Below are 57,671 nucleotides of genomic sequence, written 5' to 3'. Positions count from 1 at the left end.
CTACTAAACTAAAAGTTAATAGCATTCTATGTATTATTAACAAATTGTCTAATACTTATCTAATAGGACAATGTTAAAAGAATTTAAAGCCTCCGGCGGATGTCACGGAATCGGAAAGGAATTCACATAGGATGTTAGCCTAAAATCATCGCATCCATGCGATAACGGCTAACTGACCTGCGTCATGCCGCTGACGCTACGCTTTCGCGCAATAAACATCTGTTGCTGCCGCTACGTTAGCACTACGCTTTCGCACAAAAAACATTTGCAGGCCTAAGCACAAAGCCGATTCTGGACGCAATTATTCCGAGGCATAATTGATCTCTAGAATATTCCATAAAAATAAGGGGGCATTTGAATGACAGTTACAAGTTTAAAGACAACAGAATCTTATTTGCGAGACCGGGAAGCAGTTATTGAGCTTACACAAAAACTAGTACGTATAGAGAGCGTTTACCGAGAAGATGATCCAAATGGTAATGAACAAGAAGTTGCGAATTTTGTTGCTCAGTATTTACGTGATATCGGGATTGAAACACATGTTGAGGAGGTTGTGCCAGGTAGGCCAAATGTCATTGGAATTATTGATTCGGGTAAGCCAGGAAAAACACTACTCTTTGAAGGACACACAGATGTTGTTACTGAAGGAAATCGTGAAGCATGGACGTACGATCCATTCGGAGCAGAAATTATTGAGGGTCGAATGTATGGCCGAGGCACAAATGATACAAAAGGAAATCTTGCGTGTATGATTACAGCTTGTCAGTCGTTGTTACTGGATCAGGAGGAATTTACAGGCAAGATTATTTTATGTATTCCTTGTGATGAAGAAGGATTAATGCTTGGCATTAAACATTTCATAAAAAATGGTTGGGCAGATGATGTAGATGGGGCCATTATATGCGAACCTCAGGAAAATAATGTAAGTATTGCGCAGCGTGGAGCGATACGTTTGAAGGTAGATATTTTTGGTAAGATGGCGCACGGTGCAATTTCTTGGAGCGGTATTAACCCGAACTGGCGTATGGCACGTTTTATCGTGGAGCTTGAAAAATTAGAAAAAGAAGAGCAAGCACGTTTGGGACGAGATCCAATGCTTAATTGGCCATCTATTACACCGACTATTTTACGAGCACCAGTCAAAGGGGATGCACAAATTAATGTGATTCCTGATCATTGTATGACGACGCTTGATATTCGTACAGTACCTGCTCAGGATCATGATGAGCTTCTCGGCAAAATTGATGCGATTATTAAACGTCTGCAAGCAGATGACCCTGATTTTAAGGTAGAACTAACGGTGCTTGACAACCGACCAGCCACAGCTACTGCAAAGGAGGATCCCGTAGTACAAGCCATTTATGAGGCAGTTGCTGAAGTAACGGAGAAAGAGCCAAAATATAACGGTGTCCCAGGGGCTACAGATGGAACATTCCTTCATGTGCACGGTGTCCCAATTGTAACGATTGGTGCGGGTGATCGTGATATTCCCCATCAAATTGACGAATATGTCGATATAGAAGAATTGGCAGAAACAACAGCTATATATCGTTTGGCAGCACTTAAGTTTTTAGCAGGTGACAAACAATGACTCACACGAAAATCGCAGTCATTCCAGGTGATGGTATTGGAAAGGAAGTTATGGAGGAAGCGCTAAAGGTATTAAATTTTCTTCAGGAACATGATTCGTCTTTCCAAATAGAAACAACCATTTTTCCTTGGAGCTCCGATTATTATCTCAAGCACGGTCGTATGATGCCTGAAAATGCACTAGACATTTTAAAAGAGTTTGATGCGATATTATTCGGGGCTATTGGAGATGCTCGTGTTCCAGATGACGTGACGGTGTGGGAATTAATTATGCCGATACGAAAAGGCTTCCAGCAATATGTGAATTTTCGCCCGATTAAATCGCTACCTGGGATAGCCTCACCGCTTGCCAACGGGAGAGACATTGATTTTGTTATCTTCCGGGAAAATGCAGAGGGGGAATATTCCGATAGTGGTGGGCGAATTTATGAAAATCAACCGCAGGAAATGACGATTCAAAATACGATTATGACAAGGATCGGTATAGAAAAAATTGTACAAGCCGCCTGTGATTATGCCTATATAAATGGCAAAACAAAAATTACGAGTGCGACAAAATCGAATGCAATTATCCATTCAATGAAGTTCTGGGATAAGCATGCTAAGAGAATTCTAGCACAAAGCTCACCATCATTAGATCTAGAATCTATCTATATCGATGCTTTAGTAGCTTATTTTGTGGAGCGACCGCAAGATTTTCAGGTTGTTGTTGCATCCAATTTATTCGGTGACATTTTATCAGATTTAGGGTCAGCCATTGTAGGCGGTCTTGGGTTGTCACCGTCGGCTAATTTAAATCCAGAAAAGGAATTCCCATCTATGTTTGAACCTGTACATGGGTCAGCACCAGATATTGCAGGAAAGGGTATAGCAAACCCAATTGCACAGATTTGGTCACTTGCTTTATTACTTGGGCATATTGAGAGACCGGATTTAGAAGAACTAATTGTTAATGCGATTGAGAAGGTGCTTCGAGAAGGTGTTGTGAAAACTGCAGATATTGGTGGACAGGCGACAACAGCACAAATGGGTGATGCGATTTGTCAGGAGATTATCAAAATGAATTTAGCCGCAAGGGGTGTATAGCATGGCAGTAGAACAACAGGTCATCGTCGTCACAGGTGCAGGGGGCGGTATGGGGAAAGCAATTATCCAAGATCAGCTCGCAAAGGGCAATATTGCAGTTGGGCTTGATTTATCAGTAGCTTCTCTAAGCGATTTAGCGCAGGATGCCTTGCAATGCTTTGAAGTCAATGTCTTGCAAGAGGAGCGCGTGAACGAAGTGTTCAAGCAGGTTTTTGATAAGTATGGACGGATTGATGGACTTGTCAATGCACTTGGCATAGCGCAGGCAGCAACACCGCTTGAGCAAGTAACGATGGACGAGTGGAATCGATTAATGGATGTTAATGTTAAAAGCTTATTTATTACAACAAAGGCAGTCGTTCCTTATATGAAAGAGCGGCAAAAGGGCTCAATTGTCACAATCGCATCCATTTCTGCTGTACGTCCACGCCCAGGTTTGCAGGCTTATATCGCTTCTAAAGGGGCAGCGGAGAGTTTTACGCGTGGTTTGGCTATTGAGTTAGCACCGTTCCAAATACGTGTTAACACGATTCACCCAGGGCCAGCCGATACACAGATGCTCGCTCAATTTACGGCACAAGGAGCGGACATCGAGCAAACAAAGCAGAGTGTCTTTGTTCAATCAGTTCCCCTTGGACGTTTAGTGAATCCATCAGACATTGCAGGAGCAGTAAGTTATTTACTTTCTGATACAGCGGGCATGGTTACAGGAACGACCTTACATGTAGACGGTGGTCGCGGACTATAGGAGGGATAAGGGTGAAAAAAATTCCGATGTTTATAAATGGTGAATGGATTCACGGTGGTATGAGCGAGGCCTTATTAGATGTTATGAATCCCTCTACTGGTGAAGTCATTGCCCAAATTACGAATGCCGATAAAACTCATGTCGACGAGGCTGTACGTGCAGCTCGTGAAGCGTTTGAAAGTGAAGAATGGCGGAAAATAAAGCCTTATGAACGGGGACAGCTACTTGTTGAATTTGCGCACTATATACGCATGCATGCAGAGGAATGGAGTTTATTAGAATGTCGTGATGTTGGAAAGCCGTTAACACAAGCACGAGCGGATATTGAAGCAGCAGCTCGCTATTTTGAGTTTTATGGCGGAGCTGCTGATAAAGTAATGGGGGACACGATTCCCATTGAAGACGGTATTTTAAATGCGGTAGTGTTAGAGCCTGTTGGAATTACCGTACATATCGTGCCTTGGAATTATCCTATTCAAATCACAGCGAGAAGTGTAGCGGCTGCAATTGCTACTGGCAATGCAGTAATTGTCAAAAGTGCTGAGGATACGCCATTAACTACACACGCCATAACGGAATGGTTTGCAGATAAATTGCCGAGAGGTATTTTTCAGCATATTACAGGCTTAGGTCGTAATGTAGGGACGTATTTAACATCCCATCCTGATATCAATCATATTACGTTTACAGGCTCTGTTCCAACGGGCATTGCGGTGATGAAGTCAGCCGCTGAAAATATTGTACCTGTGACGTTAGAGCTTGGTGGGAAATCACCAAATATTGTTTTTGCGGACGCCGACATGGAGCAAGCGCTTGAGGGAGTTGTACGTGCCATAATTCAGAATGCCGGACAAACATGCTCTGCGGGGGCCAGACTACTAATTGAAGAAAGCGCCAAAGAAAATTTCATTGCACAGTTAGTACAAAAATTCCAAGCCTTAAAAGTTGGTCCGGGTGAGGCAGACGTTGATATGGGGCCACTTCTAAATGAACGACAATATACGAAGATTTCCACACTGCTGCAAAAGGCGAAGGAAGATGGTTATGTGATTACTGGTGGTGAAACACTGAAGATTGAGGGCTATGAGAAAGGATATTATGTTGAACCAACAATACTGGCAGGGGTAGAAGCCAACGATACACTTGCACAGGAGGAAATTTTCGGACCGGTATTGACTGTATTGTCGTTTACGACGGTTGAGGAAGCAATTGCCTTAGCGAATAGTACAGACTACGGCTTAGTCGCAGGGATTTGGTCGAAAGATATAGATACTGCACATTATGTATCAAGCCGTGTAAAGGCTGGACAAGTGTTTGTTAATAACTATGGAGCAGCGGGCGGAATTCAAATGCCGTTTGGTGGCTATAAAAAGAGTGGCATTGGTCGAGAAAAAGGTTTTGTCGCGTTAAGAAATTATACGCAAATGAAAAATATCGCAATACGCTATGCACCACCAAATCTAATGTGAGATGGAGGAATGCATATGGATCAGTCTAAAGAAAATCAGTTGCTACTAGAAGTAAATCATTTGAAAATTATATTCCATTTAAAAAATGGTAGGCAGGCGAAAGTTGTTGATGATGTGAGCTTTACGATTCGTAAGGGAGAAACAGTTGCGCTTGTAGGTGAGTCTGGAAGCGGTAAAAGTATTACATCGTTATCAATTATGCGATTACTGCCCATTCCACCAGGAGAAATTACAGCTGGTACCATTAAATTGAATGGTAAAAATCTCTTAGACTATAAAAATAAAGAGATGAGCACTATAAGAGGCAATGAAATTAGTATGATTTTTCAAGAGCCGATGACATCATTAGATCCTGTTTTTACAATTGGTAATCAAATGATGGAAGGGATTCGAAGACATCAAAGGATTCCCAAAAAAGAGGCGTGGGAGAAATCTCTACAGCTGTTAAAAGAAGTTGGTATTGCCGATGCGGAAAAGGTTATTGCTGAATATCCGCACCAATTATCAGGTGGGATGCGCCAGCGTGTCATGATTGCGATTGCAATGTCTAATAACCCTCAGCTGCTGATTGCTGATGAGCCAACAACTGCACTGGATGTAACCGTACAGGCACAAATTTTAAAGCTTATGATGAAGATGAAGGAAGAATATAATTCAGCCATATTATTTATTACGCATGATATGAGCGTTGTAGCAGAAACAGCAGATCGAGTTATGGTTATGTATGCAGGGCAAATCGTAGAAGAAGCACCGGTGAGAGAGCTTTTTATGAATCCAAAGCATCCGTATACAACTGCCCTTTTAAAAACAATGCCTAATCTAGAGACAGATGTTAAAAGATTGCCGTCAATCCCAGGCTCTGTTCCACCAGCTTATGCGTTACCAGAGGGCTGTCGCTTTGCACCACGCTGTCCATTTGCGATGGAACAATGCCATGACGTACAGCCGGAGGTAATCCATATTCAAGACAAGCATAAAGTGCGTTGTCATTTATTCACAGAGAAGGGGGCGCTTGATTATGACGAAGAAAGAAGTTTTGCTTGAAATCAATCATTTAAAAGCCTACTTTCCTGTGAAACGTAAGTCGATGAAGGAAGAGCAAAAAGTCATTAAAGCAGTCGATGATATTTCTCTTGAAATTTTTCGTGGTGAGACGCTTGGGATTGTAGGAGAATCCGGCTCCGGAAAATCGACGTTTGGCCGAACTATTTTAAAACTCGTCGAACCGACCGAGGGAGAAATTTTATATAATGGACAGCCCATTCAGCAGTTAAAAGGTAGTAAGTTGCAAACCTATCGCAATCAAATGCAAATGATTTTTCAGGATCCTTTTGCATCACTCAATCCTCGTATGCGAATAGGTTCCATTATAGAAGAGCCGATGAAGCTGCAATTAACATTAACGAAAGAGCAACGCAAAGAACGTGTAAAAGGGCTTTTACAAAAGGTGGGTCTCCCAGAAGATGCTATACAAAAGTTCCCGCATGAATTTTCGGGAGGTCAAAGACAACGAATCGGGATTGCACGTGCACTTGCTATTCATCCAGAGTTCATCATTGCGGATGAGCCTGTATCTGCCCTAGATGTTTCGGTGCAGTCACAGGTCTTAAACTTAATGATGGACTTACAGGATGAATTTCATTTGACCTATTTATTTATTTCTCATGATTTAAGTGTTGTGAAACATATTAGCGATCGAGTGGCTGTGCTGTATTTAGGGAGGGTAGTGGAAGTTGGGGCGAAGAAAGAATTATATGAGAATCCTCTGCATCCATATACGCAGGCATTGCTATCAGCCATTCCAGTTATTAATTTTGATCAACTGAAACAAGAAATACCGTTACAGGGTGAATTACCAAGTCCTATGAATCCCCCTGTAGGCTGTGTGTTTCATACACGTTGTCCATATGTGATGGAAAGATGTCGTCAAGAACGACCTGTGCTTCAGGAAGAGAATAAACATCAACGGGTAGCGTGCTTTTTATATGATAAATAGACTGAAAAATCAGTTTTTGGAGCGAGGTGTGAATTATGTTTGGAAATATTACAGATGTGCCTGGAGTTAAAGTTGGACATGCAGAAAATAATGAAGGAATTACAGGCTGTACAGCAATTTTAGTGGAAAATGGTGCAGTTTGTGGTGTCGATGTAAGAGGCTCAGCGCCGGGCACGCGAGAGACTGATGCACTTGATCCAATTAACGAAATTAATCATGTACATGGGATTTGCTTGTCCGGAGGAAGTGCATTCGGATTGGAGGCTGCGACAGGAGTAATGCAATTTTTAGAGGAGCAGGGGGTTGGTGTGGATGCAGGCATTGCTACAATTCCAATTGTTCCTAGTGCAGTACTGTTCGATTTATTTATCGGTGATCCAAAGACAAGACCTACTGCTCCAATGGGCTATGAAGCGGCTAAGAGTGCAATCGTTGGTCCATTTGCAAATGGTAATACAGGAGCTGGTTATGGTGCGACTGTAGGGAAATTAGCAGGTCCTCAATTTTGTATGAAAGGGGGACTAGGTAGCGCCTCTATAGCTGGCAAAGAGGGTGTTGTAGTTGGGGCCATCGTTGCTGTCAATGCTGTTGGGGATGTAAAAGATCCTAATACAAGAGAAACACTAGCAGGTGCAAGGAATCCGAAAACAGGAGAATGGATTGATTGCTGTTCTTATTTAGAGGAGCATGTGCAATCCGAAGCATTGTCTGGTACGAATACGACAATCGGTGTCATTGCTGTAAATGCCAAGCTGACAAAAGCAGAGGCGAAAAAAATAGCCCAGCTTACACAAAATGCTCTGGCACGAACAATTTATCCTGTGCACACAATGCTGGATGGAGATACGATCTTCGTGCTTGGTACAGGAGCAAAGACATATCCAGTTGACTATTTGGGTCATTTGGCTACGAAAGCTATGGAGGAAGCGCTGATTGCTGGCATTAAAGCTGCTGATAAATTAGCTGAGGTAGAAAGCTATAAAAGCATTCAAATAATGAGCACATAAGGGGGAAATGACATGAGGCTGAAGAACAATTGGTTGATTCTGTTGTTGACATTGATAGTAGGTTTACTGATCAGTGCCTGTTCAAGTGATGACAAAAAAGACGCAAGTTCTGGAGAAAAGTCAGTATCAGAGTTACCTCAAGACATCGTAGTACGTATAAATGATGACCCAGATTTTTTAGATCCACATAAGGCAACAGCATCTATTTCGTACCAAATGATTCTCAATATTTTTGAAGGGCTAATGGCACCGGAAACAGATGGAACTTTAAAAGAAGGGTTAGCCGAAAGCTATGCAATATCTGACGATGGTTTAACATATACATTCAAAATTCGTCCAGGTGTGAAATTTCATAATGGTGAGGATTTAACGATTGAGGATATTCAGTATTCATTTGATCGTTTAATGGGGAAAAACGGTGGCGAAAAGATGTCAAATAGCTTTGATAATGTGGCGTCAACGGAAGCACCAGATGCCAATACATTTGTGATCAAGCTAAAGGAGCCAAACTCCAACTTCTTATATTCATTAACTGCTCGACAATCAGCCATCTTACCAAAAAGCAATGATGGCAAGCATAATGAAAACCCAATAGGTACTGGACCATTTGCTTTTGTAAAATACTCTCCTGGTACAAATTTAGAGTTGAAGAAAAATGAAAACTACTGGAAGAAAGGGTTACCATACTTGAATAAAGTGACGTTTACGTTCCAATCGGATGATCAAGCGGCGATTATGAGTTTAATGGCCAATGAAGTCGATTTAACGAGTGTACCTTGGCATCGCGTAAATGAAGTAGAAGGTAACTATAACTTATCTCATCAAAATAATAACTCTTCATTAATCGTTACATTTAATGAAACTAAAGCACCTTTTGATAATGTGAAGGTCCGTCAAGCAATCAACTACGCTATTAGTAAGTCCGATATTATTGACTCAGTGTTTGCAGGCTATGCTGTACCACTTGGTTCAAATATGAGTCCAGCGATGGGGGACTATCAAAAGAAAGGCTTAGAAGATATGTATAAGCGTGATGTGGAAAAGGCTAAAGCATTATTAGCTGAAGCGGGCTATCCTAAAGGCTTTAAAACAAAAATTACGGTGTCTTCGCACAATGAGATTTATTCAAATATCGCGCAAATCGTTGCAGCTAATTTAAAGGAAATTGGTATTGATGTAGAGATTGAAGTTGTAGAATGGGGAATATGGCTTGACCGAGTTTACTTTGGCCGCGACTATCAAATGACAACAATCGATTTAACAGGTCGTGCCTCTGCTTATGAAATTTTAAATGATTACATTTCAACAAATGATAGTGAAAACTTCTTCAAATTTAAAAATGCTGAATACGACAAAATTATGGCAGACGTTTTAAAGGAAACAGATCAGGCAAAACAAATTGATTATTACCATCGTGCACAGGAAATTTTAGCTGAGCAGGCAGCAGCTGTTTACATCGCAGATTATCAGATTGTTTGGGGTTCAAATAAGCAAGTTACTGGATTAAAGAGCTACCCATTCTGGTTCCATGATATGTCTGAGGTTAAATTTTCTAACTAGAAAGGGATGAGTGCTAGATGATGTATATAATACGTCGATTCATCCTGTTAATAACAACCATCCTTCTAGTGTCGATGATTACATTCGTTGTTTTTCAAATTTTACCTGGTGATCCGGTTCGGACAATGTTAGGTACTGAAGCGGATCCCACACAAATTGAAAATTTGCGATCAGAGCTTGGCCTGAATCGCCCCCTTTATGAGCAATATACAGATTGGATGAAGGGATTATTGACAGGGGAATTAGGAAAATCTATTCGTTTTTCAATGCCAGTAAAAGATTTACTGTTTGACAGATTACCTGTAACGATGTCATTGACTGGGCTCACCCTCTTAATTGTGCTACTCATTTCCTTACCATTGGGGATGTTTGCGGCGAGAAGACAAAATAAAATCAGTGATGTGTCGTTGTCGACAGTGACGCAAGTTGGAATGGCTATTCCTTCTTTCTGGCTTGGTATGATACTCATTTTATATATTGGCATGCAGTTCAGCTTCTTTAAAATAAGCGGGTATATTCCGTGGACGCAAAGTGTAGCAGGAGCGTTAAGTACGCTCGTTCTCCCAGCATTAACAATTGCGATCCCACAAATTGCGGTCAATTTCCGCTATGTTCGTACGGCTATTTTAGAGCAAGTTCAGCTCGATTATGTGCGTACGATTCGTAGTAAAGGGATGTCTGAGCAAAATGTTATGTATAAGCATGTCTTAAAAAATTCGATGATTCCAATATTAACGGTATTTGGATTGATCATGGCGGAAGTTGTTGCTGGAACGATTATTGTGGAGCAAGTATTTTCACTGCCAGGTGTTGGTCAACTCCTCATCACGGCTATTAGTAATCGTGATTTTCCATTAGTACAGGGAATCGTTATGTATATTACTGTTGCGGTGGTCATGATCAATTTTATGGTCGATATTTTATATTCTGTGTTAGATCCTAGAATCCGATTACGATGAGTGAGGTGGATACGATGAAAAATATACTAAGGTACATGAAAAATATCAATTTAATCATTGGTCTACTAGTCATTGTCGGTTTTCTAATCGTAATGATTACCAGTTTTTTTTATACACCACATGATGTGAACTCGATGAATATACCACAAAAATTACGAAGCCCAAATAGTGATTATCTTTTCGGTACGGATGAATTTGGTCGTGATATTTTTAGCCGTATTATGAAAGGAACACAAACGGCTTTTGCAGTCGGTCTACTAACGGTATTTATCGGAACAATTTTTGGTATTTTAATTGGTGGTATAGCGGGGTATGTAGGTGGTTGGATCGATGAAATTTTTATGCGCATGATGGATGCATTAATGGCCTTTCCAGGAATTATATTAGCTTTAATGCTCGTTGCAGTATTTGGACCAGGGATTGTAAATACAGCTATTGCATTAGGTATTATTGCTATACCGGCCATTGCCAGAATTACACGTAGTGGTTTCGTCCAACATCGTGACAATGAATATGTCTTAGCGGCAAAGTTAATCGGCGTAAAACCTTATAGCATTATGTTCCGCCATATATTACCTAATATTTCATCGCAGATTATCGTCGCTGCTACTGTGACCTTTGCCACTGCGATGCTTGCGGAGGCGGCACTAAGTTACTTAGGGCTTGGAGTGCAGCCACCAAACCCAAGTTGGGGACGAATGTTAAAAGACTCTCAAGCCTATTTAGTTGGAGCCCCTTGGTACACCTATGCGCCAGGTGGAGCCATTACAGTACTTGTTTTAGGTTTGTATATGCTTAGCAATGCGTTACGAGATTTTATGGATCCACGTTCAAAAGCGTAAAATATCAGGTGCTGTTTTTTTCAATAATTCATAGGCCTTTACCGCTATTTCTATATTGAGACGATGTGGGGCCTGTAAAAAATCAGCACCTAAAATATTTTCTAGTCGTTCAATTCGTTTATAGAGTGTTTGACGTACAATAAATAATTGTTCAGCAGTATCATTTTTTGCACCATTGCATGCTAAATAAACACAGAGCGTTTGATAAAGGTCATTACCATTCTTTTGATCAATCAACAGTATTTCTTGTAAATAATCTTTAACGTATTGCAAAAGGGTGGCATGGTCCTGACGTAATATCAATCTGTAAACACCTAAATCCTTATAGTAAATTGAAGAAGCAAGTTCATTGTGTTGCATTTGAATGGTTGTTTTTGCCTCCTTATAGCCTTGATGTACGCTGTTAATGGATTGATAAACATTGCTAATGCCAATTGTAAGGGTTATTTTCTCTAAAAGCTGTGGTGTTTTTCGAGCAGCACAATATCTGCTGCAATGTAAAATGCAAGGATAATAATTTCATGCTGTCGAACCGAAACAGTAGGGAAAAAGCCAAGTTTTTTTAAAATGGAACGAACAAACATGACATTTTGTAGCTGAAATTCTTGCCAGTCTTCTTCTGAAAAGGTATTGGCATAGTCAAGAATATTAAACACAATTACACGATAAAACTAGTTACCGGGGATAGAGGTGAACGGCATGTATTGCGTGGAGAGATAAAAAGGTATTTTTCATAAAAGAAGGCGATTCCAAATGCTCAGAAGCGCATGGAATCACCTTTAATAATTTCGTGTATGACCTTTCTTTACATATTCCCAATCAGTTTCAATGTTTTGACGAATACGAATTAATAAGTCGTGAATACTGTCAATTTCTTCAGGGGAAAAACCATCTAATGCTCTAGCATTCGAATAGTCTCCTTCTCGCTTTAACAATGGATAAATCTTGAGACTTTTATCTGTCGGGAAAAGCTGTTTGTTTTTCTTGTTACCAATTTCATTACGCTTTTCTACAAAGCCTTTTGTCTCCAACTTTTGAATCGCTCGAGAGGCAGTTGTGCGATCTACCTTTAATAGTTCAGCAACCTTTTCCTGAATAATACCAGGATTTTCACAGATGCGGGTGACATACAAATATTGTCCCTTTGTCAAATCGAGTTCTTTAAACTCAATATTACTAATGGAATCAAGTGCCCGCGCAATCGCACCAATATCTCGCAAAATCTCCTTCATTGATTGCCTCCGAAAAATTTATTGTATTTGCAATAAAAAATGCTCTATACTATATATTATCACCCATGCAAGGAAATATCACTTCATAACTACAGTGGGGTTCTTTTACAAAGCGATTCTAGCGGCGAAGAGAACGGCTTTAGCGGCGGAAAACAAAGTTCTATCAACGGAGAGTACGCTCCTAACAGAAAAAAACGAGGAGGAATATAAAAATGAACACGAAAAAAATTACAGATAAACAGGATTTACAAACAGCATTTGCCATTCGTCAAAAAGTTTTTATAGAGGAGCAAAAGGTGCCGAAGGAAGAAGAATTTGATGAATTCGACACGTTAGATGCGGCATGTGATCATATTCTTGTGTACTATAACGATCAACCTGTGGGTACTGGTAGACTGCGAGTTGTTGATGGCTACGGCAAATTAGAGCGTATATGTATATTAATAGAATTCCGCAAATTTGGTTTAGGTAAAGTAATTATCCAAAGTTTAGAGGAGATAGCACTTGAAAAAGGTTTAACAAAATCTAAATTAAATGCGCAATCCTATGCAGAGGGCTTTTATGAAAAACTAGGCTACAAGCGTGAAGGTGAAGAATTTATGGATTGTGGTATCCCACATATTTTAATGAAAAAAACAATTTAAGAAGGTGTAGGACGTACTGGCAATTGAAACAAGCTGGATTTAACGATTAAAAAATAGCAAACTAGATTTAATATTAGTCTGCTATTTTATTTTAGTGCAATAGCTCTTTTATTTTTTCCCATAGTGGCTTAATTTTTTCTTTATTCGGTACATTTTCAAATATCCAACCTGATTCATTGTTGAAGGCGTTCACTAATTTCCTTACTGCAATCTCATGTGTTACAAGGCTCATATTGTTCATAATATCGACTATCTCATCTAATGGGGCAGTAGGTAACCAGTTATATAACGCTTTGAGTCCAAGTAAAGCCCGTTCAGGATAATATTTATGTAATAGTACTTTGGCGAAGTGTTCTAAACTATTCCGTAGTAAATGAACAGACCAAATCTCATTTCCACGTTGAGCACTCCAATAATATTGATACAAATACCAGATAGTATCATCTACAGCATCTTGAAATTCAAGTGGGGTTAAAGACAAAGTTGTATTTTTCTGTTTAGCCATAAGAATTCCATTTGGATCAAATAATACTTTTATCGCATCTTTATTACTTATCTCAGAGGGAGTCACGGTAAATAAATCGATATGAATCATATCTTCATATATGACTAATAGCTGGGGTGCAATAAGATAAATGTCATCGACAAATAATGTTTTCTTATAAGCTTCAATATGTTTCTTGCGGTTTGGCAAAAATGCTTCGATATTTTCTTCTTTAACAACGCAATAAATATCGATATCTGAAAATTCATCGTGTTCCTCTCTAGCCATTGATCCTCTTAAAAATACAGCTTCAATATATTGATCATCTTTTAAACTTTCAAGTAACACCTCAACAACATGGTCTATTTTCAAGTGTCGTCACTCCTTCTATTGACATAGGCTACCCAAATAATATTTTGAGCAGCCTTATTTTTGCTAGATTTCCTTAACTACAGTACTTGAGAAGCTATCGTGAGGAAGAAGTTGTCCATTTTGTTGTTCGAATGCTTTTGGATTTTTTAAGTAATCGAAAGTGCTAATTGAGTCACGGTAAGCCATTCGTTTCATAATTTGAGCGGAAGTCAGCTTAGGCCCATTTTCATTTTCAAGAATTAGTCCCATTTTTTTGTAACCAACTGTTTGTCCTTTTTTACGTAATTGTGCAAATTCAAGTGACCACATAATGACTGTTGGTGTGACGATGGCATGAATTGCCTCGTTTTTTACTTTTTTTCTCAGGACATATTCCACTCCAACTGTGACAGCCGATGAAATAGCCAAATCAATAAGAAATGCTTTTGTTCGTTTTTTTGTAATAGATTTCACTCGATCTCCTCCTCATACAACAGATTAAATGCCAAAAAATTTAAAAGAGCATATTATCTTTAAATGGCAATTCATGCTTAGTAATGTAAGAAGCAATGGCACCATGTTTTTCTGTCGAAGCTCCTGCATAGTGATTCGCGAACGTAAGGAGGGGGATAGCATGCAAAGTACAAAAGTCGATTAGATTGATCGCTGTAATTTGATTGTTTAGGAGAATAGCTAACAATGCTCCAATAAAAGCATCGCCCGCTCCGGTTGTATCAATTGCATGGACCTTGTCAGCTGGTACTTTGACATGAAGTTTTTTAGTATAAAGACTTGCACCCTCAGCTCCACGAGTAATTATGAGTACTTGTACTTTCCCTTGAAATAATGAATGAACTGCTGTTTCCTCATCCTCAATCGCTGTTAAAAATAAAAGCTCCTCCTCGGACAATTTAACGATATGGACCTTTGGTAAAAATTCTAAAATGGTTTGACGACATGCTTTCTCATCATTCCATAGTGGCAAGCGAACATTGGGATCAAAAGACACAAGACTACCTGCCTGATGAGCTTGTTCTATCAAGGCCACATGTGCATGTTTCATTGGGCTTTCCACTAAATTAACTGAACAAAAATGAAGAATATCTTTTGCTGTTAATAGATTAGGCGGGAGTTGCTCTTTGTTGTAAAGTAAATCTGCTGCGTGGCGCCGATAAAATAAGAAGTCACGGCCTCCATCACTTGTCAAAGAAACAAAAGCTAGACTTGTTTCACCTTCAACAGTTTGAACAATATAGTTCGTATCGACATCAGCTTTTTTTAATGTTTCTATAAGAAAATCTCCAAAAGCATCCTGACCTACCTGTGTAATGAGGGCTGCTGTTTGCCCAAGCTTTGCACAAACAGCTGCAACATTGGCAGGTGCCCCACCAGCATTTTTAGTGAATTGCTCAACTGTAGCCAGGGAGGCATTTTGTTCAGTAGGTGTAAAATCAATTAATAATTCACCAATTGCATAAAGTTTACTCACGGAATAATCTCCTTTACATTTGTCTGAGGCACACGCTTTTTCTTTGGAACGTAAATTGTGTAAAAAATGCCGCCGAAAATTAATAATATACCAACTGTTTGCATGAAACTCGGCATAAAATCAAGCAACAGCATATCGAGTAAAATAGCCACAACTGGGTCAACAAATACTAATACTGAAACTAGGATTGTAGAGAGGCTACGAATACTATCAAAAAATAAATAATAAACAAATCCTGTATGAATAAAGCCTGTTCCTAAAATATATAGCCAGTTTGTTGTTGTTAATCCTTCAAATAAAGAAAAATTAACAAATGGGAATAGTATGACTATTCCAACTGCAGTTTGGATATATGTTAGTGCATAGGAGCTAAGCTTTGTTATCGTTTTACTTGTTAGCATTGTAAACGCGTAAAACAATGCAGACAGTAATGCCCAAATAAAGCCCGATTTCATAAATTCAGAGAGTGACAAAAAATTATTTAAGCCAATAATGAACATACTGCCGATAAAACAAGTAACAGTTGCTAGCAATGCTTGAATAGTCATCTTTTCTTTTAAAAACAATGCACCAAATATTAATACGAATATTGGTGCTAAATTATAGATAGAAATGGCAATGGAAATCGACATTTCTTCAAAGGCTTTAAATAAAAATACCCAGTTTAAGACTATAAAGACACCGCATATAAGTGTACGTAATATTTCTTTTTTATCCCATTTCTCCGTTTTATGACCACCTGTGACAAGCCACATTCCGCCTAGAAAAAGGGTAGCGCAAATACATCTAACAAAAACTAGCTCGGTAGCAGGTACGCCAGTATGAACGGTAAAAAATCCAATTGAGCCAAAAAGGGCCATCGAAACCGTTAGTTTGATAATCGCTGAAGTGTTTATACTAAAACCTTCTCTCTACTATAAATTATTATAATTCTTGACGCTTGTGAAAGTAGGGGAGACTTAACATTTTCGCTCCGTTATACTCAGGTAGAGGCTGGAGCTACTTGGCAAAGAAAAGATTACGCGCCCGCTACTGTGAGAATATTCCAAACATAAGATTCAAAAATTAAGCAAAGAAAGCCGACAGCGGATGTTAACTGTCGGCTTTTCATGAATAGTTCTACAATTATTCTCGGATTTGTCCGTTACCGTGAATGTAATACTTTGTAGATGTTAACGCTGGTAAACCCATTGGTCCACGAGCGTGTAATTTCTGAGTACTAATGCCGATTTCTGCACCGTAACCAAATTCAAAGCCGTCTGTGAAGCGAGTTGAGGCATTGTGATATACTGCTGCAGCATCCACGCTATTTAAGAAAGTTTCTGCTACTAGCTGATCTTCTGTCAAGATCGCTTCAGAGTGGTTCGTGCCGTATTTATTAATGTGTTCGATTGCTTCATAAACGTTTTCCACAATTTTAACGCTTATCTTTAAATCTAAATATTCAGTTGCATAGTCTTCTGCAGTTGCTAGTTGAGCGAAATCAAGAGCTTGACAAACGGTTTCATCACCGATAATTGTCACACCTGCTTGATGCATAGCCATTAATAGCTGTTGGCCGTGTTCAGAAAACCAATCAGGATGAATAAGTAAGCTTTCTGCGGCATTACAAACCGAAGGACGTTGTGTTTTGGCATTGATACAAATTTTTTCTGTTTTTATGTAATCAGCCGCTTGGTCCACATAAATATGACAGTTTCCAGCACCTGTTTCTAGTACTGGTACAGTGGCTTCATTTACTACTAGGTCAATAAGTGCCTTTCCGCCACGAGGAATCAGAACATCTAAGTATTCTTTTAAATGGAATAATTCTTTTACAGTTTCACGATTTGTATCCTCGATTAATTGAACAGCGTCCACAGGGATAGACGTTTTTCTAAGTGCACGATGAATACTTGCCACAAGAGCTATATTAGAGTATTTAGCAGAAGAGCTACCACGTAAAATGACCGCATTACCTGTTTTCAATGATAATGTTGCTGCATCAACTGTAACATTAGGTCGCGCCTCGTAAATCATCCCAATAACGCCAATTGGTACGAGACGCTTTTCAATTAGTAATCCATTATCTTTTTCTATACGCTCTAAGAGACTGCCTACTGGATCATTTAATTCAACAAGTAACTGAATTGCACTAGACATAGCCTCTACTCGTTCCTTGTTTAGCATGATGCGATCAAGTGTAGAAGCGGGCATTCCCTGTTTCTCGCCATTTGCTAAATCCTTTGCATTTTCAGCAATGATAGTATCTTGGTCGATGATTAATTGCTCGGCAATTTTTGTAAGAGCCTCATTTTTTTCACAAGTTGTTTTTATATTTAAAATATAGCTTGCGGCCTTTGCTAACTTTCCTTTTTGTTGAACTTCACTTGTCATGTGAATTCCTCCTTAATTTGCTTGAATTTTAAGCCATTTATCTCGGTGAATGACCTCAATTGGATAATTCGCTAACTCATCTGTACGTTTTCCCATCGCATGTGCTAACTCTAGGGAAGAATATAAGACCTCACCACGGCCAAGGAGTCCCTTGTTACTAAATACTTCGACAACGTCACCATTTGCGAAGTCACCTTCGACACGAAATACTCCAGCAGGTAACAAGCTTTTCCCATTTGCCAATAATGCATGTTCAGCACCGCTATCTATAAAAATTTTACCAGATACTTCCGTAAGTGCAATCCACTGTTTATTATTTGTTAAAACAGCAAGCGCATCATGTTCAACATACGTACCATCACCACGTCCTTCGACTATGTCGACAAGCTTATTAGCACCGTGACCAGTTCCGATAAACACCTTGACGCCTGCATTTAAAGCTGCTCTAGCTGCCAGTAATTTGGATTCCATACCACCTGTACCGACCTTTGAACCTGCACCATCTGCGAAGCCAAGCATTTCATCAGAAACTTCTGTTAAATGATCAATACGTTTGGCATCTGGGTTTTTATTTGGATTGGCGTTATACAAGCCATTGATATCTGTTAAGATAATGAGCTGATCGGCATGAACGAGACCACTTACAAGTGACGATAACATGTCGTTATCTCCAAAGGTTAATTCACTGACAGATACCGTATCGTTTTCGTTAATGATTGGTAGCATGGAGCGCTCTAATAATTCCTCAAATGTAGCATAGGCATTTTTATAGCGCTCTTTTTTTGAAAAATCAGTGCGTGTCAGTAAAATTTGAGCAGGCACAATATCATAAATGCTAAATAAAGCATTATAAGTTTGAATAAGTAAACTTTGTCCAACTGCTGCCGCAGCCTGTTTCCCTTTCACTGTGATAGGACGAGAAGGGTAGCCTAGCTGTTTAAACCCTGCTGCAACTGCACCTGATGAAACAAGCAATACTTCATGACCGTATTTTTTTAATTCTGCTATCGCTTGAACATGATCCATTAAACGTATTTTATCAATTTCACCTTTTGCATTTGTTAAGGAGCTACTCCCGATTTTGACGACGATTCTTTTTCTTTCCATAACAATACCTCCAATTCGCTATTTCACTTGCATTATTATTTAATCTTTAGTAACGGCTAGATTTCGCTACAAAAATAATTGTTGAAAGAAGTAAAAATAAAAAAACCTTTTCATCCTAAAAAATTAGGACGAAAAGGCTTGCTTTCCGTGGTACCACCTACATTGAACGTCATTGACATTCCACTTTGCTCATAACGCTTGAGACTGCGCCTAGTTTAGCTAGGACGTTTTACGAAGTAGGTTCTTTAGTCTTTCTTGTACAATGCCTTTCAGCCGATGGGCATCGCTTTCTGTTCAAGTAGTTTCTAGATACTAGTCTTCGCTCGCTTTTATTGTATAATTCAATATCTTTTTTTGATGGATTCACATCATTTACTTTCGGTAGATGTTTCATTTCTAAAAAGTAATTGAATAAAGAATGCACTACTTTAGCATGTCTGTCAAGCTGATTAGGAATGTTAATAGAAGTTTTGAATAAATCAGTAGGTATATAGAACAATCGAGGGTAAAGTGTGAAGGGGAACACAACTTCGATTACTTGAACCACCAGATTGCGATTAATAGTGGGAGCATCGCTATAACAATCACGAAAAAACTCCATAATATTTGTTTTCCTGAAGACATATTTTTCGGTTTAATACTCATTTGTTCATATAGTTCGTTGATGGCACGTTGTTCTTTTGTATAAAGCATGGTTTGAAATTCATCGTAATCTTGAATATAACTTGAGGGAGGGCGAGGACTAAAGCGCAAACTTCGAATATCGTCAGTAATCTCTTTTTCACCTATCCAATAAGTAATAACTGGCGCTAACCCTGAAGTTTGCGTAGCCTGTACCCCGATATTATGTGTTTTCATTTTATAATAGACATTTCCTTGCTCGTCTTCATATTGCTTAACAATGTCACTTACTGCCATCGACAAACACCTCTTTCTTAAAACAATGCGACTTTTTCATTTTAATAATATTCATTATAAGGTATTAAAGGAGAAAAGTGTCGCTTAAACGAGCATAATTAATCGAATAATTTTGCTTGTGAAATTTAGTAGAATATATCGTCATGTAGTATAATTGAAATAAAACCATATTATAATGGTTCTTTTCTAAAAGTAATTGTTCATTACAGAAAGCAGAGGATGACATTTTGTTAAAAAGTATTGTCATGTATATAGGTTGATCTTATTGGAATACAAATAGCGCTGAGTAAACAGTAAAAGGGGGATTTTCATGGCAATTTTACATATAACGTTTAGTTTATCTACACAAGGTTCAATCAAACATGCGATACGACAACATCATTTACAACGAGATGAGTCGGTGCTTAGTGTCAACGAGATTTTCTCGATTGGTCCGCTAAGTAGCTCAGAAGAACGCAAAAGCTGGTTAAAAGCTAATATCTTTAGGGACAGTGAAGAGCGTGAATTGAACGAGGATCTTCATAAAGAATGGAAGAAAAAAATTGCAGGTTTACCTTGCGATGTTGATGTCTGGGTTTGGTACAGCCAAAGTACTCATGAAGAGATTGGGTTACGTTATGTCATGAGCGAATTGATCAATAAATGTAGTATGGTATATGGGATTGATGCCACAGATGGCTTGAAACGTGTACAGCCAAATATGACGATTCGTCAAACAGGTGAGCTTTCGTCAGACTTACTAATGAAGCTCCGTTCTGAGGCAAAGCGCTTTTCTATTGATGAGTGTCAGCAACTTGCAAAGGAATGGGAAGAGCTGAAACAAAACCCTAGTACATTACGAGTTTGGAAGAATGGGATTGTGCATGTAGCGGAAGATGCATTGGATCCTATCATTATGGAATGTGCGGAAAGAGCACATTCCGAACTAAATGAGGAATGGCTTTTACCGATGCGTATCATCGGTGAAACAATTGGGACAATTGATGACTATTTAAGTGAAGAGTTTGTGGAGAATCGCCTGATGATCCTTGCAAAGAAGGGACTTTTTGAGATTGATGGCGATACAACAGATATGTATTCTTACCATATTAAATATATAGGGAAATGATTATAAAATAGCTTTTTTAAGTAACCACCTTTTATACGGAGAAGGTGGTTTTTGATATTGAATAAAAGAAAATCAAAAATAACAAATACTCATTAATAATTTTTGGTACTCTTAAAACTTTTTCTGTTCTCACTTTTATAGGTAGTTGCAAAAAATTTCTTTTAAATGGAGATTATAGGATGAAAAAAATATGAGCTTCGATGTATTATCATACAAGCAGGTAGTCTTTTTGGAAAATGACCCAAATCATAAATCAACTGAAATGAGGCTTATCATCAAAAGTTTGGGATGACATTTGTAAACGTTTGCGACTTGTTGGGGAACGGCGTCACAAATGAGACCCCGAAGCGGTTCATCGGATTCCCTCAGTCGGAATAGAAGTCAACCTACATTATGGTGATAAAGTACATAGAACTGCAAGAAAATTGTTAGTTTTTCTATAGTTCGGTAACATGATAATAGTAATAATCTTAGGAGGGTTCTCATTGAAGAAAGTATTAATTATAGAAGATGAGGAAAGAATTACGGAATTTTTAGAGTTAGAGCTTACGCACGAAGGCTTCGATGTGACGGTTATCCATGATGGTCGTGAAGGGCTAGATATAGCACTGAATCAACATTTCGACTTGATTCTCTTAGATTTAATGCTACCTCATTTAAACGGTACAGAAATTTGTAGAAGAATACGACTTGTGAAAGAAACGCCCATAATTATGCTTACTGCGAGAGATAGCATTATGGATCGTGTGATGGGATTGGATGTGGGAGCTGACGATTATATATCTAAACCTTTTTCAATTGAAGAACTGTTAGCGAGAATGCGTGTGATTTTTCGTCGAAATGAACGCTATGAAAAGAATGTTATCAAACACTTAAAATTTAAAGAAATACTTGTTGATATGATGTCTCGAACGGTTACGAAAGAGAATGAAGAAATAGCTTTGACGAAAAGAGAATATGAACTTCTATTAATGTTTTTACAAAATATAAATCATGTACTTTCTCGGGAAGTAATATTGGAAAAAATTTGGGGATATGAAACGGAAGTGGAAACGAATGTTGTAGATGTCTATGTTAGATATTTGCGCAATAAACTTCAAAATGATGAAGAGCATTATATTCATTCTGTTCGTGGTGTTGGGTATGTAATGAAATGATGAAATCGTTAAAGCTAAAAACAAAAATTATTTTATGGACAACGATTCTGATGATTAGTTTATTCGTTTCCTATAATATATTGCAATATTTTGTGGTAAACAGTTGGATGATTCATTATGAAGAACAGTCGATTGCACAGAAGATGATTACAATACAAAATCTATATGCTGACAAAAAGCTATCGAGCCAGTTTATTAAGGCAAATGAATCGTTCATTCATTCAATTAATGAAAAATCAGAGACTATTCGTATATTGGATAAAGAAGGGAAAAATGTTATCGCGGTTAGTGAAGGTGAGTTATTGAATGTACCTTCTAACGTAGTCCCAAACGGACGATTTGAATTAATCAAAGTGGATGACGACCGATTGTTAGTGTATCGAGAGCCTTTAAATGATACTAATTTTGTAGTTGAAATTGTTCGTAATATGGAGAATTTCGAAAATTTATTAGGGCAATTTGGCTTTGTTATGTTTTTGTCAGGAGTTGGTGCATTATTCATAAGTTTTGTAGGTGCGCTATTCATTTCTAAACAAATCGTTAGACCAATACAGGATATTTCCCGAACACTTACAAAAATCAAAAAGGTTGGTTTAGAAGAAAGAGTGCAAGTACAGCCTACGCAAGATGAAATTGCCGAATTAGCCAATCACTTTAATGAACTGATGGATCAATTAGAAACTTCATTTAATCAACAAAAACAGTTTGTGGAAGATGCTTCACATGAATTAAGAACGCCGATTTCGGTGTTGAATGGAAACTTGATGATGTTAAATCGTTGGGGAAAAGACGATCCGGAAGTGTTAAATAAATCATTGAATTCATCTTTAAAAGAAGTGAATCGAATGGAAAAATTGGTAAAGGATTTATTAGAATTATCTAGACTTGATTCCGAAAAAATAAAAAATGTCTCTCTTTTATTAGATAATCCTGAAAATATTATTGAAAAAGTTATCAATGATTTTAAAATTACACATCCAGATTTCTCTTTTTCATTTCAAATAACTAAAGGTGAAACATTGACAATAACAGAAGGGCATCTTGAACAAGTACTTACAATATTAATCGATAACGCTATTAAATATTCCAATGATGAAAAAAAAGTAAACATCTATTATTATCACAATGAATTAACTGTACAAGATTTTGGAATCGGTATACCTGAAGAAGAGATACCTTTTGTTACAAATCGTTTTTATCGAGTGGAAAAATCACGTAATCGAAAAAAGGGGGGATACGGGATTGGGTTATCCATTGCCCAAAAATTGATGGACAATTATCACGGCAAATTATCTATTAAAAGTAAAATAGGTGAGGGCACGTCTGTAACACTGACTTTTTCAAAAAATATTTGAACATATATAAAGAGCGAGTAACAATTATGAAAGTGGTGAATTGTTACTCGCTCTTTTATTTTAGTCCATTCTAATGAATTATTTTTTTTCGTAAAAATCGAATACAAATTGCTGAAATTGTCGTGCTGATGGTGGAAGATATCGATTTTCAATCCAAGCCATACCTATTATTCGTTCACAAACCATATCCTCCACACGAATTTTAGCTAATTTATTTGGATTCAAGTCTTCGTCAAAAGGTAGCAACGATACGCCAAGCCCAGCACCTACAAAACCAGCAACTGTTGATACCTCATCACCTTCAAATGTAATTTTCGGTTTGATACCTGCAGCATTTAATAATTTATCAGCTGTACGGCGCAATGCGTAACCCTTTTTCATTAGAACAAAATTCTCATGTTCAAGTTCCTTCATCTTGATGCTCTTACGGCTAGCGAGGGGATGATCGATTGGCACCATAATATAAAGCTCATCACGCCAAAGCTCCTTCCAGCAAACAGGTGGCTCCGTATCTATCGCTGCAAGTAAGCAAAGATCTAACTCTCCCGCGAGTAATTGCTTCAACTGGGAATGAGAGTAATTTTGTGTAAAGTGAAAGCGTATATGTGGATGGTTCTGACGGAATGAGCGGATCAAGTCAGGTACGATGCTAGTCCCTAGAGTATGTAAAAAACCGAGTGACACATCTCCTAGCTCTGGGTTATTCAACTCCTGTAATTCTAAAACTGCCTTTTCATATTCCTTACGCATGCGTTGGACGCGATACAAAAAAAGCTCTCCATACCGGTTGAGCATAATCGAGCGTCCTTGTCGGTCAAACAAGGGAACTCCTAATTCCTCTTCAAGCTTTGAAATAGAACGACTTAATGCTGGCTGAGAAATCGCTAATGTTTCAGCGGCACGAGTCATATGCTCAAGCTTTGCTACTGTGACAAAATATTCTAATTGTTGCCACTCCATTTTTTCACCTCTATTCCCGTTATTTTTGAGTTAACTGCATTATAACGGTAAAAGAGTAGGAAGTATAGGCACATAGCACATAAAGATGAAACTTTAATCAGCGGTGGGTTCTTTATCCACCACTGATTATTAGTCTTCCCCAATTGGGCTTTTACGGGCAGTTAATCTCATGCCTTACTTTTAGTTTTTGCTGAAATTTGAGGTAGGATTCTTATCCCTGTCGTTTCTCTTTCTGTACAGATAAATTACTGCCCGTTAAAGCGGGATAAAGTGAAACTTAATCAGTAGTGGGTTCTTTATCCACCACTGATTATTAGTCTTCCCCAATCGGGCTTTTACGGGCAGTTAATCTCATGCCTTACTTTTAGTTTTTACTGAAATTTGAGGTAGGATTCTTATCCCTGTCGTTTCTCTTTCTGTACAGATAAATTACTGCCCGTTAAAGCGGGAAAAAAATATTTAAAAAAACTTAGAACTTAAAAAGAGGAATGCAAAATTAAAGTTACGGAAAGCGTTATATAACATGCATTAACCTCACATCATTAATGCATGAAATACATTAATATGATAAAAACTATAAATTGTACATTATGAATAAAGGGTGTTAAGATAGACACATAAAATACACAATTACAAATTTCCGTGAAGGGGATATTATAAAATGAATTTATCAAAGCCACAACCTCTAACAATTGAGGGAGGCAAAAAGGCCGTACTATTACTGCATGGATTCACAGGTAGCACAAAAGATGTGAAAAAACTGGGAGAATTTTTATCAAAACGTGGTTATACAGTTCATGCACCGATTTATAGTGGGCATGGTGTAGAACCAGAAGCATTACTTGAAACTAAACCGGAAGACTGGTGGAATGATGTTGTGGAAGGTTATAACTTCCTAAAAAGTAATGGTTATGAAGAAATCGCGGTAGTAGGAATTTCACTTGGCGGCGTATTTTCGTTAAAAGTAGCAGAGAAGTTTCCTGTGAAAGCATGTGTTGCTATGTGTGCACCAATCACACGCGATAACTCAAAAGGCTTATTTACACGTTTATATCATTACGCTCGTTTATATAAACATTTTGAAAATAAATCAAAAGATCAAATTATTTCAGAATTACATGAGTTACGTATTACACCAAAGGATTCATTAGACGGTGTTACACGTTTAACAACAGAAACACGCGATGAATTATCTACAATTAAAGCACCTACATTAGTATTACAAGGTTCATTAGATGATGAGCTTTATCAAGAAAGTGCACCATTCATTTTAGACACTGTGGAAACAAATGATAAAGAGATTATTTGGTATGAAAATTCTGGTCATATTATTACATTAGACAAAGAGCGCGAAAAAGTGTATGAGGACGTATATAAGTTTTTAGATCATATAGAGTGGTCTGTAGCAAACTAAGGGGCTGTCAACAGACAGCTCTTTTAGTTTTGTCTATTTAACGCTAGGAACTGTACAATTAACGATTTTAAAAGAAAAAACTATTGTTTTTAAAATAAATGCTTGATACTATAGTGGAATTGTAATGTGAAATCTCTATTTAAATTATTTGCAATAGTTAAATACATCTAAGGAGTACATCAAAATGCAACAGAAAATACCTTTTTCAACATATGCAGTCATTGGCACGATGCTTTTTGGACTGTATTTTGGAGCGGGGAATCTTATTTTTCCAATTCAGCTTGGACAATTAGCAGGGACCAACTTTTGGTTTGGCCTAATTGGATTTTTAGTAACAGCTATCGGTTTACCGTTTCTAGGTATTTTAGCTATTGGTTTATCAGGTAGTAACGGTTTGCGAGACTTAGCGAGCCGTGTTCACCCGTTATTCGGTGTCATCTTTTCATTAGCCCTCTATTTAACGATCGGTCCTTTTTTTGCGATTCCTCGTACAGCGACAGTTCCTTTTGTTGTTGGCTTTGAACCATATATACAAGTTGAGCATACAACACTTTTACTTGCTTTATTTAGCTTTGTATTTTTTGCCATTGTTTATTATTTCTCATTGAATCCAGCAAAAATTATGGATTATATCGGAAAATATTTAACACCAGCTTTTTTGATTGTGTTATTTATTTTAATTATTACTAGTATTATAAAACCGATGGGGCATTTCCAGCAGCCAATGGGAGATTATATTGATTCAGCATTTATGACAGGCTTTAAAGAAGGCTATAACACAATGGATGCGTTAGCCTCATTAGCTTTTGGAATTGTCGTTATTAACGCGATTAAAAGTGCAGGAATATCGGATAGAAAGGAAATTGCTAAAGCAACGTGGAAATCTGGTATTTTTGCCATGGCATTAATGACATTAATATACGGTTTAATAACGTATATGGGGGCATCGAGTATTGATGCTGTTGGTACTTTTGATAATGGTGGTTTAATATTTGCCGCAGTCGCAGATCACTATTTTGGATCATTTGGGGCTATTTTATTGGCAGTTATTATTGTCCTTGCTTGTTTAAAGACAAGTATTGGCTTAATTACATCTTGTAGCGAATTTTTCCACGAGATATTCCCGAAAATTAGCTATAAATGGTTTGTATTTTTATTGTGTATTGTGTCGTTTACGATAGCGAACTTCGGATTAACGAATATTATTAAGTTTGCTATTCCAGTGCTAATGTTCTTATATCCGATAGCGATTGTCTTAATAATACTTGCATTAAGCTCATCACTATTCAAAAATAAGCAAACGGTATACGCGATTGCTATGATTTTTACAATTTTTATTAGTTTGATTGATGGCTATAAAGCATTAGTGGCCAGCATTCCAGCGACGAAATTAGGTATTTTTGATGCGATTGAAAAAGCTTATTCGAACTTTTTACCTTTTTACGATATAGGCTTAGGCTGGATATTACCAGCGTTAATTGGGGCATTTATAGGATACTTATTCCCAGCAAGAAGAGCGTAAAAGTTTAAAATGAGGCTGGGACAAAACTAATTGGTTCCTTCATAAAGCCGAATAATCTCTAAATTAATTAACAAAACACGATTAATAGAAAAACCGAACTATTCCGAAACACCACATGAGCGTTTCATTGGATAGTTCGGTATTTTTGTTGGCTGAAACACTTTTGTCTTTGCCTCATTTTTGTTTTGAGATTTAATCACATACTGACGTGAAATTCCACGTTATAGCAGTAGTGATCAGAGTCGTCCACTATTTTGTTTTTTCAAGAAGTTTGCCCATTAACTTTATTCAACTTCGAACAGTATTTTTTCCTTCAATAACGAATCCGCTTTAACATTATACTGGAATACTAGAAATGCAAAGGAACTTAACAATTGAATCTGTTTTATTTATCCAGTTATAAGAGGTGGTTGATTCTAAGAAAATACAATCATAAGGATTCAAATTATGTTCCTCTTCGTCAATAATGATGGTCAGCGTCCCTTCTAGAACGTAAAGAAATTCTTGCCCGGAGTGTGAATAAGAATCCTCTCGATTTGCACCTGGATTCAGCAAAACTAAAATCGGATTAAAGAGTGGATTTTCAATGTTTCTTGCCAAATCTCTATAAAAAAATTGGTTATGCGTGTAACGGGTTCTGTTTTGAAGTACAAAAAGCAAAATCGCAGGTAAAAAAGACAATTAATTAGCATATTAAAAGGTACTGCAATTGAAGTACCTTTTTTTTACAACTTGATTTAATATTTCGTGAATCAAAATTCAACTAAAGCACTCCGTTAGTTGAATAAGAAAAGAAACGCTTATTCCACAATCGCACCCTTTAACGGAATAACACATGAGCTTCTATTACCTAGTTTTTTAATAAGAGGCTCTACTACTTGGTAGAAGGTGACTGGCAGCCATAAGAGTATGCAAGACATAGAAAACCACACTTTTCTAGGATAGGCCTACTCATTGAACTGGCGTCAACAGTAAGGAAAGGATGCCCATTTTCATATGCTTTTTTTGCACGAGTAGCTAAAAGTGCTGTATAATAACCTTTTCCTCGGAACAACGGTAGTGTTGAACCTCCCCATAAGCTGGCAAAGGAGGAGTTTTTCTCCAAGTACATCCAAGCTGCACTTACAAGCTGACCATCTTCATAAATTCCATAAAGGTATAGGGATTCAGGATTATTCTGTTTATCTCTCCAAAGTCTTTCTCCCAGCTCAGCATGTGGTACATTCCAGATGGCATCTTCTAGAACAATAATGTCTTGAATGCCTTGTTCATCCGTTATTTCCTTTAAATTGAAGTGTTGGTCATTATTAAGCAAGGGGTGCTGTTCATCTAACTTCATGACCATTAGTGCTTCAGGATCATCTATTGTGAATCCTTCTTGTTCAAGACTATCTTTCAAACTATCAGGCTTGTCGTAGTTATACACCTTCCACTCAAAATCCTGCTCAAGGTTACTAAAATAGTTTAACTCGTTCTTAATAATTTCTCTTACATCGCCTTCGTTTACATTAGATGAGACAATGAACCCTTTTTCACCAAACTGTGAAATGTGACGCACGACATGCTCTGTTTCCTCTCTTATGTAGCCTTTTACTTGAGCCTCTTGTCGAAGTTCTTTATGGAATAGTGAGATTAATTCATTTTTATCCATTGGCGACCCTCCTATATTTTAAAATTCTTTTTCTAATGAATCTTATTCCATTAATAACATATTGATTAGTACCAATTATTTCAAAAGCAGACGTTCAACTCAATCTTTTTTTCCGTAAAAAAGATACTATTTGTTTAGTAACTATATAATCATTGTTTCACCAAACATCTGTCACTTTAGCTGTAAGATACAAATAATTTACAATTGTTTCATGAGTTAGCGGCACAGCTTGAAGAATATAAATTACTCCAATCTATTCCCGGTATTGGTGAAAAAATCGCTGCAATGATTATTTCAGAAATCGGAGAAATTGATCGGTTTAATCATCCGAAAAAGTTAGTAGCCTTTGCAGGACTAGATATAAAGTTTCACAACTTAAAAAGATATGATACTCAAAGACATAAAAAAGGTCGTCTTTCGACGAACCTTTCTTTGTATATGTTTTTATGATTCATGCCTATTACTTATTAGATGCTTTTGTAAATGTTTGTAATAACTGTTTCATTTCATCTACTGAACAACCTTGGCTAGTCACTTCGTAAATAATCCCGTTTACCTTTGTAGAAAAATAAGGGTCATTCTGGTTATACTTACGGCTGTATTGAGTCCATTTAACACCATTGGAAATAAAAGTTCCTTTTTTATGTTGGCGGTCATACTGAAAATCACCATTGTAGTCAGGACCGCCTTGATACTCTTCTGGATATTCCTGCATCCAGATAAATTTGTCCGTGATATGGTTATCACCTGGTATGGTGACTGTCTGCCCCATGCTACTTTCGGATGTAGGTTGGTATTCAAGTTTCACATGATAGCGAGAGCCGTCATTGCGTAAAGCGCTAGTAGTCATCTTTAATTCAGAAGACTGAAATATTCTCAAAAAAGGAACCACCTTACGGATGTTTTCATATGCAGCCTGCACTTCCAATGGGTCATTCTTTCCGCCGAAAATAGATTTCACATCTGGTTTTTCCACTAGGTTCGCTCGTTTTAGAACCTGATAATACTCGATAGTCTTTTTCCGTGCTGTACCTCCCAGTATTTCAACTGCAATATATTCATCTGGTGATTGTTTCTTCATGGCATAATAGTTGGAGTTCGGAGGATATTGTGTAGTATCGCCTTCTCGTAAAAACGTCCAATTTCCAATACGGGAGATTGTGCCTAGTTTCGAAGCCAATTGCTCTTTGTATACTCTCTCATCTGTCGTCGGGATATAGTAATGACCGTCGTGAACTAGGTATTCTGAATAAGGGTGAGAAGGTTGTTTGCTTATCCCAAAGAGCTTAAGCCCAGCCCAACTTGGTGTAACATTTGGAACTAACAATAAGAAAAGAACCATTAGAACTACGAATAAAATCGCCTGATTCAACCTAAAACGTTTTTTCTTTCTAACGATGCTTTCAATATTGATTTCTTCTGGAAACTGAATTTGTCGTTGAACGTTTTTCAATGTGTTTTTTAATTCTTGTTCCATGTCCATCCCTCCTTATGAAACATATCTCCATGTGATGATGACAGCAATTGTTTCTTAAGCTCACCTCTAGCGTGATGAAGTCGCGATTTAATTGTTCCCTCACTAACTGTGAGGGTCGAAGCGATTTCCGAGATAGATAAATCCTGCATGTAGTATAAAATGATAACGGTCTGATGTTTCATTGAAAGTTTTTTAATACATTGATATAACTCCTTTTGGTTTTCCTCCTCAAGATAAATATGCTCTGGCTGTCCATCCTTGGACTTGTCCAAAATATCCTTCCACGGAGAAAAGAATCGTTTTCGCTTTGCCATTTTCCATATTACATGCAGCAGAATTTGATGAAACCAGGTTTTAAACGATGCAATTTCAGGATTAAACCGATGTATGGATTTATATGTACGAATTAGGGCTTCTTGTACCGCATCATCTGCCGCAGCTCTATCCCTTAGAAGCATAAACGCCACCTGATATGCTGAAGGGATATAGGGTTTCAATAGTGAATTGAATGCATGATGTTCCCCTGACTGAGCTTTGATAAGTTCTTCATGTTTTGTCACGTCAAAACCTCCTTTATCTACCTACTTATTCCCCAAAGAATAGGAAATGGTTCAATTTTCCGTAAATTTTTTCTAAAAAATTCTAAAATGAAAAGCCACCATTAGGTAGCATTATTTTATAGTAATTTCGCTTTAATAAATAATTTTCCTTCTTGAAGTAACCTGCCACGTTAGCACAATAAGAAAAAAGAGCTGTCTAAAACAGCTCAATGTTCTTCAAGGAAAGCACCCGTTAGCCATCCATGTAGCGCAAAAACCAGCGCTACACCACAGAAAATGAAAGATGATTAAGTTCTTTCATGGGAGTGGAATAAGAATTAAACAACTTTATTATTTTTTATAGGACTTTAAAGTTACTAAACACTTAAGAAATCAACTATCATTTTCTTTTCATGCTCTGGCAACATATGTATGTGTCCGCATTCTTTTAGCATATGAGTCGTGTTGTTTGGTATGATTCTATTTGCTCTTGGTAATACTTTTTTCGCTGGAAATAAACAATCTTTTTCTGCTGCCATAATAAGTGTGGGTGCTTTACACTGTTGCATTAATTTTTCACTCACATTTGACGGCATCCCTACTTTTGTTTTTACATGATCAAAACTATCTTTCACCATATCCAAAGTATCTTTATCAAGAGTTTCTTCGTTAATGGCCATAAATAAAGCCGTTTCTTTTATATATTTTTCTATCTTTGTTAGTTTATATTTGAGTAGTGGAATCATCATTTTCACAGTACTGATAGGAAAGGCATTATTAATACCTGATGGCACAATTAATACGGATTTTTCTACTTTTTCCGGTGCAATACACATCAGTTTTGCCAAAACTCCGCCTCCAAACGAAACCCCAAAACAAGCTATTTTATCAAATCCAAGCCCTGAAATAACGTCACTTGCCCACTTTCCATAATCATAATTGCTAGGAGAGAGATTAACTTCATCACTTTTTCCAGGGTGGCCAATAATATCAACCGCATAAATATGAAAATCCATAAGCAGGAATTTGTACGTTAGTAAATTATAGGCAGTCGTACTATTACCACCATGAAATACTAACAATGGTTCACCTGATAAATTGCCAGTTTCAATGATATGTGTTCTTCCAAAACGAGTATGAACGTAAACATCCTTACATGAATAATCCAATTTCTTCAATTGAGCATCATAAAGCTTTAGAGACATTTCTCTTCCGGATTGTGTTTTGTATATACTCATATAGTCCTTCCTTATATCCATATTTCCTTTTTAACTTGTTATTCGCTAATGTATTTAAAAAATCCTTCTTCCACTAAACTGCTCCGTTCGTATTAGTTGAATATAGTTCCTTGCCATTTAAATTATCACGTTAACTAATTCGAGCGAAAAAAAGATTATGTATTCGCATCGTTATAGGACTTTCTATAATGTAGCTTTATTAATGCGATTTGATATACCAATTCGTAAGAAAATTGTTAAAAAACCGCTTTATATCAATAAAAAAGGGACATCCAAATCATTTTGATTTGATATCCCTTTTATAGTTTTTTTTTAAGTTTTGTACTCGAAAACAGAACCCGTTATTATGCATGGTGTTTGTTTTATTAACAATATTTCTCATAACAGTTGGTGCTGTCTGATCATCGGATTCTGAAAAAACCATGCTATTCACTTTTTCTTCATACCATTAATGGGACACTTAAGTTATGTTTGGGGTCGGAAGTCAAGCTATCTTACAGGAGCCGTTTTAACTGCATTTTGAGGATTTATTGGGTTCCCAATGATAGATACAGGGAATGATTGGATTATTATGGCAGCCATTATTATTGGTTTATTCATACAATTGATGACGTATTCACCGTAAGCTCCATCCCAATTTCAATTTATTTGGTCATAGCAAGTATCATTTCTATTTCATGTATGTTGCTAGTAAAAGAAACTAAAGGAAAATCACTCACTTTTAAGAAAGCTCAGTAAATATTTTCGTTAGCCATATTTTAAGCTAAAGCCAATTAGCAATTTGAAAAGAATGATCTCTTGGAATAACGTGTCTCTAAGAGGTCATTTTTGATTTTTTATCATTTTCCGAATATAAAAAGGGGACAGGAATGCATTAATATGCAATTACTTCAATGGATAAAGGCCAAATACAAAATGAGTTCGATACAATACATACAATACCGAACTCATTTTAAACATGCTACTTCATGAAATAACCATAATTATTTCATATATGCTATAAAAAATTAGTAAGCTGTCCAACCACCATCAACAGCAATTACTTGTCCGTTGACAAAGCTTGCTTCATCTGAGCCAAGGAAAATAGCAAGCTGAGCGATTTCCTCAGGTTGTCCAGCACGTGGGTTAATGGACATACCTAGTGCTTGGCGAGCTGCACCTGTTTGGCTCACATTTGTCATAGTAGAAGCAATGTTTGTGATAACTGCACCTGGAGCGATACCATTGCAACGAATATTTTTATCTGCATACATAAATGCTGTGTTTTTTGTTAGACCAACAACAGCATGCTTAGAAGCAGTGTAGGCAGCCCCGGCACGAGCGCCATAAAGACCACCAGCAGAAATATTGTTAACAAAGACACCGTGTCCTTGAGCAAGGAAAATCTCTGTTGCCATACGCATTGAACGCATTACAGCAGTTGTATTTACCGCGAATACTTTGTCCCATCGTTCATCAGAAACTTCCCCAACTGGTTCCATGCCATCCATGATACCAGCATTATTTACTAAAATATCTAATTTGCCATATGCATTTTTTGTTTCATCAAACAAGCGTTGTAAATCTTCAGTTGAAGCGACATTTGTTTGAACGGCGATCGCTGAGCCACCAGTTGCTTCGATACCTTCAACAACAGCCTGTGCACCTTCTAAATTTAAGTCAGAAACTACGACTTTTGCTCCTTCTTTGGCATAACCTTCTGCAATTGCTTTACCCATACCTGACGCTGCACCTGTAACGATTGCTACTTTACCTTCTAATCTCATCACAAAAACCTCCTATTATTTATGTTGTTTCACAAGAGTTTGTCCTAGCGATTTCTTGGATATATAATGATAGATATTGAACATGTGTTCATTAAAATAATATAATAGTTTTGTAAGCGATTTCAATACACAAAAAACTCAGAACTGTTCAGTAATCAACACATATAAAAAATCTGTTTAGTAAGGGGAAAAAAATATGAGCGCTAACGATTTAAGAGTTGTCAAAACGAAGCAAGCATTACATAATGCCTTATTAACTTTATTAAGTGCAAAGCCTTTAGAAAGTATTACAATCGCAGAAATTTGTCGGGTGGCTAAGGTGAACAGAGGTACCTTCTACTTGCACTATGAGCAAAAGGAAGGACTATTTGAGGAATACTTTCAGGAAATTATGGAGGATTTGTATAATTCCTACGAGGAACCGTACCGTGCAGTAACAACATTGGATAAAAATCAAATAGATCCAAATACTATTCGTATTTTTCATCATATTGAGCGCTTTAAAATGTTCTATCGTATTGTTTTTTCCAAAAATGTGCCTTTGACCTACTATTACATGTTATTTGATGGAATTTTCTCTCTGCTGAAAAGGGATATCACAACCCATAATAAAGTACATGATGAGATATCCATTGAGTATTATAGTGCGTATCAAGCAAATGCAATCATAGGCCTAATCATTCAATGGTATCGCCAAGATTTTGAGGACAGCGTAAGGACCTTGAATAAACAGCTTGCGGCTATTTTGCGAATTGGTGATTAGTTTTAAAGGACTAATCGGCAAAGCGAGGGGTTGATTTCCGTTCCGACTGGACGCTTTCCTGGGGGCGTCCGATGAGCCGCTTCGCTTCGCTGCAGGGTCTCATCTGTGACGCTAATCCCCAAGGAGTCGTCCAGTCTCCACTCCAATCAACCATTTTCAAAATATGGATCTTCTAGCATGTCGCTTCCAAGGATATAACCCAAAGTTAGCAATAGCGTCAGTACAAATGTTTACTGTGCGAAAGCGAAGCGACAGTAAAAATATAAGAGGAGGTGGTGGCTCGACTCTCACCCGCAGAAAAGCGATAGCCTAGAACGGAAATCACCTTTATTTAAAGTACCGCATCTAAGCAAAGGTATCTTCACCGTTTTATGGTTTTACTATAAAAGCGATGTACTAACTCGTCATTAGAACATCGCTTTTTTAACAATATTATTGAACAGTAGCTGGGGAAATGTGCTCACTTTCGCTTTTTACTTTTGATCTACTTAAAGCAATGACCGCAGCAGAAATGCCCAGTGTCACAGCGATGATAATTCCTAACGAGCTACAATTACTCATTAAATTATCAGTGCTTCCGCCAAAAATAATAGTGTAATACCCGTCTGCTCCGTAAGTAGCTGGAAGAAGTGCAGCTAGTTTATTGTAAAATTCTGATAGCATTGCTTGTGGAACGAGAGCACCTGAAGTAACAAGCTGTATAGAAAGAGCACAAATGTTAAAAATCATGCCCAAGTTACCAAAAATTATGATAAAGGCTTGTGCCAAGCAGAGGAAGGCCCAGAACATTAATGCTTGAAAAAGATATACTGTTAAAAAGTTTGCTGTGCTTGAAATATTAAATAGATGCATTAAGCCAATTGTTAATAGCGGAAGAGCAAAGGCTACACCAATATTAATAAGCTGTCTTGCTAGGAACAATTGCCATTTGGAAATTGTATCTTGCACAATTTGTGCGGCCTGCTGGTGCTGCATAATCATTACCATTGCACCAACAAACGACGAAATAATAAGCATCAATGGCACAAAATTCGCAGCAAATTCTTTAACATTATTCGTTTTAATAATAGTAGAATCTATTGCACGATCTTTTACATTCATAATTGTTGTAGCAACGGCTTCGTTAATTTGTTGTGCTGTATTTTTTTCCATTGGAAGTTGTGAGAACTTTTGAGAAAATGCTTCGATGGTTTTCCCCTGCTGTAAACTATAAATATTGTGGTTAATTTCCTCCGTTACTTGTTTAGCTACTCCGTCCATCATGTTTTTTGCGATACTTGCATTTGCTTGATTAATAGAGTAAATAATTTCAGCCTCTTTACCTGCTTGTAATTGACTCGTAAAGTTGTTTGGAATATGAATCATCATATGAATATCACGAGTATTTAATTCTTGTTCAGCTTTGTCTTGAGAGGTGTAATTTTCTATTGTAAAAGGTAGTTTTTCTTTTATTTCATTTACTACTTGTTGCCCCATCTCAGTATCTTCGCTAATGAGTCCTATCTTTAAATTTTCTGTTCTGTCATTTACACCATCATAGGCAGTCATCCATACGGAAAAGAAGATGACCTGAAATGCAATTGTAACGACAATGCCAATATATGTTTCTCGAATTTTAAATAAAGCTTGTAAACCTTTCATAATTGCCCCCCCATAAATATAAGTAAGTACTTACTTGCATTGAATAGAAAAATTTTTTCTAGGGAGCCAATCCCCTAGAAAAAATTGAAATGCTCGTTTTTAACAACTCTTCAGTTGGCATATCAGAAACAATTGTTTCTAAACGTGCACGTGAAATAAAATGACCAAAATTAACAGCGATAAGGGATAATGCTACTGCTTCAAAATCAATCTCTCTGACTTTTCCTCTTTCATGCATTTCTTGAAAATAATGAATTAGCTCATGTTTAATATGAAGTGGGATATTAGCAATCTCTTCATTAATTTCAGGGAATTGCATAGCTTCCCTAAAGCCAATCATTACAAAGTCTTTAATAGACATTAAAAAGTTAAAATGCTTTATAGAGAAATTTAGTAAATCCGTTTCCAAATCCCATGTAACATTTTTATTGATCTCTTGCTGTAAAAGAGGAAAATAGGAAAATTGCTCAATAATGGCCTTCAAAATTCCACGCTTGTTTCCGAAATGGCGAAAAATTGTTACTTCATTAACCCCAGCTAATTCAGCAATTGCTTTAGTTGTTGCCGCAGTATAGCCCTTCTCACTAACGAGTTGTAAAGCTGCTTCTATGATTCGCTCTGCGGTGCTTTTTGTTGACAATAGAATTCTTCCTTCCATGCAAGTAATTACTTACATGCTAACATAGAGCAATTTCATTTTGCAATAAAAAATATTAACAAACTGTGGAAATTAAATAATATTTGGAAGGCAAGAAGAAGAGCTCGGTAGCCAGAAAAATCACTCAAGTGAATCAAAACAACAACATAGTGCTACACTTCAAGTATGAAAAGTATTAATGATTTTAACTTTTTATGGAAGAAAAAGCGTTTGACAACTATATCGTCTGCTGATATATTTTAAGTATATCGTATGACGATATATTGTTAGGCGATATAAGTAGGGGGGATTGTATGACTCAAGAGCATCCGCCATTAACAGAAGGCGTTTATTATATTTTATTAGCTTTATTTGATGCAAGACATGGTTATGGCATTATGCAATTGGTAGAGGAAATGAGCAATGGTCGAGTTCGTCTTGGAGCGGGGACAATATATGGAGCAATCAAAACATTACTCGAGCGGGGATGGATTGAGGCACTAGATGGTGATGGACGAAAAAAAGAATACATCATTACAGAGAGTGGAAGAAAAGTAGTTGAATACGAAATTTTGAGATTAAGGGAACTTTTTGACAATGGCATCCGTATAACAAAGGAGGATGGAACAAATGGATAAATATAGAATAGTTGTCAACCCGTATGATATTGAGGAATGGGTCAACGATATGGCAAGCCAAGGATGGCATTTAAAAAAGTTCACTTGGATACGTTTTACATTCGAACGTGGGGAGCCAAATAGCTATATTTATCGGTATGATGAACTGGAACGATTTGGTGCTTCATATGAAGACGAATATTTAGAATTTCTTAGTTCCTCGGGAATTGAACAGGTGGATCGTTCTGGCAATTTCGTATTCTTTAGAAAGCCAGCAAGTGATGGACCTTTTGAACTTTACTCTGATAAGAAAAATAAAATTAGTAAGCTCTCCCAAAAAATTTCATTGCTACTATCGCTCATCCTACTTAATTTGGTTATAGGTTTAATAGGTCTGAGTGGGATTTTTTCAGAACAGGCAAAAGACTGGATTAAATTAACATTAAATATCGCTAATATTGTTGTGGCCGTGTTATTCTCTTTACCATTATTAAAACTTGTACGTGTGCGCCATAAATTGAAGAAGGAAATGGATGTGTTTACTGATTAATATAGGAAATGGCTACCGATCAAGGCAATTGCATATTATCTATTGTTACTTTAATTAGTAAGAGATGAACATTTGTTTCGAAATTATTTTCTGGGAAATTAGAAAAATCGGATAATAAAAAAGGGAAATGTCAAGTTATAATGACAACTATCAAGGTACATATTTAACCATGAGTTCGCATCAGTTTTATAAGATTTAGAATGGAGGTGGGACTTTATGAAAAAAAGAGTGTATCGTTTTTTTTTCGATTATGAAAAAGAAGAAGCATGGGTTAATGTTATGGCGGAACAAGGTTGGTATCTAAAGCGAACAATGTTGGGCTACTTTATTTTTGAAAAAGGGGAACCAGGACAATACAGTTATCGCAACGAACTAGTCATTGGTAAAAACCAGGATTATTATGATTTTTTAGAGTCAATGAATATTGAGTTTGTTTCAAAATTTGGATGCTGGGCATATTACCGAAAAAAGAAACCAGAAGGGCCATTTGAATTATTTTCAGATAGTTCTTCAAAAATAAAGTATTTAAGATCAATAAACCGTCTATTTATATTAGTAACATTGTTAAATCTTTTCATTGGATTTATCAATCTTTATATTGGACTTGGTGAATCAACAGAAAGATTCTTAAACACGGGAGTATCGTTCTTTAATTTTGTAGTCGTAATGATTATGTGTATGCAGATTTTGAAGGTTGAAAAACGGAAAAAGGGACTGCAACGAGAATTACATATATTTGAAGGGTAAGGAGGAAAAAAGATGACATTACAATTAGAGCGTGTCACAAAGAAATACAAAGATTTCACAGCGGTCGATAATCTTAATTTTACAATTAAAAAAGGGGAGATTTTTGGGCTGATTGGACAAAACGGAGCCGGCAAAACAACGACTTTCCGAATGATTTTAGATTTACAAGAGACGACAGCTGGAACGATTACATGGGATGGCAAACCCGTTAATGCCATCAACCGTGATGTACTTGGCTATTTACCAGAAGAACGAGGCATTTTTCCGACGATGAAGGTAGAGGATCAACTTTACTTCTTTGGCGAGTTACGTGGAATGAAAAAGTCGGAGTTAAAGAAGGACATTGACTTTTGGATTAGCCGATTTGAGCTCGAAGAAAGACGGAAAGATAAGGCTGAAACTTTGTCAAAAGGGAATCAGCAAAAAGTACAATTGATTGCTAGCTTTATTCATAAACCACAGTTCTTAATTCTAGACGAACCATTTAGTGGACTTGATCCCGTGAATAAAGATTTACTAAAGGATGCCATATTACTTTTAAAAGAACAGGGCACGACGATTTTGTTCTCTAGTCACCAAATGGATAATGTAGAGGAGCTATGCGATCATCTGTGTCTATTAAAACGTGGAGTCTCTCTATTCTCAGGTAGTCTACTAGATTTAAAGAAACAATATGGAAAAACAAGATTAGCAGTTCGAACAGAGTGGACGACAACTCAATTATTGGCACTAGAAGGTGTCAAGGATGTTCGAGAAGAGAAAGAGCAAACAGTGCTCATTCTGGAGGATGAGAGTTTTGCACAAGGCATTTTCGAACAGCTTTCAAATGGTAAATATATTGAAAAATTTAGTTTAGATTACTTATCGTTAGATGAGATCTTTAAGGATAAGGTAGGTGGCAACATTGTCGAAGTTTAATTTATTAGTGAAACAGCTTTACAAATCAAAATTAAAATCAAGATCCTTTGTTGTAATGACATGCATTTATATATTGGGGATGTCTGTTGCAGTTTTCTGGTCGGATATTAAAGAGCTTTTTACGGGTGATGATCATACACAACAAATTGCAATCGTCAATGAAACAACTGCTGATTTAAGCGGTCTCTTTGTTTCAAATGGCGATATGAAATTTATACAAAATGAGTCAAATATATCGGCGTTAGAGAAAAAGGTCAAGGACGAAAAGCTAGATGCAATCATTAAAATAACAGATCAAAATGATCAACTAAATGCTGAAATTGCCACTTTCACGCCATTGAAATTAAATGATCAAGCTGCGTTAAATTCGATACTGCAACTTGCTGGCCAAAATTATACCGTACAACAGCTATCGCTAACACCAGACCAAGCATCGCAAATTATTGGTGCAAAAACGGTTATCTCGAATAAAAACTTAAACGAAAAATCTGCTGACGGTAAAAGCGAAGAAGAAAAACAATCAGGATTATGGGTATCTTATGCAGTTGGTATATTAATCTATTTCTTTATTTCTACATTCCTATCTATGATTACTACGGAAATTGCATCTGAAAAAGGTTCACGCGCAATGGAAATGCTACTAGTAAGTGTAAAGCCAGCTACCCATTTTAAAGCAAAAATTGCTGGTGTACTATTACTCGCATTAACACAGATGGGTATGATTGCAGTTGTTTTCCTAATCTATGCAAAATTTGCGAAGAACGGCTTTATTTGGGATATGGCAGCAAGTATTGTTAAAGAATTATCGATAAGTTACGTGATATATGCGATTCTATTCCTGCTATTAACAATAATTCTTTATTTAATTGTTGGGGCATTATTCGGTTCTTTAGTGTCTAAAGTTGAAGAAGCAGGTCAAGTATTAATGCCAGCCATGATGATTACATTAATAGGTTTCTATGTTATGATCTCAGGGATTGGCAATCCAGATACAATTTTCATTAAGGTATTCTCTTATATTCCTTTTACGTCTGGAATGGTCATGCCGATGCGTATCGGGGCTACTGATATAGGAGTAATGGTGCCACTTATATCGTTAGGTATTTTAATTGCGACGATTATTGTTGCTTATTTATTCAGCATATCATTCTATAAACGTAGTGTACTAACTTATAGTTCAGGTGGCGTTATCAAGAAAATTAAAACAGTGCTAAAAGTGACAACATGATGATTAAAGTAGCTACATTCTACGAAGAAAAATAAACGTCCATTTTAAAAAATAACATATAAATGAACTACACACCGAATTGTGGGCACTTAAAAAAGTGCCCTATTCGGTTTTTTTATTGATATATAATTGAGTGCATAATTTGTAAGAAATCATGATTAATGAGGAAGGTTTGTGGATGAATTAGGATTCGGAAAGTTTTTTCTGGACTTGCAGACGGTAGTCTTTACTTCCTAGTAATTTGGATTCGAATGAATTCATATTTTTTCTGATTAGTAGTCCCTGCCAGAGGTTCAAATCATCTGTTAAAATTACCATTTCGATTTTATTGCCATTGTGATCTTCTGCATATATTGCGTCGTTAAGCACAAATGCAGTTGAACCACCTTTTGCCCCAAGGTGGACAAAACGTTCATGATTCTGCTCGTTATATTGCATCGGCCATTCTAGTAAATCTCTTACTGTAGCAGCAGCTCCCTCTGGAAGTGCGTCATTCGAAATGATTGCTAACAACTTCCCATAATCATTCGCTGATGCACCTATTAAACGATCCGACCATACTTTTTGCAGATTCATAGACATATCAAATGATATTTCCTCAGCTATAATCGTTCCAACCTTCATTTGTTCGCTTAAATCTTCCGCAATAGAACGATATGTTGCTATCGGCATCTCTCTAAGCTTTTTGATCAACTGTTTCTCACTCGTTTCGTTCTCTATGTCTTCAGAGATTAATAGTGCACTAACAATTGGATAGACCTCCTCATGCTGTGTCAGTTTTAGAGATTTTGCTCTCTCATTAATGTTAGATATGCCTAGTACATCAATGAGAAAATCTGTATTGGCATTAGAGCTGTAGGTAATCATTCCTTTTGCTACATCATGCAATGTTACTGCATTGTTTTTAATTTTACCTTCACTGCTCATTGTTTTCAGCCAATCTTCATGTGCGTTACCGTCTGTATTTTTAATGTAATAACGCTTTAAATTGTCTAACGACACAGGGCTGTCTTTAGTTATTTTACCTGCATTAATTTGCATCGCGTATTCGACGGCAATTAGCATCTTTACTGTGCTTGCTAGTGGTCTGACTATATCCGAATGATAAGTGATCAATTTCTCACCATTTTCAGCAACGTAAAGAGAAGTTGTTTGTGGGTGGGCTTTCAAATGGTTCAAAATATAATCGGGATTATCACGGAAAAAGAAATAGCTCGCAATTCCAACAACGAGAATAAACGATCCATATATTATTATTCGTTTCTTCGTATATGTTTTTTTATCGAAGACAATCATTGCAATGAAACCTGCAATCAATGCAAGTAAATAATTGACATTAAAGATGAGCACAGCAACGATGATGCCTAGTACCATCAATCCGGTTACGATTGTCCTTCTAATTTCCTCCTTTGTCCTGTTCTCTTTTTTGAGTAAAGGCAAGAGTGAAAACATCAAGATTCCTAGAAGCCCAATCCACGCCCAAATATTCATCCAGTACCTTCCTTTCTGGTAATTTCAATAAAATAGTTTAATATCTTCTCTTAAATATCCTTAAATGAGTAACAGTAAACGTTGTGGGCAAAACAAGATTTCTAATTTGTATGTATCATAATTCTACATATTTATGAGGTTATATAGTAATAAAGCCTGCTCATCAAAACTTATTGAATAAATATTCACTGAGTTTTGTAATATGTTTTGATAAACATAATTTGGTTGCTTTCTTAGTTTAAGCATGCCAATATTAGAAAGTAATGTAAAGTATTTCACAAGATCATTCGAATTTTCTATTAAAACGAGCTATAATTTACTATAATGAAACTTTTTCAGCTTGGAATCGTATGTAATAAAAGAGATAAAACGCAGGGGGTAAAACTTTATGTCTGAATTCGACAACGACCTATTAAAATCTAAGGATCCATTCGCATCGGAAAATCCATTATTACAGCCTAATCCATTATTACAGGTAGAGCAAACACAAAAACCAGTACTTGTTTCTGAGCAAGAGTTATCACAAATTGCTCAAAATCAACTTGCGTTAAAGCAAGATCCTGAGGTCCATGCGTTAGCACAAAAAATTGATGTCAAAGATCAAATTGCTATGCTAGAGCTGGGAAAAGAAACAGCGAATGGTATTTCTACTTTTTCTGATAAGATGCTGGCAACGATGAAAACAAGTAAGCTTGAGGAATCAAGTGTATTATTAAATAATTTAAATAGAATTATGGATAAATTTGATCCTCAAGATTTCGCGGAGGATAAAAAAGGTGGCTTCCTTACTAAGCTATTCAGTAAAGGCAAGGAACAATTAGAAAAGTTTCTATCTAAATATGACAGCATGAACAAGGAAGTTGATGTCATTTTCCGTGAGGTCCAAAAATACGAAGGTGAAATGAAACGTAATACCATTGATCTTGAAAACTTATATGATCAAAACTTAAACTATTTCCAAACTCTAAGTAAATTTATAGCAGCAATTGAAGTGAAAACTGATGAAGTACGTTCATCATTACCAGCACTTGAACAAAAAGCACAAACTGGTGATCAATTAGCGGCAATGGAATATGAAACGATGGTACGTGCAGTTGATTTACTAGAACAACGTCGTTATGATTTAGAAATGGCGCAACAAGTTTCATTCCAATCTGCACCACAAATTCGTTTAATGCAGCAAGGAAATAACCATCTAATTGCTAAAATTAACTCTGCGTTTGTGACGACAATTCCTATATTCAAACAAGGGCTTATTCATGCGGTGACGTTAAAACGCCAAAAGCTTATTTCAGATTCAATGAGTGAATTAGACCGTCGTACGAATGAAATGCTTGTACGAAATGCAGAAAATATTAGTAAAAATAGTGTTAATATCGCGCGTGCTGCTGGTAGCCCAAGCATTAAAATCGAAACAATTGAAACGACTTGGCAAACAATTATGTCTGGTATTCAAGAAACGAAGCAAATTCAAGCAGAAACGGCTAGAAATCGTGAAGAAGGCCGTAAACGTATTGAACGTCTACAACTTGAATATGAAAAGCTGAAAAAAATGTAATCTTAAAGCTTCTTGCATCTCTTTTCGCAAGAAGCTTTTTATATTGACAAAATAAAAATTAAGATGATAATAAGACCAGTGAAAATTATTTTTCAATGTGAAGGAAGCGGAAAAATGATATACAAAGCTATGCCATTACACGAACTAAATAGTAATGGAGTGAAGAAAAGTCGATGAATAAAATAAATCCAGTTGCATTATCGTGTGAAAAATTAAAAGATGGAACACTTGCTATTGATACGACAGAAACACTTATGGTGTTATCGCAAAATCGTTATCAAAAATTGACACATATAGAAGAGCTATACCATGCTTTGCATAAAGATTTAGATGAAAAGCATCATGTTTTGGAGCAGGAGCGAAATAATTTTAAAAAACAAAACGTACAGCTTGCGGAAGATATGCAAAAAATGAAGCAACAAAATGCGGTCTTGCAAAAAAAGTTAACGGAATATAATTGTGTCGTAAGTGAGCTGAAGGAGCTTCGCCAACAAAATACAGAGCTATTAATTGAATTAAGCAAACATACTGCTTTGTCGAGGGATTCACTATCAGCTCCGCTAAAATCTATGATTCGTGATATGCGAGAGCAAGGTGTAGGTATTAAAGAAATTCACATACGCATTAAACGTCAAATTAATCCTGATATCAGCTATAGTATGGTGCGTAAATATATTTCCGAGCTTGAATCTGAAAATATAGAGTAACGCTCACTCATGTCGAATTATTAAAATTTGACATTTACACTTTTCAATCAAAGTCCTATAATTAGTCTATTCTTTAAATGGTAATATTACAAAGAGTCGTATAGATTTTTACGGAGTAGGAGAGTTAGAGGCAATGTCAAATGAGAAAAAAGGGGTTTTGGCAGCATTTTTTGCCTATGCTTTTTGGGGTGCATTTCCGCTTTATTGGAAACTACTTGAACATGTACCGAGTATGGAAATTTTATTATCGCGCGTCATTTGGTCCTTTGTCTTTACAGTACTAGCAGTAATAGTATTTGGAATGCGCAAGGATCTTATCGCAGACTTAAAATATTTGTGGTCACACCAAAAGCATTTTTGGCAGCTTGCTGGAGCTTCATTTGTTATTTCGATGAACTGGTATTTATATATTTGGGCAGTTAACCATAACCACTTAATTGAAACGAGCTTAGGCTATTATATTAATCCTTTACTGTCAGTTATTTTAGGGGTTATTTTCTTTAAAGAAGCACTTAGTCGTGCGCAATGGGTGGCTACCGGAATTGCTTTTATTGCTGTTATTATTTTAACGATAAATTATGGATCAATCCCATGGGTAGCACTTCTTATTGCTATATCCTTCGCTATTTATGGTGTTCTGAAAAAGAAAATTAAGCTTGATGCGACAAGAGGTCTAGCCATAGAAACGTTATTTATTCTACCGTTTGCATTAGGCTATTATGTTTACCTCTTTACAACGAATCATGCCTCATTTTTACATGTTGATGTGAAAACAGACATCCTCATGATTGTAAGTGGTATCGTGACAGCAGTACCGTTAATTTTATTTGCGAAAGGTGCACAAAATATTCCACTCTATTTATTAGGCTTTATTCAATACGTATCGCCAACGATTACGTTAGTTATAGGGATCGTACTTTATAAGGAACCGTTTAGTCAAATAGAGCTTTTGGCATTTAGCATTATTTGGGCAGCCTTACTACTGTTTTCAGGCTCGAAAATCATTGAAGTGAGAAGAGCACATCATAAATCAGCTTAAAAAAGGACTTGTAGATATTTTCTACAGGTCCTTTTTGCATGGATTAACATTTTGGGGAATTGTAATAAAATCCCCTCCACCTTTCGAGCATCCAAAGAACAAACGAACATGAGAAAATCTCTAGTCTTATTGTTAGACAAAAATAAGAAACTTTACTTTTTTGTCAGCATATAGTAATATTACGTCAATCAATTAGATAACAATGATGATTACTATAAATTAATGAGAGGTGCTTTTGATGAGTGCGGTAGGTTCTAAATAGGAAAAACTTAATGAAATAAATTTAATGACGACGGGGGATTTGAGTCATAAAGTGACCCCTTATTTAGTCGTGGATTTATTTCGATACCTATGAAGATACCTACAATACTTTATAAAGCTTGTAATGCACTGACTAAACTTCATGTAGATGAAGTCTTTTTCACGATGCTTTTTACACATGCCTTGTAATGTAAAAGCTGTGGGATCCCCACAGCTTTTTTGTTTTTTTAATTGAATATAAAGGTTCCATACTAATTGTTGAAGTGTCCCTACAAAAGGAAGGACAATCGCCGTAATCTTGGTGAGATTTCACATAGTGCATCACTCCAACATTTGATGTAGAGCCAATAAAAAATCATTGCTATCTAATGAGTAGGTATCTTCATGAATGATTATGGAAAAATCATAATGAGGAGAATTTAATATGAACCATACTACTTTTGAGAAGTTACAATACAATGAATTGAAGGATATCGTTAAATCATACTGTGTCAGTGGATTAGGTAAACAATTATTAGATAAATTAACGCCGAGCCCAAATTTGACAGTTGTTAAAAATCGTTTGAATGAAACGACTGAGGCACGAGCAATTTTAGATGCAGAAGGTCATGTCCCGTTTTTAGGGGTATCGAACATTGACAATACCATTAAAAAACTTGAAAAGGGGATTATTTTAGACCCTAGTGAATTAGTTAGCATTTCAGATTTTTTACGAGGCTGTAGAAAAATTAAAAAGTTTATGCTGCAAAAGGAATTTTTTGCGCCAGTACTTGCATCCTATGCTAATTCGATGTCTGAATTTAAAAGTGTGGAAGAGGAGATTAATTTTGCGATTAAAGCCAATCGTGTTGATTCAGCCGCTAGTAGAGAATTAAAGCGTATCCGAAATCATATCGAAACAACAGAGGAAAAAATTAAAGACCGCCTAACTAAATTTTTAAATAATAGTGCCAATAAAACATATATCCAGGAATTTTTTATAAGTAAAAAGGATGATCGATACACGATTCCCATTAAGGCTACCTACAAAAATCATGTGCAAGGGACAATAGTAGAGGTTTCATCTAAAGGTGCAACGGTCTTTATGGAGCCAAGTACGGTAGCTAAATTAAATGTAGAATTGGCCACTTTGAAAGCAGAGGAAGCGGTGGAGGAATATCAGATTTTGGCGACATTATCTGGGCTTTTGATGGAAAATATCCGTGAAATCAACATCAACATGGAGTTAATTAGCCAATATGATATGGTGTTTGCCAAAGCCAAGTATAGCAAGCATATTGAAGGCGTAGAACCAAGCTTAAATGATGTTGGCTATATAAACCTCATTAATTGTAAGCATCCACTGTTAACTGGTAAGGCGGTGCCACTTCATTTTGAAATTGGTAAAGACTATCGCAACTTAATCATTACAGGACCGAATGCTGGTGGTAAAACTGTTGTCCTAAAAACTATTGGTTTGTTAACATTGGCTACAATGTCAGGTTTCCATATTGTTGCCGATAAAGGTACTGAAATAGCCGTATTTGATCATATTTTTGTAGACATTGGTGATAATCAAAGTATTGAAAATGCACTTAGTACGTTTTCATCCCATATGAAAAATCTTTCGGATATTATGAGGGCAGCCAATAATAATACGCTTTTGCTATTTGATGAAATAGGAAGCGGTACGGAACCAAATGAAGGAGCAGCACTGGCGATTGCTATTTTAGAGGAGTTCTATCATATGGGCTGTATGACAGTGGCAACTACTCATTATGGAGAAATTAAGAGTTTTTCTGAAATGCATAGTGATTTTATGAATGCAGCTATGCGTTTTAATAGTGAAACATTAGAACCGTTATATAAATTAGTTATCGGAACATCTGGAGAAAGTAATGCCCTATGGATTTCTAAGAAAATGAATATACGTGAAACAGTATTACAAAGAGCGAAGGGCTATATTGACAATAAGGATTATCATCTAGAACGAGTTCATGACAGTAAAATCAGGAAGCCTAAGTTTGAGCAAGAGAGAACAAAAGTAAAGGTTGATTTTAAAAAGGGAGATCGTGTAAAGCTGTTAGATTATGATGACGTTGGAATTGTTTATCTAGAAATGGATAATTTCTTTAATGTTGTTGTGTTCTATGAGGGAGAATTCAAAAAGGTAAATGTTAAGCGATTGTCATTAGAGCTACCGGCAATAGAATTATACCCAGAAGGATATGATTTAGAGACTTTGTTTGTAGACTATAAAGAACGCAAGCTTCAGCATGATATAGAGCGCGGTTCGAAAAAAGCTCTTCGCAAGATTCAAAAGGAAATTAGAAAAGATAAATTGAGCTAAAAGAAAAGGGATTGTACATCATTGTGCAATCCCTTTAAAATCTATTGAACCAAATCAATTTGTGCTTTAATTGAATAATAAGTTTCTTCAATTTTTTGTTTATAGGGAAGATCAATTAAATCCTGAGAATCCATATAGGCCATTTTGGCGATTTCGTAGGCAGTTGTTAACTCACCGAAATGTGCATAGCAAAGTGCTTTATAGGAAAAGCACTCATTTAAGCCTAATATGTCAATTGGATGTAAGATGAATGAGGGAACGGTTGTAAAATGTTCAAATGTTTCCTTCGCTTCTTCATATTGACCTAGTAAATATAAGGATTTTCCTTTTTCTGCATAGTAAAGGTTTTTATCGAGTATAATCGAGCCTTCATGCTTAAGCGCACCAAAACGCTCTATTTCCTCTAGTGCCTGCTGATATTCGTGCGTGTAATTGTTATAATAATGCGCTCTTAATACGAAAATAAAAGCATCTACATTCACTTGTTCGACAAAAATCCGATACTGCTCAAGCTTCTTCAGCATATGCTCTACTTGCTCAAAATCATTGTCAATCATGGCACAAAACGCCCCAATTCGATACATATCATCTATATAAAAGTAAAATTGATTTTTATGTGCATTGGTAATGGTCTCGTTAATGAGCTGTTTACCTGCTTCAATTTCGCCAATTGCTACCTGTAAAACGCAAATATAATAAGCCATTTTCCCTGCATCTCGCGAATCTAATTGATAATTTTCCTGCTCAACCTCTTCTTTCGCTTGTAAAATACAGGAATAGGCCATTTTGTATTTTCGATTTTCTGATAATATACCCAACTGTAATATATAAGTTTCAAACCAGTGACTTAGTAAATTAATTTCTTTAAACATAGTACGTGACTCTTGAAGCGGTGACTCCCATGTCGTTAATCCCGCATAATATTGTGTTGCAGCGTATATATACAGTAAACGACCTCCTTCATAACTAAGCGGAAGCTCTTCTACATAAGGCTTAATCATCTCGACGATTTGCTGAGCATTATCTGTATCACCAAGTTTTAATTCCGTAAACAAAATTTCTGCCTGCTCTAAAAGTTGACGTAGCGAAGAGGGTGTTACTTGTTCAAGTAATTCACTTGCTTTTACTCCTAAACGTTCCGCTATATATTCAAGACTTTCCATCGAAGGCTTGGCCTTATCATTTTCAATTTGACTTAACATACCTTTTGTTAGACGATCACCGGCAAGTGCCTCTAATGTTAATTTTTGTTCTTTCCTTATTTTGCGAATTCTTGCGCCTAAAGAGTTCATTGCCTCGCCTCCTTTTTTTATAATGTCCTTTGTTTAATTATATTAAACTTTTTCTTGCGTGAAAAGTGGAAGGTGTGTTATATTTTGTTTAATTTAATTAAACTTTTTAAGCGAATTGAAAATATGGAGGGATTTTAGATGAATGAAGCGGTAAAATATAAAAAGGCGACGTACCATTTATGGACATTTACAGCCAGTAAAATGATCTCGCAGTTAGGGTCTCATGTGATGGCTTTTGGAATTAGTTTGTATATTTTAGCTATGACAGGTTCGGCGATGAGCTTTGCGACCAATATGATTTGTTCCGTGTTGCCGCGTGCACTTGTAGCTCCATTAGCAGGTTATGTGGCTGATAATTTTTCGAAGAAGCGTACAATTCTACTTGCACAAGCTGGTACCATTTTGACAGTAGGGGGCTTATTGCTTTACACAGAAACGGTAGGCTTATCGGTGTATGCGGTTTATACGGCTACTGTGTTCAATACAATTTGCTCTGCTTTTTCTGGGGTAACGTTTTCATCTGCGATTGCAACGCTTGTTAATCCAGAGCGTTTACAGCGTGCCATGTCATTTAACCAATTGTCGATGTCTGTAGCTATGATCGGGGGACCAGTAATTGGGGGAATGATGTACGGCTTCTTTGAGATGGACGCATTTTTAATGGTCAATATGGTGGCTTATGCTATTGCCTTTTGCTTAGAAGCAACGATGAATTTTAACCTCTATAGTACAAGAGGAGAAGATGTGAAAAAAGAAAAAATGTGGGAAGGGCTTAAGGGTGGCTTTCATTATATAAAACAACAAAAAGTCATTAAAACGATTATGTGGGTTGCCTTATGGATTAACTTATTCTTCTCAGCAATCGCTGTTGGAGGAACGTATATTATTATTGAATTGCTCAAAGTTAAGTCCACTCATTTTGGCTTTATTGAGGCTTCGGGTGCAGCGGGCATGCTAGCGGCTTCCCTTTATTTTGCGACAAGATCAGAGGTGAAGGCACCATTACGTTTTTCAAAAATTAGCTTACTGCTATTGGCTGGTAGTGTTGGGCTAGCAGTGATTCCATTAGTAACGGATTTTTCATATGTAGCAATTGTTATCTTTTACCTTATCATTTATTTTATTTTTGCTATTTTTGAAATGGGTATTAATATGCCAATCGGGGTGTATATGCAAAAAGTTATAGCAGAAGAATACCGTGGACGTGTCTTTGGGCTGATGGAAACGATGGCTATGTCAATGATGCCAATTGGTATGATGGTTTATGGCATGTTATACGATACATTACCAGCGATTGTTATTTTGCCGGTAACAAGTGCGATTATTATTACGCTCTCACTAGTCTTGCTACGGACATCTATCTTAAAAGAAGCTCATCCAGACTTTTATGAACAAAAGATAGTAACTGAGAGTGTAACAAATTAATGTCCGTCTTTGAAGATGAAGGTGGAAACCATATTTATGAGGCTTATCAGCGATAAAAGGAGTTTTATTGGCGATTAATGAGGGTTTATCAGCGATAAAAGGAGTTTTATAAGCGGTTAGAGAGAACTTATCAGCGATAAAAGCAATTTTATCAGCGATTAACCATCCATCAACTAGATTTTATAGCAACATACAAAACCAGGCAATTCTTCAATGTTGAAGTATGCCTGGTTGGTTTATTTTACTGATCCTCAATCACAATATAAGTGGCTTTAATTGGCCCATGTACACCAACAATAAGGATCATTTCGATATCTGCCGAATTACTTGGTCCTGTTATAAAGTTGATGCAGGAGGCAATTTGCTCGCCATTTCTAACTTTTTCGCTAATCCAATGAGCAGCTTGTGTCATTCGTGGAACGATCGTACTTTTAGGGATTAAAATAATGGATTTCTCGGGTAAAAAGCTGACGGATCTCCCTTGATCTTTACTACTAAAAAGTACAGCAGTTCCTGATTCTGCTAATGTTATTTCACTAATCGTGATGCCGATGTTAGCTTTTTCAGCCTGTCGGATATTTTCCTCTGGCTGCTCGGAATCCCATTCGTACAGCTTAATATTCGATTGAGGCCATTGCTCAGTCATCAATGATGATAGCCCATAGTTTTGGAAACGTTCGTCTTTCCATGTAATAACAGATTGACCACCAAAATTTTCAACTACTTTTTGTAAATCTGCAGGAAGATTGGCTGTATTTGTAATGACAATATCCGTATTTATATTTTTACATTGCTCAGCTAAAACTGATACTAACTCATCTTTTGTCGCATCTTTTAGGATGCGGTCTTGAGGGTGATATTGCCATGTAGGTCGTGCAATTTCTGTTTTTGGCGTACGCCCAAGCTGTTTCGCAATTTTTGATAAAAATACATCTCTATTTTCAATAGTACCTACCACTATTCATCGCCTCCTCTTTGACGGTTTTTAAACCAGTCGCGGAAATTATCTTTATTTGGGGCTGGAAAATCCCTTGCTTCCGTCCATGCTTTTAATGGGCCAGGACCATTTGAAATTTTCTGATCTTTTGTAAATGGGGCCATTGCTGGTGAAGCCATTTTTGTCGCCATTTTATATAAGGAAGGGGAGGAGGCACCTAAACCAAAGGCTTTCATTAATAGCTTTTCAGAAACAGGCGCTTTACCTTCGTTTTCAACAATTACTTGGCGATGTCTATGAATAAGCTGATGTAACGGTATTTTAACAGGACAAGCATCAGTACAGGCGCCACATAATGTGGAGGCATATGGTAACTCTTTAAAATCTTTATAGCCGCCTAATAATGGTGAAAGAACGATACCTACTGGACCAGAATAGATAGAACCATAAGTATGCCCGCCAACATGTCGATAAACAGGACAAGCGTTTACACATGCTGCACAGCGAATACATTGTAAAATAGGCTGGAATTCACTGCCTAAAATTTCAGAACGTCCATTATCAACAATTACTAAATGGAATTCCTCTGGTCCATCTGTGTCACCTTCATCTTTGATGCCCGTTAATGTTGTAATATAGCTCGTTAGCTTTTGCCCAACCGCGCTTCTTGTTAATAAGCTTACTAGCACTTCCATCTCTTCAAATGTAGGAACAATTCTTTCCATACCCATTACCGTAATTTGAGTTTTGGGCAAGGCTGTAACTAAATCTGCGTTTCCTTCATTTGTAACGAGTGTAATGGAGCCGCTCTCTGCAATAGCAAAGTTACAGCCTGTAATGCCAATATCTGCTGTTAAATATTCATTCCTTAATTTTTGCCGTACATATAGAGCTAGTTCCTCAGGTTTTTCACTTTTCTCATAGCCTTGTTTATCTTTAAAAATATCACGAATCTGTTCCTTATTTTTATGCAAAGCTGGTACAACGATATGAGAGGGTGGCTCGTGATCATCTACTTGCAAAATGTATTCTCCGAGATCTGTTTCAATGACTTCACACCCGAGCTTTTCTAAAGCGGCGTTTAGATCAATTTCCTCCGTCACCATAGATTTTGATTTCACAATTTTAGCAGCATTTTTCTTTTTAGCGATACTTTGAATATAGTCTGTCGCTTCTTTCGCTGTTTGCGCAAAGTAAACATGTCCACCCCTTTTAGAGACATTTTCACTTAGCTGATATAAGTAATAATCTAAGTTCGCAAGCACATGCTTTCGAATTTCTTCTCCGTGAGAGCGCCATTCCTCCCAATGTCCGAGTTCATCAGCTTGTTGTAGCCGACGTGTTTGAAAGCGATCCTGTGCGCTTGATACAGCCCCGCGCATAATTGTATTTTCTAATTCTTCCGATAATCGATGATTAAAGCGATCATCACTTGTTTTCATGGACATTTCTTTTCCCACCTTTTAGCGACAATTTAATACTTCCGCAATATGCATGACTCTAATAGGCTTACCTTGTCGAGTAATGCGCCCACCAATATTGATTAAGCAACCAGCATCGGCACCGATTAAAATGTCTGCCCCAGTTTCTTCAACATTGTGTACTTTCTCATTGACCATTTCTCCTGAAATATTGCCCATTTTTACTGAAAATGTTCCGCCAAATCCACAGCATCGATCTTTTCCTGGGAGTTCTACATACTGTAAGCCTTTAACTTGATTTAATAATTTAAACGGTGCATCTGTAACACCGAGTAGACGTGTCATATGACAGGAAGTATGATAAGTAGCCTTGCCCTCTAAATGTGCACCTACATCCTCGACCTTTAAAACATCTACAATAAATTCTGTAAATTCATATGTTTTATCTGCCAATGCATGCGCTTTTGGCTCCCAAACAGGATCACCCTTAAACACTTCTGGATATTCCTTAAACATATAAGCGCAGGAACCAGAAGGGGAGACGACGTATTCGGCATGTTCAAATGCTGTGATCATTTTTTTCATAGCATTTTTAGATTCTTTTACATAGCCACTATTGTAGGCAGGCTGCCCACAGCAAATTTGATTTTCAGGAAAGTCTAATTCGCAGCCAAGCCTTTCAAGAACTTCAACAACAGCTTTTCCTACATCACCTTGAAACATATCAACTAAACAAGTCGCAAAAAGTGTTACTTTCATGAAAATCGCTCCTTTTTGTTCTATTATGCCTCACCTTAAAAAAAACTAGTCAACAGGTCATCTGATGACTTGGGTTGTTTATATAATACTACATCTTTTCAGTTGTTTCAAAAAAATTAAAAGCCGCCTATTATTAAAACTAGGCAGCTATTGTTATTTCATAGATTCAGTTGTTTCAAAATATTGCATTAAGACTTTTTCTACATTACTTAAATGCGAAGCCATAGCATGTTTTGCAAGTTCTTCATTTTGCTGTTTAATCGCGAGGAAAATTTGCATATGTTCATCATAAAGCTTTTCGCTTGTTGTTTTTTTAGAGTACAACCAAATTCGACGTGTTTCTTTCATCGTTTCGATCATTAAACCTGAAACCTGGTCCAATATAGTTGCCAGTAGGGGGTTTTGTGATGCTGTAGAAATGGCTGCGTGAAATTGAAAATCCATTTTTTCTCCTAGCTCTCCATCTCCTTGTACACGTTTCATCTCATCCAAAATTTGCATCATTGACTGTATGTCTTCTTCTGTTCGATGATTGGCTGCGCTAGCCGCTGCGCCTATTTCAATAATTTTACGTACTTCTAGCAAATTGGAAATATCTTGCTTATTTGTTAAAATGGCAGTTGATAAGGGAAAATCGAGCTGATTGGATTGATTACTTTTAACAAATGTACCAGAACCTTGTTTGATTTCAATAAGCCCCATTGCTTTTAAAGCAGAGAGAGCTTCTCGGATGGCAGATCTGCTGACTTGTAGTTGTTCAGCAAGTTGTTCTACTGAATCAAGACGGTCACCGGGCTTCAGTTCGCCGGATCTAATTTTTTCATAGAGGATTTCGGATACTTCCTCATATATTTTTTTTGGTTTGATTTTTCTTAATTCCAAGGAGCTACACCTCATTTATCAATTGCTCTATTGTTTTTTATTATACATGAAGAAAAGTAATTTACTCACTATATAACAGTAAATACTATATGTAAATAGAAAAGGGTATTACATGTCAGTAATAGCTCTAACTCTAGTGTCTTTTGGTTATGCTTTTAATTAAATAACTTGAAATGCAGAATAATGATGAATTTTGTTGACAGATAATACTGGAGGGGCGCATAATGCAAAAGTACATTAACAAATACACGTTGATGTAATAAGTTTTGAAAATTAAATTGTGTATGATGATATGATGGAACTTCACTTTTTCAACACCTTTTTGCCATGAAACGTTCACAAACTGGAAGGGCGCAATTTACAGTGAATTTTGGTACGATGGAGGCAGCAACTGTAAAGAGAGAGTGAGAAAAAATGGAAACAGATATTAACGTGTTTTTAGCTTTGGGCGCAGGGTTTTTAAGCTTTATTTCACCATGTACCCTTCCGCTATATCCAGCATTTTTATCATACATAACGGGTATGACATTAGATGAGCTAAAATCGGAACGAGGTATGATGCAAAAGCGAGCTATTTTGCACACCCTTTTCTTTTTACTAGGATTTTCAATTATCTTTATTATGATTGGACTAGGTGCATCTTTTGCGAAAGAGTTCTTCCTTAATTATCAAACATTATTACGTCAGATTGGTGCCATCTTAATCGTTGTATTTGGATTAATGATTGTAGGATTACTACAAATTGACTTCTTAATGAAGGATCGAAAATTCCAATTTAAAAACCGACCATCTGGTTATTTAGGTTCAGTATTAATCGGAATAGCCTTTGCGGCAGGATGGACTCCTTGTACAGGCCCAATTTTAATGTCAATTATTATGTTGGCTGGATCCAATCCAGGCGCAGGCTTTAGCTATATGTTAGCTTATTATTTAGGCTTTGCGATTCCGTTTTTCATGCTATCTTTCTTTATAGCACGTATGACTTGGATTCGTACACATAGCCAAAAAATTGTGAAAATCGGCGGTTATATAATGATTGCCGTAGGTATTTTACTATTCTTTGATGGAATGACGTATATTACACGCTTATTAGAGCCTATTTTCGGTGGATTTAAGGGCTTCTAATCTGCTAAACTAAAAGGCATACCACACTTTAACATGGAGGGAGATGAACATATGCCTACAGTTTTAGTAGTGGATGATACGCTCTTTATGCGTGTTGCAATAAGTAATATGTTTACTGAATGGGGTTATGAGGTAGTCGGCAAGGCAGCAAATGGTAAAGAAGCTGTAGCGATGTATCGTGAGTTACAACCAGATCTTGTAACAATGGATGTAACAATGCCCGTTATGACAGGTATCGCAGCCGTAAAAGAAATCATCCCTGAATTTCCAGATGCAAAAATAATTATGATTACAGCTCTAGGACAACAGAAGTTAATCGTGGAAGCAATTGAAAGTGGTGCGAAGGATTTTATTACAAAGCCTTTCGAGCCAGAAAGATTAAGAGCAGTAGTTGATCAATTACTTGGACAAAATTGTTAGAGGAGGACTTTTTATGTTTAGCAATATCCCTTCTCAATATTATGTAATAGGTTCGACCATAATGGCCATTTTTATGGGTACCTTTGTCATGGTTTTACGTATGCGAGCATCTAAGAAACCGACAAATGAGAAGAAAATTATCATTCCACCTATTGCGATGTCTTCAGGTGCGGTAATGTTTTTATTCGAACAATTTCGAGTACCACCCATGCAAATTCTTGAAGCAGCAGCAGTCGGCGTGGTGTTCTCAACAATCTTAATTGCCACTTCTAAATTTGAAGTAAAAGGTCAAGATATTTATTTAAAACGTTCAAAAGCATTCATTTTTATCCTAATCGGACTGTTAGTGTTCCGTATAATTGCGAAAATGATATTAAGTAGCTCCATTGACGTTGGTGAATTAGCAGGAATGTTTTGGATTTTAGCGTTCGCTATGTTACTCCCTTGGCGAATCGCAATGCTTATTCAATTTAAAAAAATCAAAAAATCAATTCCGCTGAAGAATATGTAATGGAAAAACTACACTAGAGATTTCATCTAGTGTAGTTTTTTTATTGAGCGACGGATAGAGACATCAAAGCGACGGAATGAAAGACAAAAACGACGGAAGGAAGAGTCAAAGTGACGGATAGAAACCAGAACGACGGAAAGAATCGCGGGAGTGACGGAAAGAGACGTCCAAGCGACGGAATGAAAGACAAAAACGACGGAAGGAAGAGTCAAAGTGACGGATAGAAATCAGAACGACGGATAGAATCGCGGGAGTGACGGAAAGAGACGTCCAAGCGACGGAATGAAAGACAAAAACGACGGAAGGAAGAGTCAAAGTGACGGATAGAAACCAGAACGACGGAAAGAATCGCGGGAGTGACGGAAAGA

The 57,671-nt window shown here is 36.9% G+C and carries 56 protein-coding genes and 1 pseudogene; 31 read left to right on the top strand and 26 right to left on the bottom strand.

Translation table 11 applies throughout. The features are described 5' to 3' along the window. The first annotated feature begins 358 nt into the window (after positions 1 to 358). Genes ACQKNC_RS08520 through ACQKNC_RS08475 form a run of 10 tightly spaced genes read left to right on the top strand, consistent with a single transcriptional unit; the run spans position 359 to position 11,257 of the window. Positions 359 to 1,591 carry a M20 family metallopeptidase gene (locus ACQKNC_RS08520; protein WP_427424429.1) on the top strand — a complete coding sequence of 411 codons (1,233 nt, stop codon included), beginning with the start codon at positions 359 to 361 and terminating at the stop codon, positions 1,589 to 1,591. Next, positions 1,588 to 2,676 (top strand): tartrate dehydrogenase, encoded by a 1,089-nt coding sequence (locus ACQKNC_RS08515; RefSeq protein WP_427424428.1) that lies wholly within the window; start codon positions 1,588 to 1,590, stop codon positions 2,674 to 2,676. The genes ACQKNC_RS08520 and ACQKNC_RS08515 overlap by 4 nt, the downstream gene beginning before the upstream one ends. A gap of 1 nt (position 2,677) precedes the next feature. Further along, entirely contained in the window at positions 2,678 to 3,424 is a 747-nt protein-coding gene (locus ACQKNC_RS08510) for an SDR family NAD(P)-dependent oxidoreductase (protein ID WP_427424427.1), read from the top strand. 11 nt (positions 3,425 to 3,435) lie between these two features. Further along, the gene (locus ACQKNC_RS08505; protein ID WP_427424426.1) at positions 3,436 to 4,893 is read left to right on the top strand and encodes an aldehyde dehydrogenase family protein; all 1,458 of its coding nucleotides are present in this window, start codon (positions 3,436 to 3,438) and stop codon (positions 4,891 to 4,893) included. A gap of 15 nt (positions 4,894 to 4,908) precedes the next feature. Beyond that, positions 4,909 to 5,937: an ABC transporter ATP-binding protein gene (locus ACQKNC_RS08500; RefSeq protein WP_427424425.1), complete on the top strand. Its 1,029-nt coding sequence runs from the start codon at positions 4,909 to 4,911 to the stop codon at positions 5,935 to 5,937. Next, positions 5,912 to 6,889, top strand: a complete 978-nt coding sequence (locus ACQKNC_RS08495) for an ABC transporter ATP-binding protein (protein WP_427424424.1) — start codon at positions 5,912 to 5,914, stop codon at positions 6,887 to 6,889. Before ACQKNC_RS08500 ends, ACQKNC_RS08495 begins: the two co-directional genes overlap by 26 nt. Positions 6,890 to 6,924: 35 nt before the next feature. Continuing rightward, on the top strand, positions 6,925 to 7,896 hold the full coding sequence (locus ACQKNC_RS08490; protein ID WP_427424423.1) for a P1 family peptidase: 972 nt from the start codon (positions 6,925 to 6,927) through the stop codon (positions 7,894 to 7,896). Between the two features lie 12 nt (positions 7,897 to 7,908). Then, positions 7,909 to 9,456, top strand: coding sequence for an ABC transporter substrate-binding protein (locus ACQKNC_RS08485; RefSeq protein WP_427424422.1), 1,548 nt, complete (start codon positions 7,909 to 7,911; stop codon positions 9,454 to 9,456). 17 nt (positions 9,457 to 9,473) lie between these two features. After that, complete coding sequence (locus ACQKNC_RS08480) at positions 9,474 to 10,415, top strand: ABC transporter permease (protein WP_427424421.1); 942 nt, start codon at positions 9,474 to 9,476, stop codon at positions 10,413 to 10,415. Between the two features lie 14 nt (positions 10,416 to 10,429). After that, positions 10,430 to 11,257: an ABC transporter permease gene (locus ACQKNC_RS08475; RefSeq protein WP_427424420.1), complete on the top strand. Its 828-nt coding sequence runs from the start codon at positions 10,430 to 10,432 to the stop codon at positions 11,255 to 11,257. Here the strand turns inward: ACQKNC_RS08475 and ACQKNC_RS08470 are convergent. The 3 genes from ACQKNC_RS08470 to ACQKNC_RS08460 all read right to left on the bottom strand — a co-directional run bounded on the left by ACQKNC_RS08470 (position 11,246) and on the right by ACQKNC_RS08460 (position 12,489). Then, positions 11,246 to 11,560: a helix-turn-helix domain-containing protein gene (locus ACQKNC_RS08470; RefSeq protein ID WP_427424419.1), complete on the bottom strand. Its 315-nt coding sequence runs from the start codon at positions 11,558 to 11,560 to the stop codon at positions 11,246 to 11,248. The two genes, ACQKNC_RS08475 and ACQKNC_RS08470, sit on opposite strands and share 12 nt — an antisense overlap. Positions 11,561 to 11,709: 149 nt before the next feature. After that, complete coding sequence (locus ACQKNC_RS08465) at positions 11,710 to 11,913, bottom strand: hypothetical protein (RefSeq protein WP_427424418.1); 204 nt, start codon at positions 11,911 to 11,913, stop codon at positions 11,710 to 11,712. A 123-nt stretch (positions 11,914 to 12,036) separates the two neighbouring features. Continuing rightward, positions 12,037 to 12,489 carry a MarR family winged helix-turn-helix transcriptional regulator gene (locus tag ACQKNC_RS08460; RefSeq protein ID WP_427424417.1) on the bottom strand — a complete coding sequence of 151 codons (453 nt, stop codon included), beginning with the start codon at positions 12,487 to 12,489 and terminating at the stop codon, positions 12,037 to 12,039. A 212-nt stretch (positions 12,490 to 12,701) separates the two neighbouring features. Between ACQKNC_RS08460 and ACQKNC_RS08455 the strand changes: the two genes are divergently transcribed. After that, on the top strand, positions 12,702 to 13,133 hold the full coding sequence (locus tag ACQKNC_RS08455) for a GNAT family N-acetyltransferase (RefSeq protein WP_427424416.1): 432 nt from the start codon (positions 12,702 to 12,704) through the stop codon (positions 13,131 to 13,133). A gap of 91 nt (positions 13,134 to 13,224) precedes the next feature. Here ACQKNC_RS08455 and ACQKNC_RS08450 read toward each other — a convergent pair whose 3' ends face one another. The 7 genes from ACQKNC_RS08450 to ACQKNC_RS08420 all read right to left on the bottom strand — a co-directional run bounded on the left by ACQKNC_RS08450 (position 13,225) and on the right by ACQKNC_RS08420 (position 19,858). Beyond that, positions 13,225 to 13,989 (bottom strand): nucleotidyltransferase domain-containing protein, encoded by a 765-nt coding sequence (locus ACQKNC_RS08450; protein WP_427424415.1) that lies wholly within the window; start codon positions 13,987 to 13,989, stop codon positions 13,225 to 13,227. Positions 13,990 to 14,052: 63 nt separating this feature from the next. Beyond that, entirely contained in the window at positions 14,053 to 14,442 is a 390-nt protein-coding gene (locus ACQKNC_RS08445) for an RDD family protein (protein ID WP_427424414.1), read from the bottom strand. Positions 14,443 to 14,482: 40 nt separating this feature from the next. After that, complete coding sequence (locus tag ACQKNC_RS08440) at positions 14,483 to 15,457, bottom strand: carbohydrate kinase family protein (RefSeq protein WP_427424413.1); 975 nt, start codon at positions 15,455 to 15,457, stop codon at positions 14,483 to 14,485. Beyond that, entirely contained in the window at positions 15,454 to 16,353 is a 900-nt protein-coding gene (locus ACQKNC_RS08435) for a DMT family transporter (protein ID WP_427424669.1), read from the bottom strand. The genes ACQKNC_RS08440 and ACQKNC_RS08435 overlap by 4 nt, the downstream gene beginning before the upstream one ends. A gap of 229 nt (positions 16,354 to 16,582) precedes the next feature. Continuing rightward, positions 16,583 to 17,833, bottom strand: coding sequence for a glutamate-5-semialdehyde dehydrogenase (locus tag ACQKNC_RS08430; RefSeq protein WP_427424412.1), 1,251 nt, complete (start codon positions 17,831 to 17,833; stop codon positions 16,583 to 16,585). A gap of 12 nt (positions 17,834 to 17,845) precedes the next feature. Beyond that, on the bottom strand, positions 17,846 to 18,940 hold the full coding sequence (proB, locus tag ACQKNC_RS08425) for a glutamate 5-kinase (RefSeq protein ID WP_427424411.1): 1,095 nt from the start codon (positions 18,938 to 18,940) through the stop codon (positions 17,846 to 17,848). A gap of 534 nt (positions 18,941 to 19,474) precedes the next feature. Then, positions 19,475 to 19,858, bottom strand: a complete 384-nt coding sequence (locus tag ACQKNC_RS08420; RefSeq protein WP_427424410.1) for a sodium:proton antiporter — start codon at positions 19,856 to 19,858, stop codon at positions 19,475 to 19,477. Between the two features lie 310 nt (positions 19,859 to 20,168). Here ACQKNC_RS08420 and ACQKNC_RS08415 point away from each other — a divergent pair, with 310 nt between their 5' ends. The 3 genes from ACQKNC_RS08415 (at position 20,169) to ACQKNC_RS08405 (ending at position 23,478) form a co-directional block, all read left to right on the top strand. Further along, on the top strand, positions 20,169 to 20,966 hold the full coding sequence (locus ACQKNC_RS08415; RefSeq protein WP_427424409.1) for a DUF3658 domain-containing protein: 798 nt from the start codon (positions 20,169 to 20,171) through the stop codon (positions 20,964 to 20,966). 485 nt (positions 20,967 to 21,451) lie between these two features. Continuing rightward, the gene (locus ACQKNC_RS08410; protein WP_427424408.1) at positions 21,452 to 22,123 is read left to right on the top strand and encodes a response regulator transcription factor; all 672 of its coding nucleotides are present in this window, start codon (positions 21,452 to 21,454) and stop codon (positions 22,121 to 22,123) included. Further along, positions 22,120 to 23,478 carry a sensor histidine kinase gene (locus ACQKNC_RS08405; RefSeq protein WP_427424407.1) on the top strand — a complete coding sequence of 453 codons (1,359 nt, stop codon included), beginning with the start codon at positions 22,120 to 22,122 and terminating at the stop codon, positions 23,476 to 23,478. The genes ACQKNC_RS08410 and ACQKNC_RS08405 overlap by 4 nt, the downstream gene beginning before the upstream one ends. A gap of 78 nt (positions 23,479 to 23,556) precedes the next feature. Here ACQKNC_RS08405 and ACQKNC_RS08400 read toward each other — a convergent pair whose 3' ends face one another. Next, a complete protein-coding gene (locus ACQKNC_RS08400; protein WP_427424406.1) occupies positions 23,557 to 24,438 on the bottom strand; it encodes a LysR family transcriptional regulator in 882 nt (293 codons plus the stop codon). A gap of 661 nt (positions 24,439 to 25,099) precedes the next feature. On the opposite strand from ACQKNC_RS08400, the gene ACQKNC_RS08395 reads away from it, so the two are divergent. Continuing rightward, on the top strand, positions 25,100 to 25,852 hold the full coding sequence (locus ACQKNC_RS08395; RefSeq protein WP_427424405.1) for an alpha/beta hydrolase: 753 nt from the start codon (positions 25,100 to 25,102) through the stop codon (positions 25,850 to 25,852). Positions 25,853 to 26,036: 184 nt separating this feature from the next. Continuing rightward, complete coding sequence (gene brnQ / locus ACQKNC_RS08390; RefSeq protein WP_427424404.1) at positions 26,037 to 27,374, top strand: branched-chain amino acid transport system II carrier protein; 1,338 nt, start codon at positions 26,037 to 26,039, stop codon at positions 27,372 to 27,374. Positions 27,375 to 27,710: 336 nt separating this feature from the next. On the opposite strand, the gene ACQKNC_RS08385 is transcribed toward brnQ, so the two are convergent. Together ACQKNC_RS08385 and ACQKNC_RS08380 are read right to left on the bottom strand one after the other, a co-directional pair. After that, positions 27,711 to 27,929, bottom strand: coding sequence for a cupin domain-containing protein (locus tag ACQKNC_RS08385; protein ID WP_427424668.1), 219 nt, complete (start codon positions 27,927 to 27,929; stop codon positions 27,711 to 27,713). A 319-nt stretch (positions 27,930 to 28,248) separates the two neighbouring features. Continuing rightward, positions 28,249 to 29,025, bottom strand: a complete 777-nt coding sequence (locus ACQKNC_RS08380; protein ID WP_427424403.1) for a GNAT family N-acetyltransferase — start codon at positions 29,023 to 29,025, stop codon at positions 28,249 to 28,251. Positions 29,026 to 29,241: 216 nt separating this feature from the next. Between ACQKNC_RS08380 and ACQKNC_RS08375 the strand changes: the two are divergent. Then, positions 29,242 to 29,389: pseudogene (locus tag ACQKNC_RS08375) on the top strand (transposase); the annotation flags it as partial. 96 nt (positions 29,390 to 29,485) lie between these two features. Here the strand turns inward: ACQKNC_RS08375 and ACQKNC_RS08370 are convergent. The 4 genes from ACQKNC_RS08370 to ACQKNC_RS08355 form a co-directional block, all read right to left on the bottom strand. After that, the gene (locus ACQKNC_RS08370; RefSeq protein WP_427424402.1) at positions 29,486 to 30,502 is read right to left on the bottom strand and encodes a hypothetical protein; all 1,017 of its coding nucleotides are present in this window, start codon (positions 30,500 to 30,502) and stop codon (positions 29,486 to 29,488) included. After that, the gene (locus tag ACQKNC_RS08365; protein ID WP_427424401.1) at positions 30,487 to 31,062 is read right to left on the bottom strand and encodes an RNA polymerase sigma factor; all 576 of its coding nucleotides are present in this window, start codon (positions 31,060 to 31,062) and stop codon (positions 30,487 to 30,489) included. The genes ACQKNC_RS08370 and ACQKNC_RS08365 overlap by 16 nt, the downstream gene beginning before the upstream one ends. A 356-nt stretch (positions 31,063 to 31,418) precedes the next feature. Beyond that, positions 31,419 to 32,279, bottom strand: a complete 861-nt coding sequence (locus ACQKNC_RS08360) for an alpha/beta fold hydrolase (RefSeq protein WP_427424400.1) — start codon at positions 32,277 to 32,279, stop codon at positions 31,419 to 31,421. 1,007 nt (positions 32,280 to 33,286) lie between these two features. Then, on the bottom strand, positions 33,287 to 34,045 hold the full coding sequence (locus tag ACQKNC_RS08355; RefSeq protein ID WP_427424399.1) for an SDR family oxidoreductase: 759 nt from the start codon (positions 34,043 to 34,045) through the stop codon (positions 33,287 to 33,289). A gap of 196 nt (positions 34,046 to 34,241) precedes the next feature. Between ACQKNC_RS08355 and ACQKNC_RS08350 the strand changes: the two genes are divergently transcribed. Further along, a complete protein-coding gene (locus tag ACQKNC_RS08350) occupies positions 34,242 to 34,808 on the top strand; it encodes a TetR/AcrR family transcriptional regulator (RefSeq protein WP_427424398.1) in 567 nt (188 codons plus the stop codon). A gap of 432 nt (positions 34,809 to 35,240) precedes the next feature. Here ACQKNC_RS08350 and ACQKNC_RS08345 read toward each other — a convergent pair whose 3' ends face one another. Next, entirely contained in the window at positions 35,241 to 36,449 is a 1,209-nt protein-coding gene (locus ACQKNC_RS08345) for a YhgE/Pip domain-containing protein (RefSeq protein WP_427424397.1), read from the bottom strand. Between the two features lie 58 nt (positions 36,450 to 36,507). Continuing rightward, on the bottom strand, positions 36,508 to 37,089 hold the full coding sequence (locus tag ACQKNC_RS08340) for a TetR/AcrR family transcriptional regulator (RefSeq protein WP_427424396.1): 582 nt from the start codon (positions 37,087 to 37,089) through the stop codon (positions 36,508 to 36,510). A gap of 311 nt (positions 37,090 to 37,400) precedes the next feature. On the opposite strand from ACQKNC_RS08340, the gene ACQKNC_RS08335 reads away from it, so the two are divergent. The 5 genes from ACQKNC_RS08335 (at position 37,401) to ACQKNC_RS08315 (ending at position 41,146) form a co-directional block, all read left to right on the top strand. Beyond that, complete coding sequence (locus ACQKNC_RS08335; protein WP_427424395.1) at positions 37,401 to 37,724, top strand: PadR family transcriptional regulator; 324 nt, start codon at positions 37,401 to 37,403, stop codon at positions 37,722 to 37,724. Beyond that, positions 37,717 to 38,253 (top strand): DUF2812 domain-containing protein, encoded by a 537-nt coding sequence (locus tag ACQKNC_RS08330; RefSeq protein ID WP_427424394.1) that lies wholly within the window; start codon positions 37,717 to 37,719, stop codon positions 38,251 to 38,253. Before ACQKNC_RS08335 ends, ACQKNC_RS08330 begins: the two co-directional genes overlap by 8 nt. Positions 38,254 to 38,469: 216 nt before the next feature. Then, positions 38,470 to 39,000 carry a DUF2812 domain-containing protein gene (locus ACQKNC_RS08325; protein WP_427424393.1) on the top strand — a complete coding sequence of 177 codons (531 nt, stop codon included), beginning with the start codon at positions 38,470 to 38,472 and terminating at the stop codon, positions 38,998 to 39,000. 12 nt (positions 39,001 to 39,012) lie between these two features. After that, entirely contained in the window at positions 39,013 to 39,918 is a 906-nt protein-coding gene (locus ACQKNC_RS08320; RefSeq protein ID WP_427424392.1) for an ABC transporter ATP-binding protein, read from the top strand. Next, on the top strand, positions 39,905 to 41,146 hold the full coding sequence (locus ACQKNC_RS08315) for an ABC transporter permease (RefSeq protein ID WP_427424391.1): 1,242 nt from the start codon (positions 39,905 to 39,907) through the stop codon (positions 41,144 to 41,146). The genes ACQKNC_RS08320 and ACQKNC_RS08315 overlap by 14 nt, the downstream gene beginning before the upstream one ends. A 183-nt stretch (positions 41,147 to 41,329) precedes the next feature. On the opposite strand, the gene ACQKNC_RS08310 is transcribed toward ACQKNC_RS08315, so the two are convergent. Continuing rightward, entirely contained in the window at positions 41,330 to 42,637 is a 1,308-nt protein-coding gene (locus ACQKNC_RS08310; RefSeq protein WP_427424390.1) for a serine hydrolase, read from the bottom strand. A 388-nt stretch (positions 42,638 to 43,025) separates the two neighbouring features. On the opposite strand from ACQKNC_RS08310, the gene ACQKNC_RS08305 reads away from it, so the two are divergent. The 4 genes from ACQKNC_RS08305 (at position 43,026) to ACQKNC_RS08290 (ending at position 48,531) form a co-directional block, all read left to right on the top strand. Continuing rightward, positions 43,026 to 44,195, top strand: a complete 1,170-nt coding sequence (locus ACQKNC_RS08305; protein ID WP_427424389.1) for a toxic anion resistance protein — start codon at positions 43,026 to 43,028, stop codon at positions 44,193 to 44,195. Between the two features lie 173 nt (positions 44,196 to 44,368). After that, entirely contained in the window at positions 44,369 to 44,902 is a 534-nt protein-coding gene (locus ACQKNC_RS08300; RefSeq protein ID WP_427424388.1) for a hypothetical protein, read from the top strand. 133 nt (positions 44,903 to 45,035) lie between these two features. After that, on the top strand, positions 45,036 to 45,941 hold the full coding sequence (rarD, locus tag ACQKNC_RS08295; protein ID WP_427424387.1) for an EamA family transporter RarD: 906 nt from the start codon (positions 45,036 to 45,038) through the stop codon (positions 45,939 to 45,941). 685 nt (positions 45,942 to 46,626) lie between these two features. Further along, positions 46,627 to 48,531: an endonuclease MutS2 gene (locus tag ACQKNC_RS08290; RefSeq protein WP_427424386.1), complete on the top strand. Its 1,905-nt coding sequence runs from the start codon at positions 46,627 to 46,629 to the stop codon at positions 48,529 to 48,531. A gap of 41 nt (positions 48,532 to 48,572) precedes the next feature. Here ACQKNC_RS08290 and ACQKNC_RS08285 read toward each other — a convergent pair whose 3' ends face one another. Next, positions 48,573 to 49,823 carry a helix-turn-helix domain-containing protein gene (locus ACQKNC_RS08285; RefSeq protein WP_427424385.1) on the bottom strand — a complete coding sequence of 417 codons (1,251 nt, stop codon included), beginning with the start codon at positions 49,821 to 49,823 and terminating at the stop codon, positions 48,573 to 48,575. 138 nt (positions 49,824 to 49,961) lie between these two features. On the opposite strand from ACQKNC_RS08285, the gene ACQKNC_RS08280 reads away from it, so the two are divergent. Next, positions 49,962 to 51,248 carry an MFS transporter gene (locus ACQKNC_RS08280; RefSeq protein ID WP_427424384.1) on the top strand — a complete coding sequence of 429 codons (1,287 nt, stop codon included), beginning with the start codon at positions 49,962 to 49,964 and terminating at the stop codon, positions 51,246 to 51,248. Positions 51,249 to 51,489: 241 nt separating this feature from the next. Here the strand turns inward: ACQKNC_RS08280 and ACQKNC_RS08275 are convergent, their stop codons facing one another. The 4 genes from ACQKNC_RS08275 to ACQKNC_RS08260 form a co-directional block, all read right to left on the bottom strand. Next, entirely contained in the window at positions 51,490 to 52,206 is a 717-nt protein-coding gene (locus tag ACQKNC_RS08275) for a LutC/YkgG family protein (protein WP_427424383.1), read from the bottom strand. Further along, positions 52,206 to 53,633 carry a LutB/LldF family L-lactate oxidation iron-sulfur protein gene (locus ACQKNC_RS08270; RefSeq protein ID WP_427424382.1) on the bottom strand — a complete coding sequence of 476 codons (1,428 nt, stop codon included), beginning with the start codon at positions 53,631 to 53,633 and terminating at the stop codon, positions 52,206 to 52,208. Before ACQKNC_RS08270 ends, ACQKNC_RS08275 begins: the two co-directional genes overlap by 1 nt. 15 nt (positions 53,634 to 53,648) lie before the next feature. After that, positions 53,649 to 54,365, bottom strand: a complete 717-nt coding sequence (locus ACQKNC_RS08265) for a (Fe-S)-binding protein (RefSeq protein WP_427424381.1) — start codon at positions 54,363 to 54,365, stop codon at positions 53,649 to 53,651. Between the two features lie 153 nt (positions 54,366 to 54,518). After that, positions 54,519 to 55,247: a FadR/GntR family transcriptional regulator gene (locus ACQKNC_RS08260; protein WP_427424380.1), complete on the bottom strand. Its 729-nt coding sequence runs from the start codon at positions 55,245 to 55,247 to the stop codon at positions 54,519 to 54,521. Between the two features lie 414 nt (positions 55,248 to 55,661). Between ACQKNC_RS08260 and ACQKNC_RS08255 the strand changes: the two genes are divergently transcribed. Genes ACQKNC_RS08255 through ACQKNC_RS08245 form a run of 3 tightly spaced genes read left to right on the top strand, consistent with a single transcriptional unit; the run spans position 55,662 to position 57,303 of the window. Next, a complete protein-coding gene (locus ACQKNC_RS08255; RefSeq protein WP_427424379.1) occupies positions 55,662 to 56,372 on the top strand; it encodes a cytochrome c biogenesis CcdA family protein in 711 nt (236 codons plus the stop codon). 33 nt (positions 56,373 to 56,405) lie between these two features. After that, a complete protein-coding gene (locus ACQKNC_RS08250) occupies positions 56,406 to 56,792 on the top strand; it encodes a response regulator (RefSeq protein WP_427424378.1) in 387 nt (128 codons plus the stop codon). Positions 56,793 to 56,805: 13 nt separating this feature from the next. Next, complete coding sequence (locus tag ACQKNC_RS08245) at positions 56,806 to 57,303, top strand: CcdC family protein (RefSeq protein WP_427424377.1); 498 nt, start codon at positions 56,806 to 56,808, stop codon at positions 57,301 to 57,303. Between the two features lie 105 nt (positions 57,304 to 57,408). Here ACQKNC_RS08245 and ACQKNC_RS08240 read toward each other — a convergent pair. After that, positions 57,409 to 57,671 (bottom strand): hypothetical protein (locus ACQKNC_RS08240; RefSeq protein ID WP_427424376.1); only part of this gene is annotated, 263 nt, incomplete at its 5' end.

This window comes from Lysinibacillus sp. NPDC094177 (assembly GCF_050279145.1).
In the GTDB taxonomy this organism is placed as follows: domain Bacteria; phylum Bacillota; class Bacilli; order Bacillales_A; family Planococcaceae; genus Lysinibacillus.
The sequence above is the reverse complement of the archived record's forward strand: the minus strand, read 5'-3'. Positions and strand labels throughout refer to the sequence as shown.

Excerpts from the sequence above, each read along its gene's own strand:
- ACQKNC_RS08520 (WP_427424429.1), top strand. The coding sequence starts at position 359 with ATGACAGTTACAAGTTTAAAGACAACAGAATCTTATTTGCGAGACCGG.
- ACQKNC_RS08515 (WP_427424428.1), top strand. The coding sequence starts at position 1,588 with ATGACTCACACGAAAATCGCAGTCATTCCAGGTGATGGTATTGGAAAG.
- ACQKNC_RS08510 (WP_427424427.1), top strand. The coding sequence starts at position 2,678 with ATGGCAGTAGAACAACAGGTCATCGTCGTCACAGGTGCAGGGGGCGGT.
- ACQKNC_RS08500 (WP_427424425.1), top strand. The coding sequence starts at position 4,909 with ATGGATCAGTCTAAAGAAAATCAGTTGCTACTAGAAGTAAATCATTTG.
- ACQKNC_RS08495 (WP_427424424.1), top strand. The coding sequence starts at position 5,912 with ATGACGAAGAAAGAAGTTTTGCTTGAAATCAATCATTTAAAAGCCTAC.
- ACQKNC_RS08490 (WP_427424423.1), top strand. The coding sequence starts at position 6,925 with ATGTTTGGAAATATTACAGATGTGCCTGGAGTTAAAGTTGGACATGCA.
- ACQKNC_RS08485 (WP_427424422.1), top strand. The coding sequence starts at position 7,909 with ATGAGGCTGAAGAACAATTGGTTGATTCTGTTGTTGACATTGATAGTA.
- ACQKNC_RS08480 (WP_427424421.1), top strand. The coding sequence starts at position 9,474 with ATGATGTATATAATACGTCGATTCATCCTGTTAATAACAACCATCCTT.
- ACQKNC_RS08475 (WP_427424420.1), top strand. The coding sequence starts at position 10,430 with ATGAAAAATATACTAAGGTACATGAAAAATATCAATTTAATCATTGGT.
- ACQKNC_RS08460 (WP_427424417.1), bottom strand. The coding sequence starts at position 12,489 with ATGAAGGAGATTTTGCGAGATATTGGTGCGATTGCGCGGGCACTTGAT.
- ACQKNC_RS08455 (WP_427424416.1), top strand. The coding sequence starts at position 12,702 with ATGAACACGAAAAAAATTACAGATAAACAGGATTTACAAACAGCATTT.
- ACQKNC_RS08430 (WP_427424412.1), bottom strand. The coding sequence starts at position 17,833 with ATGACAAGTGAAGTTCAACAAAAAGGAAAGTTAGCAAAGGCCGCAAGC.
- proB (WP_427424411.1), bottom strand. The coding sequence starts at position 18,940 with ATGGAAAGAAAAAGAATCGTCGTCAAAATCGGGAGTAGCTCCTTAACA.
- ACQKNC_RS08420 (WP_427424410.1), bottom strand. The coding sequence starts at position 19,858 with ATGGCAGTAAGTGACATTGTTAAGCAATATGAAGACGAGCAAGGAAAT.
- ACQKNC_RS08415 (WP_427424409.1), top strand. The coding sequence starts at position 20,169 with ATGGCAATTTTACATATAACGTTTAGTTTATCTACACAAGGTTCAATC.
- ACQKNC_RS08405 (WP_427424407.1), top strand. The coding sequence starts at position 22,120 with ATGATGAAATCGTTAAAGCTAAAAACAAAAATTATTTTATGGACAACG.
- ACQKNC_RS08400 (WP_427424406.1), bottom strand. The coding sequence starts at position 24,438 with ATGGAGTGGCAACAATTAGAATATTTTGTCACAGTAGCAAAGCTTGAG.
- ACQKNC_RS08395 (WP_427424405.1), top strand. The coding sequence starts at position 25,100 with ATGAATTTATCAAAGCCACAACCTCTAACAATTGAGGGAGGCAAAAAG.
- brnQ (WP_427424404.1), top strand. The coding sequence starts at position 26,037 with ATGCAACAGAAAATACCTTTTTCAACATATGCAGTCATTGGCACGATG.
- ACQKNC_RS08380 (WP_427424403.1), bottom strand. The coding sequence starts at position 29,025 with ATGGATAAAAATGAATTAATCTCACTATTCCATAAAGAACTTCGACAA.
- ACQKNC_RS08370 (WP_427424402.1), bottom strand. The coding sequence starts at position 30,502 with ATGGAACAAGAATTAAAAAACACATTGAAAAACGTTCAACGACAAATT.
- ACQKNC_RS08360 (WP_427424400.1), bottom strand. The coding sequence starts at position 32,279 with ATGAGTATATACAAAACACAATCCGGAAGAGAAATGTCTCTAAAGCTT.
- ACQKNC_RS08355 (WP_427424399.1), bottom strand. The coding sequence starts at position 34,045 with ATGAGATTAGAAGGTAAAGTAGCAATCGTTACAGGTGCAGCGTCAGGT.
- ACQKNC_RS08350 (WP_427424398.1), top strand. The coding sequence starts at position 34,242 with ATGAGCGCTAACGATTTAAGAGTTGTCAAAACGAAGCAAGCATTACAT.
- ACQKNC_RS08345 (WP_427424397.1), bottom strand. The coding sequence starts at position 36,449 with ATGAAAGGTTTACAAGCTTTATTTAAAATTCGAGAAACATATATTGGC.
- ACQKNC_RS08335 (WP_427424395.1), top strand. The coding sequence starts at position 37,401 with ATGACTCAAGAGCATCCGCCATTAACAGAAGGCGTTTATTATATTTTA.
- ACQKNC_RS08330 (WP_427424394.1), top strand. The coding sequence starts at position 37,717 with ATGGATAAATATAGAATAGTTGTCAACCCGTATGATATTGAGGAATGG.
- ACQKNC_RS08325 (WP_427424393.1), top strand. The coding sequence starts at position 38,470 with ATGAAAAAAAGAGTGTATCGTTTTTTTTTCGATTATGAAAAAGAAGAA.
- ACQKNC_RS08320 (WP_427424392.1), top strand. The coding sequence starts at position 39,013 with ATGACATTACAATTAGAGCGTGTCACAAAGAAATACAAAGATTTCACA.
- ACQKNC_RS08310 (WP_427424390.1), bottom strand. The coding sequence starts at position 42,637 with ATGAATATTTGGGCGTGGATTGGGCTTCTAGGAATCTTGATGTTTTCA.
- ACQKNC_RS08305 (WP_427424389.1), top strand. The coding sequence starts at position 43,026 with ATGTCTGAATTCGACAACGACCTATTAAAATCTAAGGATCCATTCGCA.
- ACQKNC_RS08300 (WP_427424388.1), top strand. The coding sequence starts at position 44,369 with ATGAATAAAATAAATCCAGTTGCATTATCGTGTGAAAAATTAAAAGAT.
- rarD (WP_427424387.1), top strand. The coding sequence starts at position 45,036 with ATGTCAAATGAGAAAAAAGGGGTTTTGGCAGCATTTTTTGCCTATGCT.
- ACQKNC_RS08290 (WP_427424386.1), top strand. The coding sequence starts at position 46,627 with ATGAACCATACTACTTTTGAGAAGTTACAATACAATGAATTGAAGGAT.
- ACQKNC_RS08285 (WP_427424385.1), bottom strand. The coding sequence starts at position 49,823 with ATGAACTCTTTAGGCGCAAGAATTCGCAAAATAAGGAAAGAACAAAAA.
- ACQKNC_RS08280 (WP_427424384.1), top strand. The coding sequence starts at position 49,962 with ATGAATGAAGCGGTAAAATATAAAAAGGCGACGTACCATTTATGGACA.
- ACQKNC_RS08270 (WP_427424382.1), bottom strand. The coding sequence starts at position 53,633 with ATGTCCATGAAAACAAGTGATGATCGCTTTAATCATCGATTATCGGAA.
- ACQKNC_RS08265 (WP_427424381.1), bottom strand. The coding sequence starts at position 54,365 with ATGAAAGTAACACTTTTTGCGACTTGTTTAGTTGATATGTTTCAAGGT.
- ACQKNC_RS08255 (WP_427424379.1), top strand. The coding sequence starts at position 55,662 with ATGGAAACAGATATTAACGTGTTTTTAGCTTTGGGCGCAGGGTTTTTA.
- ACQKNC_RS08250 (WP_427424378.1), top strand. The coding sequence starts at position 56,406 with ATGGAGGGAGATGAACATATGCCTACAGTTTTAGTAGTGGATGATACG.
- ACQKNC_RS08245 (WP_427424377.1), top strand. The coding sequence starts at position 56,806 with ATGTTTAGCAATATCCCTTCTCAATATTATGTAATAGGTTCGACCATA.